Annotated in this window: 53 protein-coding genes (2 of these 53 cut by a window edge); 29 read left to right on the forward strand and 24 right to left on the reverse strand. The window is 73.8% G+C overall.

From position 1 onward, the window contains the following. Nucleotides 1-810: the 5' portion of a universal stress protein gene (locus tag ACFFKU_RS01905; RefSeq protein ID WP_380135020.1), read on the reverse strand. The gene continues 69 nt to the left of window position 1, outside the view; the window shows 810 of its 879 coding nt (coding positions 1-810); it begins with the start codon at nt 808-810; the stop codon falls past the left edge of the window. 10 nt (nt 811-820) lie between these two features. Further along, nucleotides 821-1,267, reverse strand: a complete 447-nt coding sequence (gene mscL, locus ACFFKU_RS01910; protein ID WP_380135023.1) for a large conductance mechanosensitive channel protein MscL — start codon at nt 1,265-1,267, stop codon at nt 821-823. 84 nt (nt 1,268-1,351) lie between these two features. Between mscL and ACFFKU_RS01915 the strand changes: the two genes are divergently transcribed. Then, nucleotides 1,352-2,542: a lycopene cyclase family protein gene (locus ACFFKU_RS01915; protein ID WP_380135025.1), complete on the forward strand. Its 1,191-nt coding sequence runs from the start codon at nt 1,352-1,354 to the stop codon at nt 2,540-2,542. Here ACFFKU_RS01915 and ACFFKU_RS01920 read toward each other — a convergent pair. From ACFFKU_RS01920 to ACFFKU_RS01930, 3 genes are all read right to left on the reverse strand, one after another. Continuing rightward, on the reverse strand, nt 2,532-3,146 hold the full coding sequence (locus ACFFKU_RS01920; RefSeq protein WP_380135028.1) for a YceI family protein: 615 nt from the start codon (nt 3,144-3,146) through the stop codon (nt 2,532-2,534). The genes ACFFKU_RS01915 and ACFFKU_RS01920 overlap by 11 nt on opposite strands. 117 nt (nt 3,147-3,263) lie before the next feature. Continuing rightward, on the reverse strand, nt 3,264-3,881 hold the full coding sequence (locus ACFFKU_RS01925; protein ID WP_380135030.1) for a DAK2 domain-containing protein: 618 nt from the start codon (nt 3,879-3,881) through the stop codon (nt 3,264-3,266). 86 nt (nt 3,882-3,967) lie between these two features. Continuing rightward, a complete protein-coding gene (locus ACFFKU_RS01930) occupies nt 3,968-5,074 on the reverse strand; it encodes a dihydroxyacetone kinase subunit DhaK (protein WP_380135032.1) in 1,107 nt (368 codons plus the stop codon). Nucleotides 5,075-5,322: 248 nt separating this feature from the next. On the opposite strand from ACFFKU_RS01930, the gene ACFFKU_RS01935 reads away from it, so the two are divergent. Together ACFFKU_RS01935 and ACFFKU_RS01940 are read left to right on the forward strand one after the other, a co-directional pair. After that, nucleotides 5,323-5,583: a hypothetical protein gene (locus ACFFKU_RS01935; protein ID WP_380135035.1), complete on the forward strand. Its 261-nt coding sequence runs from the start codon at nt 5,323-5,325 to the stop codon at nt 5,581-5,583. 140 nt (nt 5,584-5,723) lie between these two features. Beyond that, nucleotides 5,724-7,514, forward strand: coding sequence for a glycoside hydrolase family 15 protein (locus ACFFKU_RS01940; RefSeq protein ID WP_380135038.1), 1,791 nt, complete (start codon nt 5,724-5,726; stop codon nt 7,512-7,514). 21 nt (nt 7,515-7,535) lie between these two features. Here the strand turns inward: ACFFKU_RS01940 and arfB are convergent, their stop codons facing one another. Further along, entirely contained in the window at nt 7,536-7,961 is a 426-nt protein-coding gene (gene arfB / locus ACFFKU_RS01945) for an alternative ribosome rescue aminoacyl-tRNA hydrolase ArfB (RefSeq protein ID WP_380135041.1), read from the reverse strand. Nucleotides 7,962-8,044: 83 nt separating this feature from the next. Here arfB and ACFFKU_RS01950 point away from each other — a divergent pair, with 83 nt between their 5' ends. Further along, the gene (locus ACFFKU_RS01950; RefSeq protein WP_380135044.1) at nt 8,045-8,563 is read left to right on the forward strand and encodes an NADPH-dependent FMN reductase; all 519 of its coding nucleotides are present in this window, start codon (nt 8,045-8,047) and stop codon (nt 8,561-8,563) included. On the opposite strand, the gene ACFFKU_RS01955 is transcribed toward ACFFKU_RS01950, so the two are convergent. After that, nucleotides 8,539-10,239 carry a carboxylesterase family protein gene (locus tag ACFFKU_RS01955; RefSeq protein WP_380135046.1) on the reverse strand — a complete coding sequence of 567 codons (1,701 nt, stop codon included), beginning with the start codon at nt 10,237-10,239 and terminating at the stop codon, nt 8,539-8,541. The two genes, ACFFKU_RS01950 and ACFFKU_RS01955, sit on opposite strands and share 25 nt — an antisense overlap. Nucleotides 10,240-10,248: 9 nt before the next feature. Then, nucleotides 10,249-11,667, reverse strand: coding sequence for a nucleobase:cation symporter-2 family protein (locus ACFFKU_RS01960; RefSeq protein ID WP_380135049.1), 1,419 nt, complete (start codon nt 11,665-11,667; stop codon nt 10,249-10,251). Between the two features lie 357 nt (nt 11,668-12,024). On the opposite strand from ACFFKU_RS01960, the gene ACFFKU_RS01965 reads away from it, so the two are divergent. Both ACFFKU_RS01965 and ACFFKU_RS01970 read left to right on the forward strand, forming a co-directional pair. Continuing rightward, nucleotides 12,025-12,495 carry a CAP domain-containing protein gene (locus tag ACFFKU_RS01965; RefSeq protein ID WP_380135050.1) on the forward strand — a complete coding sequence of 157 codons (471 nt, stop codon included), beginning with the start codon at nt 12,025-12,027 and terminating at the stop codon, nt 12,493-12,495. Nucleotides 12,496-12,566: 71 nt separating this feature from the next. After that, nucleotides 12,567-13,532: an ABC transporter substrate-binding protein gene (locus ACFFKU_RS01970; RefSeq protein ID WP_380135052.1), complete on the forward strand. Its 966-nt coding sequence runs from the start codon at nt 12,567-12,569 to the stop codon at nt 13,530-13,532. Between the two features lie 19 nt (nt 13,533-13,551). Here the strand turns inward: ACFFKU_RS01970 and ACFFKU_RS01975 are convergent, their stop codons facing one another. Continuing rightward, on the reverse strand, nt 13,552-15,270 hold the full coding sequence (locus tag ACFFKU_RS01975) for an MDR family MFS transporter (RefSeq protein WP_380135054.1): 1,719 nt from the start codon (nt 15,268-15,270) through the stop codon (nt 13,552-13,554). Then, nucleotides 15,267-15,893, reverse strand: coding sequence for a TetR family transcriptional regulator (locus tag ACFFKU_RS01980; protein ID WP_380135055.1), 627 nt, complete (start codon nt 15,891-15,893; stop codon nt 15,267-15,269). Before ACFFKU_RS01980 ends, ACFFKU_RS01975 begins: the two co-directional genes overlap by 4 nt. A 97-nt stretch (nt 15,894-15,990) precedes the next feature. Between ACFFKU_RS01980 and ACFFKU_RS01985 the strand changes: the two genes are divergently transcribed. The 3 genes from ACFFKU_RS01985 to ACFFKU_RS01995 are packed head-to-tail and all read left to right on the forward strand — an operon-like array spanning nt 15,991 to nt 20,101. After that, a complete protein-coding gene (locus tag ACFFKU_RS01985) occupies nt 15,991-16,758 on the forward strand; it encodes a LamB/YcsF family protein (RefSeq protein ID WP_380135058.1) in 768 nt (255 codons plus the stop codon). Further along, nucleotides 16,755-18,371: a 5-oxoprolinase subunit B/C family protein gene (locus ACFFKU_RS01990; protein ID WP_380135060.1), complete on the forward strand. Its 1,617-nt coding sequence runs from the start codon at nt 16,755-16,757 to the stop codon at nt 18,369-18,371. Before ACFFKU_RS01985 ends, ACFFKU_RS01990 begins: the two co-directional genes overlap by 4 nt. Further along, nucleotides 18,368-20,101, forward strand: a complete 1,734-nt coding sequence (locus tag ACFFKU_RS01995; RefSeq protein WP_380135063.1) for an acetyl/propionyl/methylcrotonyl-CoA carboxylase subunit alpha — start codon at nt 18,368-18,370, stop codon at nt 20,099-20,101. The genes ACFFKU_RS01990 and ACFFKU_RS01995 overlap by 4 nt, the downstream gene beginning before the upstream one ends. 24 nt (nt 20,102-20,125) lie before the next feature. Here the strand turns inward: ACFFKU_RS01995 and ACFFKU_RS02000 are convergent, their stop codons facing one another. From ACFFKU_RS02000 to ACFFKU_RS02010, 3 genes are all read right to left on the reverse strand, one after another. Then, a complete protein-coding gene (locus ACFFKU_RS02000; RefSeq protein WP_380135066.1) occupies nt 20,126-20,488 on the reverse strand; it encodes an Hsp15 family ribosome-associated heat shock protein in 363 nt (120 codons plus the stop codon). Next, a complete protein-coding gene (gene pgm / locus ACFFKU_RS02005) occupies nt 20,485-22,140 on the reverse strand; it encodes a phosphoglucomutase (alpha-D-glucose-1,6-bisphosphate-dependent) (protein ID WP_380135068.1) in 1,656 nt (551 codons plus the stop codon). Before pgm ends, ACFFKU_RS02000 begins: the two co-directional genes overlap by 4 nt. An 83-nt stretch (nt 22,141-22,223) precedes the next feature. Next, nucleotides 22,224-22,973 (reverse strand): YoaK family protein, encoded by a 750-nt coding sequence (locus tag ACFFKU_RS02010; RefSeq protein WP_380135071.1) that lies wholly within the window; start codon nt 22,971-22,973, stop codon nt 22,224-22,226. Nucleotides 22,974-23,029: 56 nt separating this feature from the next. Between ACFFKU_RS02010 and ACFFKU_RS02015 the strand changes: the two genes are divergently transcribed. Then, on the forward strand, nt 23,030-23,824 hold the full coding sequence (locus ACFFKU_RS02015; RefSeq protein ID WP_380135074.1) for a sulfite exporter TauE/SafE family protein: 795 nt from the start codon (nt 23,030-23,032) through the stop codon (nt 23,822-23,824). 5 nt (nt 23,825-23,829) lie between these two features. On the opposite strand, the gene ACFFKU_RS02020 is transcribed toward ACFFKU_RS02015, so the two are convergent. After that, nucleotides 23,830-26,178: a putative bifunctional diguanylate cyclase/phosphodiesterase gene (locus tag ACFFKU_RS02020; protein ID WP_380135076.1), complete on the reverse strand. Its 2,349-nt coding sequence runs from the start codon at nt 26,176-26,178 to the stop codon at nt 23,830-23,832. A gap of 234 nt (nt 26,179-26,412) precedes the next feature. Between ACFFKU_RS02020 and ACFFKU_RS02025 the strand changes: the two genes are divergently transcribed. Then, nucleotides 26,413-27,846: an HNH endonuclease signature motif containing protein gene (locus ACFFKU_RS02025; RefSeq protein ID WP_380135078.1), complete on the forward strand. Its 1,434-nt coding sequence runs from the start codon at nt 26,413-26,415 to the stop codon at nt 27,844-27,846. A 31-nt stretch (nt 27,847-27,877) separates the two neighbouring features. Here ACFFKU_RS02025 and ACFFKU_RS02030 read toward each other — a convergent pair whose 3' ends face one another. Together ACFFKU_RS02030 and ACFFKU_RS02035 are read right to left on the reverse strand one after the other, a co-directional pair. Next, nucleotides 27,878-28,963 (reverse strand): LacI family DNA-binding transcriptional regulator, encoded by a 1,086-nt coding sequence (locus tag ACFFKU_RS02030; protein WP_380135081.1) that lies wholly within the window; start codon nt 28,961-28,963, stop codon nt 27,878-27,880. Continuing rightward, nucleotides 28,939-29,973, reverse strand: a complete 1,035-nt coding sequence (locus tag ACFFKU_RS02035) for an aldo/keto reductase (RefSeq protein ID WP_380135083.1) — start codon at nt 29,971-29,973, stop codon at nt 28,939-28,941. Before ACFFKU_RS02035 ends, ACFFKU_RS02030 begins: the two co-directional genes overlap by 25 nt. A gap of 302 nt (nt 29,974-30,275) precedes the next feature. On the opposite strand from ACFFKU_RS02035, the gene ACFFKU_RS02040 reads away from it, so the two are divergent. From ACFFKU_RS02040 to ACFFKU_RS02050, 3 genes are all read left to right on the forward strand, one after another. Next, nucleotides 30,276-31,283, forward strand: coding sequence for a zinc-dependent alcohol dehydrogenase family protein (locus ACFFKU_RS02040; protein ID WP_380135086.1), 1,008 nt, complete (start codon nt 30,276-30,278; stop codon nt 31,281-31,283). Between the two features lie 120 nt (nt 31,284-31,403). Then, nucleotides 31,404-32,381 (forward strand): ABC transporter permease, encoded by a 978-nt coding sequence (locus ACFFKU_RS02045; protein WP_380135088.1) that lies wholly within the window; start codon nt 31,404-31,406, stop codon nt 32,379-32,381. A 25-nt stretch (nt 32,382-32,406) separates the two neighbouring features. Further along, nucleotides 32,407-32,820, forward strand: coding sequence for an RbsD/FucU domain-containing protein (locus ACFFKU_RS02050; protein ID WP_380135091.1), 414 nt, complete (start codon nt 32,407-32,409; stop codon nt 32,818-32,820). A 130-nt stretch (nt 32,821-32,950) separates the two neighbouring features. On the opposite strand, the gene ACFFKU_RS02055 is transcribed toward ACFFKU_RS02050, so the two are convergent. Then, nucleotides 32,951-33,319: a hypothetical protein gene (locus tag ACFFKU_RS02055; protein ID WP_380135094.1), complete on the reverse strand. Its 369-nt coding sequence runs from the start codon at nt 33,317-33,319 to the stop codon at nt 32,951-32,953. 135 nt (nt 33,320-33,454) lie between these two features. On the opposite strand from ACFFKU_RS02055, the gene ACFFKU_RS02060 reads away from it, so the two are divergent. From ACFFKU_RS02060 to ACFFKU_RS02070, 3 genes are read left to right on the forward strand one after another with little or no spacing between them, the layout of a single operon-like run. Continuing rightward, on the forward strand, nt 33,455-33,817 hold the full coding sequence (locus tag ACFFKU_RS02060; protein ID WP_380135096.1) for a hypothetical protein: 363 nt from the start codon (nt 33,455-33,457) through the stop codon (nt 33,815-33,817). Further along, a complete protein-coding gene (locus ACFFKU_RS02065; protein ID WP_380135099.1) occupies nt 33,814-34,224 on the forward strand; it encodes a hypothetical protein in 411 nt (136 codons plus the stop codon). The genes ACFFKU_RS02060 and ACFFKU_RS02065 overlap by 4 nt, the downstream gene beginning before the upstream one ends. Next, nucleotides 34,221-35,366 (forward strand): MFS transporter, encoded by a 1,146-nt coding sequence (locus ACFFKU_RS02070; RefSeq protein WP_380135101.1) that lies wholly within the window; start codon nt 34,221-34,223, stop codon nt 35,364-35,366. Before ACFFKU_RS02065 ends, ACFFKU_RS02070 begins: the two co-directional genes overlap by 4 nt. Nucleotides 35,367-35,387: 21 nt before the next feature. Here ACFFKU_RS02070 and ACFFKU_RS02075 read toward each other — a convergent pair whose 3' ends face one another. Together ACFFKU_RS02075 and ACFFKU_RS02080 are read right to left on the reverse strand one after the other, a co-directional pair. Next, entirely contained in the window at nt 35,388-35,870 is a 483-nt protein-coding gene (locus tag ACFFKU_RS02075; protein ID WP_380135103.1) for an ATP-binding protein, read from the reverse strand. A gap of 80 nt (nt 35,871-35,950) precedes the next feature. After that, the gene (locus ACFFKU_RS02080; protein WP_380135105.1) at nt 35,951-36,715 is read right to left on the reverse strand and encodes an Fpg/Nei family DNA glycosylase; all 765 of its coding nucleotides are present in this window, start codon (nt 36,713-36,715) and stop codon (nt 35,951-35,953) included. Nucleotides 36,716-36,789: 74 nt separating this feature from the next. Between ACFFKU_RS02080 and ACFFKU_RS02085 the strand changes: the two genes are divergently transcribed. Then, complete coding sequence (locus ACFFKU_RS02085) at nt 36,790-37,677, forward strand: Fpg/Nei family DNA glycosylase (RefSeq protein ID WP_380135107.1); 888 nt, start codon at nt 36,790-36,792, stop codon at nt 37,675-37,677. Nucleotides 37,678-37,753: 76 nt separating this feature from the next. After that, nucleotides 37,754-38,923: a glycerophosphodiester phosphodiesterase gene (locus ACFFKU_RS02090; protein ID WP_380135108.1), complete on the forward strand. Its 1,170-nt coding sequence runs from the start codon at nt 37,754-37,756 to the stop codon at nt 38,921-38,923. 9 nt (nt 38,924-38,932) lie between these two features. Here the strand turns inward: ACFFKU_RS02090 and ACFFKU_RS02095 are convergent, their stop codons facing one another. Then, nucleotides 38,933-39,316 (reverse strand): SSI family serine proteinase inhibitor, encoded by a 384-nt coding sequence (locus ACFFKU_RS02095; RefSeq protein ID WP_380135110.1) that lies wholly within the window; start codon nt 39,314-39,316, stop codon nt 38,933-38,935. A gap of 201 nt (nt 39,317-39,517) precedes the next feature. On the opposite strand from ACFFKU_RS02095, the gene ACFFKU_RS02100 reads away from it, so the two are divergent. Then, nucleotides 39,518-39,841 (forward strand): rhodanese-like domain-containing protein, encoded by a 324-nt coding sequence (locus tag ACFFKU_RS02100; RefSeq protein WP_380135112.1) that lies wholly within the window; start codon nt 39,518-39,520, stop codon nt 39,839-39,841. On the opposite strand, the gene ACFFKU_RS02105 is transcribed toward ACFFKU_RS02100, so the two are convergent. Next, the gene (locus ACFFKU_RS02105) at nt 39,842-40,786 is read right to left on the reverse strand and encodes a glucosyl-3-phosphoglycerate synthase (RefSeq protein WP_380135114.1); all 945 of its coding nucleotides are present in this window, start codon (nt 40,784-40,786) and stop codon (nt 39,842-39,844) included. Between the two features lie 310 nt (nt 40,787-41,096). On the opposite strand from ACFFKU_RS02105, the gene ACFFKU_RS02110 reads away from it, so the two are divergent. The 4 genes from ACFFKU_RS02110 to ACFFKU_RS02125 all read left to right on the forward strand — a co-directional run bounded on the left by ACFFKU_RS02110 (nt 41,097) and on the right by ACFFKU_RS02125 (nt 46,022). Further along, nucleotides 41,097-41,522, forward strand: a complete 426-nt coding sequence (locus ACFFKU_RS02110; RefSeq protein ID WP_380135117.1) for an ATP-binding protein — start codon at nt 41,097-41,099, stop codon at nt 41,520-41,522. 162 nt (nt 41,523-41,684) lie between these two features. Next, complete coding sequence (locus tag ACFFKU_RS02115) at nt 41,685-43,790, forward strand: SpoIIE family protein phosphatase (RefSeq protein WP_380135119.1); 2,106 nt, start codon at nt 41,685-41,687, stop codon at nt 43,788-43,790. Between the two features lie 23 nt (nt 43,791-43,813). After that, entirely contained in the window at nt 43,814-44,563 is a 750-nt protein-coding gene (locus ACFFKU_RS02120) for a glycosyltransferase family 2 protein (protein ID WP_380135120.1), read from the forward strand. A gap of 19 nt (nt 44,564-44,582) precedes the next feature. Further along, nucleotides 44,583-46,022 carry an MptA/MptB family glycosyltransferase gene (locus ACFFKU_RS02125; protein ID WP_380135122.1) on the forward strand — a complete coding sequence of 480 codons (1,440 nt, stop codon included), beginning with the start codon at nt 44,583-44,585 and terminating at the stop codon, nt 46,020-46,022. Here ACFFKU_RS02125 and ACFFKU_RS02130 read toward each other — a convergent pair. Then, on the reverse strand, nt 45,992-47,065 hold the full coding sequence (locus ACFFKU_RS02130; RefSeq protein ID WP_380135124.1) for a diguanylate cyclase domain-containing protein: 1,074 nt from the start codon (nt 47,063-47,065) through the stop codon (nt 45,992-45,994). The two genes, ACFFKU_RS02125 and ACFFKU_RS02130, sit on opposite strands and share 31 nt — an antisense overlap. Before the next feature lie 111 nt (nt 47,066-47,176). On the opposite strand from ACFFKU_RS02130, the gene ACFFKU_RS02135 reads away from it, so the two are divergent. From ACFFKU_RS02135 to ACFFKU_RS02150, 4 genes are all read left to right on the forward strand, one after another. Further along, complete coding sequence (locus ACFFKU_RS02135; RefSeq protein ID WP_380135127.1) at nt 47,177-49,732, forward strand: DEAD/DEAH box helicase; 2,556 nt, start codon at nt 47,177-47,179, stop codon at nt 49,730-49,732. Between the two features lie 191 nt (nt 49,733-49,923). After that, entirely contained in the window at nt 49,924-51,480 is a 1,557-nt protein-coding gene (locus tag ACFFKU_RS02140) for a diguanylate cyclase (RefSeq protein ID WP_380135130.1), read from the forward strand. A gap of 26 nt (nt 51,481-51,506) precedes the next feature. Next, the gene (locus ACFFKU_RS02145; RefSeq protein ID WP_380135132.1) at nt 51,507-52,634 is read left to right on the forward strand and encodes an N-acetylglucosamine-6-phosphate deacetylase; all 1,128 of its coding nucleotides are present in this window, start codon (nt 51,507-51,509) and stop codon (nt 52,632-52,634) included. A 70-nt stretch (nt 52,635-52,704) separates the two neighbouring features. After that, nucleotides 52,705-53,808, forward strand: a complete 1,104-nt coding sequence (locus ACFFKU_RS02150) for a GGDEF domain-containing protein (protein ID WP_380135134.1) — start codon at nt 52,705-52,707, stop codon at nt 53,806-53,808. 20 nt (nt 53,809-53,828) lie between these two features. On the opposite strand, the gene ACFFKU_RS02155 is transcribed toward ACFFKU_RS02150, so the two are convergent. Further along, nucleotides 53,829-54,707, reverse strand: a complete 879-nt coding sequence (locus ACFFKU_RS02155; RefSeq protein ID WP_380135135.1) for an SDR family oxidoreductase — start codon at nt 54,705-54,707, stop codon at nt 53,829-53,831. Nucleotides 54,708-54,765: 58 nt separating this feature from the next. Beyond that, on the reverse strand, nt 54,766-55,227 hold the full coding sequence (locus ACFFKU_RS02160) for an Lrp/AsnC family transcriptional regulator (protein WP_380135137.1): 462 nt from the start codon (nt 55,225-55,227) through the stop codon (nt 54,766-54,768). A 102-nt stretch (nt 55,228-55,329) separates the two neighbouring features. Here ACFFKU_RS02160 and ACFFKU_RS02165 point away from each other — a divergent pair, with 102 nt between their 5' ends. Beyond that, nucleotides 55,330-56,609 carry the 5' portion of an alpha-keto acid decarboxylase family protein gene (locus ACFFKU_RS02165; protein WP_380135140.1) on the forward strand. It continues 421 nt past the right edge of the window, so the window shows 1,280 of its 1,701 coding nt (coding positions 1-1,280); the start codon lies at nt 55,330-55,332; its stop codon lies beyond the right edge, outside the window.

The raw sequence follows: 56,609 nt of genomic DNA on the forward strand, positions 1-56,609 counted from the left end.
CGAGACGAAGGGCCCCCGACCACGGGTCCCGACGACCACGAGGGCGGCCTGGTGCGAGGCCTCGACCATGCTGGCCGCGGCGGGGCCCTCGACCTCCAGGGTGTCCACGTCGAGGCCCAGCCCGGCCGAGCGCAGCATGGTCGCGACGGGGGTCAGCACGCCCTCGGCCGGGACCGCCCGCGCCCCGGGCCGGGCCTGGTCGCCGCGGGCGTGCAGCAGGGTGAGCCCGCGCCCGATCCGGCGGGCGTGCGCCGCGGCGAACATCACGGCCCGGGTCGCCGCCTCGGACCCGTCGACCCCGACGACCACCCGGTCGTGGGTGGCCACCGTGAACGCCGTCACCGCGTCCTCGGACGATCCCGACCGGGCGGGACGGACCACGACCACGGGGCAGCGCGCGTGCGCGGCCACCGAGGTGCTCACCGATCCGAGCACGAGCCCGGTGAGGGCGCCGTGCCCGCGGCTGCCGCAGACCAGCAGGTCGTTCTCCTCGGACAGCTGGTGCAGCACGTTGCTCGGGGTCCCGACGGCGAGCAGCCCCTCGACGCGGACCCCGGGGGCCACCTCGCGGGCGGTCGTCATGGCCGCGGTCACGATCGCCCGGGAACGCGACTTGAGTTCCTCGAAGGGGCCGTCGGTACCGAGTCCGGTCCCCGCGGCGGGCACCGGGACCCGGGCGACCGAGACGACCAGCAGTCCGACGTCCCGGGCCACCGCCTCCCGCGCCGCCCACCGCAGCGCCTCCGTCGACTGCGCCGAGGAGTCGACGGCCGCGACCACGGTCGGGGAGCGACGGGTGGTCGTGCTCATGGGGTGGGGGTCAGGGCCGCGGCGGGGTGGTGCCCGCGGGGCCCTGGGTGGGCGTGCTGGTCCGGGCCTGGGCGGCCAGCAGGTCGCGGATCTCGGTGAGCAGCAGGACGTCCTCGGCCGGCGCCTTCGGCTCGTCGACCTTGCCCTGCTTGCGCATCGCGAGGACCCGGTTCATCGGGGTCACGATCACGAAGTAGACGACCGCGGCGATGATGAGGAAGTTGAGGATCGCGTCGACGATCCCCCCGACCCCGATCGCCGCGTCCCCGCGCAGCGGGATCTGCCACGCCTCGCCCAGCTGGGGGGCACCGCCGATGGCGGCCAGGATGGGTGTGACCAGGTTGTCCACGATGGCCTTGACCAACGCGGTGAAGGCGGTGCCGATGACGACCGCGACCGCGAGGTCGATGACGTTGCCACGCAGGATGAAGTCCTTGAAACCGTTGATCAGGGACATCGCTTCGGCCTTCCGACTCGTCCGGGAACCCTTGCCCAGGCGACCCTAGTGGTGGCCCCGGGCCCCTGCCGAGACACTGCGTGCGTGAGTTCCTCCCCGGCCCCGACCGATCTGTCCCTGCTCGTGGTGGGTCTGGGTGCGGCCGGGGCCTCCGTCGCCTGGCGGCTCGCGGGCGGGGAGGTCCCGTTCGCGGTCCTGCAGCCGCCGGCCGGATCGGCGGCCTCGGTGCCGGAACGCACCTGGTGCACGTGGGGTCCGCGCCCGCCGGGGCCGTTCGGACCGCTCGTCGCCCGGTCCTGGGCCCGGGTCCGGGTCGTCGCCCCGGACGGGGAGGAGCTGGACTTCGACCTGGGCGACTGGCGCTACCGGATGCTGCACTCGGTCGACGTCGACCGGGCCGTCCGGGAACGGCTCGCCGCGGCCGGGGTGCGGGTGCTCGAGGCGACGGCCCGGGAGATGGGCGCCGAGGGTGGGCGGGTCCGGGTGACGACCGAGGAGGGACCCCTCCTGGCCGATGCCGTCCTGGACACGTCGCCGGCCCCCCTGGTCGGCGGGCGCACGCTGCTGCGCCAGCACTTCCTCGGCCGGCGGGTGCGCAGCCGACGTCCCGTCTTCGACGTGGCGACGGCGACGTTGATGGACTTCCGGGTTCCGCAGCCCGCGGGTGGGGTGGCCTTCGCCTACGTGCTGCCGACGTCGTCGACGGAGGCCCTGGTCGAGTACACCGAGTTCTCCCGCGACCTGCTCGACGACGCCGGGTACGCGGAGAAACTCGGTTTCTGCCTCGAGCTCTTCGGCGTGGCCGACGCCGAGGTCCTCGCCGAGGAACGTGGCGTGATCCCGATGACCGACGCGCACCCGGTGGCGCACCCCGTCCCCGGGGTCGTCCGGATGGGCCAGGCGGGCGGGGCGGTCCGGCCCTCGACGGGGTACGCGTTCTCGGTGCTGCAACGTCAGGCCGACGCGGTGGTCGCGAACCTGCGCTCCGGTGGACGGCTGGACGTCCCGCGGCCGCACCGCCGCCGCCACCTGGCGATGGACTCCCTCGTCCTGCAGGCTCTGGTCACCGGCCGGGTGGACGGGGCGGAGTTCTTCGTGAACCTGTTCCGGCGCAACCCGATCCGGCGGACGTTGAGTTTCCTCGACGGGGCCAGCACCCCCTGGGAAGACCTGCAGATCATGGCGACGGCCCCGCGGTCGGCGATGATGGCGACCATCGCCGACCGCGGGGCCGACCGTCTCCGGGGCGCGCGCCCCGTACCGCTCAGGAGTTGAGGACGGCCTCGACGTCGAGCTGCAGCTCGACCTTGTCGGAGACGACCAGACCGCCGTTGTCGAGGCGGGCGTCGAACTCGACGCCGAAGTCGCGACGGTTGATGGTGCCGCGGGCGGCGAAACCGGCGCGGTACCCGCCGTAGGCGTCGGGCCCGAACCCGGACACCTCGACGGCCAGGCGCACGGACTTCGTGACGCCCTTGAGGGTCAGGTCCCCGACCAGGACGAAGTCGTCACCCTCGACCCCGAAGAACGTGCTGCGGAAGGTCGCGCTCGGGTGCTTGTCGGTCTCGAAGAAATCACCGCTGCGGACGTGGGCGTCGCGCTGCTCGTTGAACGTCGTGATGCTGGTGACGTCGATGGTCGCGGAGACCGCGCTCTCAGCGGGGTTCTCGGCGGTGACGATCTCACCCTCCACGCCGCCGAAGCGGCCGCGCACCTTGCTGACCGCCATGTGCCGCACGACGAAGGAGACCTCGGAGTGCGTCGCGTCGATCGTCCAGGTGCCCGCCTTGTAACCGGGCAGCTCGGGGAAGCCGGCGCTGGTCGCCGCGTCCTCGGTGATGGTGTCCGTGTCCTTGTTCTTGCTGCCGAACCAGCCCATGGTGCGCCTCCGTCGTCTGGGGAAGCCGCGGTTGTTTGCAGCTTCAACTGATGACGACGGTACGCCGTTTTCTTTGAGGCTGCAAGTACCTTCTGGCGCCCGGCCGGCGACCGGGCCCTAGACGGTCGTCCCCCGCTCGAAGAACCAGGCGATCACCAGCGCCCCGGGGTCGACCACGCCGCGCGCGACGTCGCCCACGTAGGAGGCCCGGCCCCGCCGGGCCCGCATGGCCTCGGTCGAGCGCGCCCCGTCGGCCGCGGCGCGGTAGGCCGCGGCCAGCCCGGCGACCGCGGGCACCCCCGCGCCGGCGGCCCCCGCCAACGCCTCGGCGGCCGGGAGCATGGCGTCGACCATCGTCTTGTCGCCGAGCTCGGCCCCGCCCAGTCGCTGCACCGTCTCGACCCCGGCCCGGGCCGCGCGGGCCAGGTCGTCCACCGAGAAGGTGTCGGTGCCCACCCGCGCGAACTCGCGCAGGTACATGCCCAGCAGCGGCCCGCTCGTGCCCCCGGTGTCGAGGAAACCGAGCGTGACCGCGGCGAAGACCTCGCTCGCGCCCCGGGTGGGGGCCTGCTGGATCCGGGCCTGCGCCCCGCGGACCGCCGCCCGCAGGTTGTGCCCGAAGTCGCCGTCGCCCGCGAGGCGGTCCAGTTCGGAGAGCTCGTCGCCCCGTTCGAGCACCTGCTCGGCGAAGCCCTCCCACCAGCGCAGCGTCCGCGCTCCGTCCAGGTCGGCCACGCGTCCTCCCGTGGGGGCGCTCAGCCGCCGCCCGTCGGTGCTGACCTCGAGGCGGTCACGGGCCGTCGTGGAGCGCCCCGGCCCGGTCACCACGTCAGGGCCGCCGTCCGGACGGGCGCGTCCCAGTGACGCACGAGCTCCTCGTCCACCGGGACCAGCGTCACCGACAGACCCGCCATGTCCAGCGAGGTCACGGGTGACCCCACGAGCCGACGGACGACCTCCACCCCGCGAGCAGCGAGCACGCGGACCACCTCCCGGTACGCGACGGACAGTTCCAACGGATGGGTGGAGCCCAGGCCGTTCACGACGACCAGGACCTCGTCGCCCCGGGCGACCTCCACCGCGTCGACCAGATGATCCATGATCATGCCGACGAGCTCGCGGGCAGGCCCGAACGGACGCCGGTCCACCCCCCGCTCGCCGTGGATGCCCACCCCGAACTCGACGGTGTCCTCGGGCAGGTCGAACGAGGGCAGCCGCTCGCCGGGATGGGTCGGCCCGGTCAGGGCGACCGCAAGGGTCCGGGAGCGGGCCGAGACGCGCCGGCCCAGCCGGACCAGCTCGTCCAGCGGCGCCCCCTGCTCGGCCGCCGCCCCGCAGACCTTCTCCACGACCACGACGGCCGCGGTGCCGCGCCGTCCGGGGCCGTCGTCCAGACCGGTCACGGCCGGGTCCGTCGCGAGGTCGTCGTCGACGAGGACGGACCCGACCCGGGCTCCGTCGTCGGCCGCGATCTCGGCGGCGATCCGGAAGTTCAGGACGTCGCCGGTGTAGTTCTTGACGACGTGCAGGGCCCCCGCACCCGCGTCCACGAACCGGGTCGCGGCGGCCACCTGCAGGGCGGTCGGGCTGGTGAAGACCGCCCCCGGGACGGCGGCGTCGAGCATCCCGGGACCGACCATGCCGGTGTGCAGGGGTTCGTGGCCCGAACCGCCCCCCGAGACCAGCGCCACCTTGTCCGCCCGACGGTGGGCGGGCGCCCGCACGACGAACAGCGGGTCGGTGCGCAGCTCCACGAGGTCGGGACGGGCCAGGCAGAACCCCTCGACCGCCTCCCGCACCAGCTCGTCGCGGTCGTTGAGGAACTGGCGTCGACCCGTGGTGGTCCGGGCGGCACCCGACGCCCGGTCCGGCGCAGCCGCTCCACCCGGGGGAGCGGCCCCGGCGTCCGTCGTGGTCCCGACAGTCATGCCGACCTCCTCGACGAGGTGTGCGGCGCTCGTGGAGGAGCGTCGCGGCCAGCCTGGCACGGCTGCCCGGGGGCTGCCACAGATTCCGTCCCCCGCCGGCGGTCCGGGAATCACCCGTCCGCCGGAAGGTCACTGTGCGTGAACGCTCAAGGCCCGGCGCCGCACCGCCGAAGGCTGAGGTGTCACCCGGTCACCGGTGACGGGTCCTGTCTGCTGCCGGTCTTTCCGTTCTTGCACAAGGAGTCACCGTGTCCAAGCCCCGCCCCCTCGCCGCCCTCGTCGTCTCCGGTGCGCTGCTCACCCTCGGTGCGGCCCTGGCCCCGGCGGCCTCGGCCGCGGTCGTCGGCCCGGTGACCACCCCGGTCAGCGTGAAGGTCACCATCACCAAGACCCCGGCCAAGACCGCCACCACCTCGACCACCGCCGTCACGACGGTCTCCGTCGGCGGGCACCTGCGGACCTCGGTCGACGGGCACCTGCGCTCCAGCACCACCGGTCACCTCCGCTGACCTTGCGCTGACGGCCCGCTGACCTCCCGCTGACCTCCCGCTGACCCGGCCGGACGGGAGATCACCGGGCCGGATGGATCTTCGGCGGCACGCCGGGCGCCACCCACCCCAGCCGGCCTGCCACCAGGCAGGATGGGCCCATGGCCCGGATCGAGGACTACGCCCTGCTGGGCGACCTGCACACCGCCGCCCTGGTCGAACGCACCGGGTCGATCGACTGGCTGTGCTTCCCCCGCTTCGACTCCCCGGCCTGCTTCGCGGCGCTGCTCGACACCCCCGACGCCGGTCGCTGGCGCGTCGGGCCGAAGGGCGGCGCCCCCTGCACCCGCCGCCGCTACCGGGGCGGCTCCCTGGTCCTGGAGACCGAGTGGGACACCCCGGACGGCACCGTCCGGGTCACCGACTTCATGCCCCCGCGCGGCAACCATCCCGACGTCATCCGGATCGTCGAGGGCCTCGAGGGCGAGGTCGCCATGAGCTCGGAGCTGACCCTGCGCTTCGACTACGGCTCGATCGTCCCCTGGGTCCGCCGGCGCGACGACGAGCTCGAGGCCGTCGCCGGCCCGGACTCGGTCTGGTTCTGGACGACCGTGGAGGTCGAGGGTCGCGGGTTGTCCTCCGTCTCGGACTTCACGATCAAGGAGGGCGAGCGGGTCCCGTTCGTCCTGACGTGGGGTCGTAGCCACGAGAACATGCCCCACCGGCCCGACCCGGACCACGCGCTCGAGGACACCCTGGAGTTCTGGTCGCGGTGGAACGAGCGGGAGACCGTCGAGGGGCACTGGGAGGACGCGGTCACCCGCTCCCTGGTGGTGCTCAAGGCGCTGACCTACAAGCCGACCGGAGGGATCCTGGCCGCGCCGACCACGTCGCTGCCCGAGGAGATCGGCGGCTCGCGGAACTGGGACTACCGCTACTGCTGGCTGCGCGACGCGACGTACACGCTGCAGGCCCTCGTCCTCTCCGGGCACATGGAGGAGGCCGAGGACTGGCGGCAGTGGCTGCTGCGCACCGTCGCGGGCGACCCGGGTGACCTGCAGATCATGTACGCGCTCGACGGCACCCGTCGCCTGCCCGAGCTGGAACTGCCCTGGCTCAAGGGGTACGAGGGGTCCTCGCCCGTCCGGATCGGCAACGCCGCGGCCGACCAGCTGCAGCTCGACGTGTGGGGTGAGGTCCTCGACAGCCTGTTCCTGGCCCGGCAGGCCGGGCTCGGCGCCGAGGACGACGCCTGGAACCTGCAGAAGGCCCTCATGCACCACCTCGAGGCCCGCTGGCAGGAGCCGGACAACGGGTTGTGGGAGATGCGCGGACCGCGGCGGCACTTCACCCACTCCAAGGTCATGGCCTGGGTGGCCGCCGACCGGATGGTCCGCAGCCACGAGGAGTTCGGGCTGCCCGGCCCCGTGAGCCGCTGGCGGCGGGTGCGGGACGAGATCCGGGCCGACATCCTCGCCAACGGGGTGTCGCCCCGGACCGGGACGTTCACCCAGTCCTACGGGACCGACGCCCTGGACGCCTCGCTGCTGCTGATCCCGCGCGTGGGCTTCCTGCCCTTCGACGACCCCCGGGTGGTCGCCACCGTCGAGGCGATCCAGCGCGAGCTCACCCACGACGGTCTCGTCCTGCGCTACAAGGTCGAGGAGGCCGAGGACGGCCTGCCCGGTTCCGAGGGGGTGTTCCTGGCCTGCTCGTTCTGGTTGGTGGACGCGCTGCACGGGATCGGCCGACGTGACGAGGCGGTCGAGCTGTTCGAGCGCCTGCTCAGCCTGCGCAACGACCTGGGGCTGCTGGCCGAGGAGTACGACCCGGTCGGCAAGCGCCAGCTCGGCAACTTCCCGCAGGCCTTCAGCCACTTCCCCCTCGTGGTCACCGCCCACCACCTCAAGGGCGCGGGCGGCGTGCACAGCGACAACCCGGACGGCCACTGAGCCCCGCGGGGGGCCCCGGGTTCAGTCGTCGGTGCTGCGGCGCAGACGTTTCACGTCGCCACGACGCTTCTTGCCCTCCAGCCGGCGGCGCTGCGACCCGCGGGTGGGGCGGGTGGCGCGCCGGGCCGGGCCGGGCGGGGCGACCGCGTCGGCGAGCAGGTCGCGCAACCGGTCGCGCGCGGCCTGCCGGTTGCGGAGCTGGGCCCGGCGCTCCTGCGCGGAGACGGTCAGCACCCCGTCGACCAGGCGGCCGCCCAGCCGTTCCACCGCCCGGGCCCGCTGCGTCTCGCTCAAGGCGGGGGAGCGAACGACGTCGAAGAAGAGCTCGACCCGGGAGTCGGTCGTGTTGACGCCCTGACCCCCCGGTCCGGAGGCGCGGGAGAACCGCCACCCCAGTTCGGCGGCGGGGACCACGAGGGACGGCCCCACCCTCAGGTCCTCGTCCATGTCTCCCCGTCCACCCGTCCGCTTCCCGTCCGGCACGGTGCCCGCCGATTCTCCCCCAGGTCCGGAGGGTAGGTTCGGCCGCCATGAGCGTCTCCCGTGCCGCGGTCGTCGTCGGAAACCCGAAACCCGCCTCCCGCACCCTGGCGGCGGCCGTCCGGGCCGCGGAGCTCCTCGCCGGACGGGCCCCGGACGTCGTCGTCGACGTGGTCGACCTGGGGCCCGGGTTGCTGGGGTGGGGTGACGAGCGGGTGTCCGCGGCCGTCGCCGAGGTCGCCGCGGCCGATCTCGTGGTCGTCGCGAGCCCGACCTACAAGGCCACCTACACGGGGCTGCTGAAACTCTTCCTGGACCAGTTCGGCACGGGGGACGGGTTGCGCGACGTGGTCGCCGTCCCGCTCATGCTGGGGGGTGGTCCGGCCCACGCCCTCGCCCCCGAACTCCTGCTGAAACCCGTCCTCGTCGAGATCGGGGCGACCTGCCCCGCCCCGGGGTTGTTCCTGCGGGACGCCGAGGGGGCCGACTCGGCGGTCCTGACCGCCTACGTCGAGCGGTGGGGCGCGATCCTGCGGGCGGCGGTTCAGCCGTCGCGGCTCGCGGACTGACCCTCGTCGTCGGAGACGTCCACGGCGTCCCAGAACTCGCACCGGTGCTCGGCGCGGTAGCCGGCGACGAGCGCGATCTCGGGTGAGGGCGGGTCGAAGCGCAGCATGGCCGCGGTGGCTCCGGGTTCCTCGTCCCCGACCGGTCCGAGTTCCGGCCAACCGGCCGGGCGTCCACCCGTCACGAAACTCCCCACCGACTGACGCACCTGACGCGCGAGGGTGGCGTCCGCGGCGTCGGATCCGTCGACCCCGAACAGCGTCGCGGTGAGGTCCGGGTCCCCCGGTTCGTCGACGACGAACTCGGCGAAGCGGACCTCCGCCCCGGCGGCCAGCGTCTCCTCGGCGAGACGGAGGGCGGGGCAGGCGAAGACCCGGTCGGCGACCACCGGCGCCCACTCCTGCTGCGCGGCGGCGGATCCCGGACCATCGGCGGTCAGGTCGTAGAGCCGGGCCAGTTCCCGGGACCGTTCCGGCAGCAGGACCTCGGCCGGCTCCTGCTCGGGTTCCACCGTCGCCGTCCCCGTCGCCGTCCCCGTCGCCGTCCCCGTCCCCGTCGCCGCCCCCGTCGGCGTGCCGGTGGGTTCCGTCGGCGCACCGGTCGGGTCCGTCTGCGTGGTGCGGTCGCGCAGCGCCACCGCCCCCGCATCGCTCGAGGTCTGCACGAGCAGGGGGACGCGGGTCGTGCGCCCGGCCAGGGCGGGGTCGAGCACCGGCCCGGACCCGGCGTCGGCGGTGAGCAGGTCCTCCGCCGGCAGCGACCGCACGCAGGTCAGCGCGGCGGCCGGTTGTCCGGCGGGGTCGGGGCAACCCGCGTCCGTCACCCAGGCGGCGTCCTGCTCGCGCGCCCAGGTCCGGTCCCGCCAGGTCCCGCTCGCCGTCGCACCCGTGCCCGCGGTCAGGGTGTCGGCCAGGCTCACACCCCCGCAGTCGGCGTCGGTGAGGAACGCCTGCTGGAAGAGTCCGGTCGCGTCGGGATCGCCGAGCAGGGCGCACACCGCGTCCGCCCCGGCCGCCTGTCCGCCCACGGTGACCGAACCCGGGTCACCCCCGAAGTTCTCGATCTCGGCGCGGACCCAGCGCAGGGCCGCCTGCTGGTCCAGCAGACCGAGGGTGCCGGCACCGTCGACCCCGGGGAGGTCGAGGAACCCCGCGGCTCCCACCCGGGAGCGCGGGACGACCACGACCACGTCGTTCTCCGCCACCAGCGCGGCCGGATCCAGGCCCGGGGTGGGGGCCGCCGCGAACGTCGTGCCCGGGAACCAGACCAGGACCGGACGCTGTTCGCCCGCGCCGGAACCGTCCGGGACGGCACCGTCCGGCACGGTGACGTCCAGCGTCAGGCAGTCCTCGGCTTCGGCGCAGTCGCGGCCGGGGTCGACCGCGTCGCGCACCCCCGTCCAGGCGGTCGCGGCCGCCGGCGGGGCGAGCCGTCGGTCGCCGGTCGGCGCGGCGGCGTAGGGGACGGCCCGGAAACGCGTCACCCCGGCCCCGCCGTCGGCGCCCCGGAGCTCCCCGGTCGAGACCGTCACGACCGGCTCGGACGACGGAGGGGCGGGGCTGCCGGACGCGTCGGGGCCGGGACCGGGTTCCGGGTCGTCGGTGCACCCGCCCGTCAGGACGAGCGCCACGACGCCGAGGGCGGCGAGACGGCGGGGTCCCCGGCCGCGACCAGTCACGGGGCGACGCTATCCCACGCGGTTGCGCGCCTCCCCGCCCGCGGCGGCGTCGACGTCGAGCACGCTCGCGTCCCCGCTGGCGACGCCGGCCGTGACGATCGCCTCCCGGGTCTGCTCCTCCGGGCCGTGCTCGCTGGTGCAGAGCAACCGGTGCAGCACGATGGCCACGATCGCCCCCGACGAGATGCCGGAGTCGAAGATCGTCTGGAACCAGGTCGGGGTCTGCGCGTAGATCTCCGGGCTCACCGTGGGCAGCATCCCGATGCCGATCGAGGTCGCGATCATCGTCAACGCCCGCCCGTCCAGGCGGCACCCGGCCAACGTCTTCAGCCCGCTGGCGGCGACCATGCCGAACAGTGCGACCCCCGCCCCGCCGAGCACCGCGGTCGGGACGGCCCCGACGACAGCCCCGAGCTTCGGGATCAGGCCCAGGACGACGAGCACGCCGCCGGCGAAGGTCGCGACGTAGCGGGAGCGCACGCCCGACATCGAGACGAGCCCGACGTTCTGCGCGAACGCGGTGTAGGGGAACGTGTTGAACACCCCGCCGAGCACCGTCGACAGGCCGTCGGCCCGCATCCCGTCGGCGACCTGGCGCGGGGTGATGTGCTTGCCGGTGATCTCCCCGATCGCCAGGATGTCGCCGGTGGTCTCGGTCATGATGACGAGACCGACGATGCACATGGCGATGACGGAACCCACCTGGAACGTCGGCAACCCGAACGCGAACGGGGTCGAGACCCCGAACCAGGCCTGCTCCCGCACCCCCGAGACGTCGACCCGCCCGAGCGCGGCGGCGACGAGGGTGCCCAGGGCGATCCCGAGCAGGATCGCGACCCGGGCCACGGCCGGGGGTGCGAACCGGCCGATCAGCAGGATCGAGACGAGGGTGAACGCCGCGAGGAGCAGGTTCTCCGGCGCACCGAAGTTCTCCGAGGCCGCCCCGCCGCCCGCCCAGCCGGCCGCGACGTCGAGCAGGGAGAGCCCGATGAGCAGGATCACGGTGCCGGTGACCAGGGGCGGGAAGAAGCGCAGCAGCGTCGAGAACACCGGGGCCAGCAGCATGATGAAGAGCCCGCAGGCGATCACCGAGCCGTAGATGGCGGTGATGCCGTGCTGGGTCCCGATGGTGATCATCGGTCCGACGGCTGCGAACGTGCAGCCCTGCATGAGGGGCAGCCGGACCCCGAACCGCCAGAAACCCACGGACTGCAGGATGGTGGCCAGCCCGGCCACGAACAGGTCGGCGACGATGAGGTGGGCCAGGTCGTCGGGGGACATCTCCCCGGCGCTGATCATGGCGCCGCCCACGATGAGGGGGACGGCGACCGCACCGGCGTACATGGCCAGGACGTGCTGCAGGCCGAGCGGGGCCAGTCGGGCCAGGGGTGGGATCTCGTCGACGGGGTGGACGGGGGGGTTGCTCACGGGGGCCTCCGGGGGTCGGGGCGGTGGGAGCGCGCGGCCGGTCGAGGGTCGTCGCCGTCCCGACGGTGGCACCCGTGTGTTTCCGCTCCCGACGGTCGGCGACCTCGCCACGTGAAGAGTGCGTTACGCGACCCCCGGCGATGGTGACGCATTGTCACAGGATTTGACCATTTTGTGGCGAAACCGTAGCCAGACGGCGTCGGCGTCCGACATGATCGGTCGGCCAGCAGTGCAGCGGGTCCCCGTCCGAGGGGATCCCGCCCGATCTCGGAGGCTCTCTTGTCGCACCGGTCCCCCCGGTCCCCCCGGCACGCCCGTCCGTCCCGTCCTGTCCGCCGCGGTCTCGCGGCGCTCGCCGTGGCGGCCGCCACGCTCGGTGGGTCCGCGGTCGTCGCGACCCCGGCTCAGGCCGAGGTGCCGTTCGGGACCGGACCGACCGCCGTGCCGCTGGGCGTCCAGGACGGCGACTGGCCCGCCCACTTCCGCACCCGGGTCCTGCTCGACCAGGTGCGGGCCGACGCCGGTCTGGCCCCGCTCGGCTGGGCGCCGGACACCGACCGGGTCGCCGGGGACTGGGCCTGGGAGATCGCCCGACGCGGTGTGCTGCAGCACAACCAAGCTCTGCGCTGGAGGGTGGAGGGCTACCGTCTCTACGCCGAGAACGTCGGCTACGGCGGCGACGCCGACCAGATCATGCGGGCCTTCCTGGACTCCCGTGGGCACCGGCAGAACATCCTCAACCCCGCCGTCGACACGGTCGGCGTCGGCGCGGTCCGTTCGGCCGACGGGCGGCTCTGGATCGTCGAGGTGTTCAAGGACACCGTCTGAGAGATCGAACCCGGTCCCGGCGGGGTCGAGCGTATGAGTAAGGTGAGGCTCCCCTACCTGGAGGAGCTTCCGTGCTGCGCACGACCCTGCGTCCCGTCCCGTTCGTTTTGGCCGGTGCCCTGCTGCTGACCGGCTGTGAGTCCGTCGCCCGGTCCGTCGGCGCGGCCCCGGTGGAGACCGCGGCCGGCGTCACCGAGGAGCGCGTCGTCGAGCACGCGGCCGGGACCACCCGGATCAGCGGGACCCCGCAGCGGGTCGTCGTCCTCGACAGCGGCGAGCTGGACGCGGTGACCTCGCTCGGCGTCGTCCCGGTCGGGGCGATCGAGACCGAGGGCCTGCTCGAGGAGCTCGCCGAGGTCCACGGTTTCGACGCGTCGACCGTCGCGAACGTGGGCGCCATCTCCGAACCGAACCTCGAGGCCATCGCCGCGCTGCGGCCCGACCTCATCCTGTCCAACACCGTCCGCGACGGGGACAGGTACGAGCAGCTCAGCGCCATCGCCCCGACCGTCATGGCCGGGGACCTGGGCGCGGTCTGGAAGGACAACTTCACCCTCGACGCCGAGGCGCTGAACCGGTCGGCCGAGGCGGAGGAGATCCTGGCCGACTACCGCGCCCGGGTGGACGAGGTCGCCGAGCAGTGGAGCGACCCCGCCTCGACCGAGATCAGCGTGCTCCGGTTCATGGGGGGTGGCGAGGTCCGCGCCTACGGTCGGGGTTCCTTCATCGGCAGCGTCCTGAAGGACGTCGGGTTCGTCTGGCCCGCGGCGATCGACACCGCCGAGAACCGGGTGGAGCTGACCACCGAGACGTTGGCCCAGGCCGAGGCCGACGTCATCTTCTGGTCCCCCGGGTTCGGTGACGCCGGGAGGACCGAGGTCGCGAACGTGACCGCCGGACCGTTGTGGGGTTCGCTCGGGGCCGTGCGCGCGGGTTCGGCGTACGAGGTGAGCGACGACACCTGGTTCCTGGGCCTCGGGCCGTCCGGTGCCGACGGCGTCCTCGACGACCTCGAGGACATCGCCGCCCGGCGCTGAGGCGCCGGGCGGTCGGGGTTCACCGGCGGTGGCGCGGCCCCGGCGCGGAGCTCGAACCCAGTTCTTCCTCTTGGGGTCCACCCGCCTGGGGTCCACCCGCCTGGGCGGGGACGACGGCCGCCGTCGCACCCGCCCCGAGCGGGGTGGCCCCCTCGCCGCCGATCCCGCCCTCGTAGACGGCCTCGCCCCGGGCCACCATGCCGGCGACGTCGGACAACGGGACGGTGCGGAACAGCAGCGCCAGCACCAGGCCGATCACGAAGAACGGCAGCAGGTACCCGAACACGGGGGCCAGGGCGTCGGCGTAGGCCCCGACGATCGAGCCGCGCAGGGGTTCCCCGGCCGCGTGCACCGCCTGGGGGACGAGGGTGTCCGGGCCGGTGATCCCGGCCGCCGCGGCCTGATCGGCGTTGCCGCCCAACGCCTCCGTGAGGCCGGTGGTCAACCGCGACGTGAACACGGTGCCGAACACCGCGACCCCGAGGGTCGCACCCACCTCGCGGAAGTAGTTGTTGGTCGCGGTCGCCGCCCCCAGCTGGGTGGCGGGGACCGCGTTCTGCGCGACCAGTACGACGACCTGCATCACCAGCCCGAGCCCGGCTCCGAGCAGGAACAGCATGATCTCGATGGTGACCAGCGGGGTGTCCCCGGACAGCGTCGTCATCCAGGCCATGACCGCGCCGACCAGCGCCACCCCCGCGACGGGGAAGGCCCGGTAGCGACCGGTGCGGGTGATGGCCAGCCCCGAGCCGATGGCGGTCAGCATGAGTCCGGCCATGATCGGCAGCATCAGCAGACCGGAGTCGGCGGCCGAGGTGCCCGAGGCCATCTGCAGGAACGTGGGCATGAAACCGATCGCCGAGAACATCCCGAGCCCGAGCACCAGGCCCAGGGCGGTGGGCAGCACGAACATCCGGGTGCGGAACAGCGACAACGGCATGATCGGCTCGGCCGCCCGCCGTTCCACGAGCACGAAACCCACGGCCGAGACGAGGAGGGCGGCGAGCCAGGCGAGGGCCACGCCCGAGGTCCAGCCGGCCGACCCGCCCTCGTCGGCGAAGAAGATGAGCGAGGTGGTCGTCGCCGACAGCAGCACGACCCCGGCCACGTCGAGGCGGGCGTGGTTGCGCTTGGCCGGGAGTTTCAGGGCGAACGTCCCGAGCAGCAGGGCGAGGATCCCGACCGGGACGTTGATCCAGAAGCACCACTGCCACCCGAGGGCCTCGTGATCGGTGAAGTACCCCCCGACCAGCGGACCGGCGACCGCCGAGAGCCCGAACACCGCCCCCATCGGACCCATGTACTTGCCGCGTTCCCGGGCCGGGACGACGTCGGCGATGATCGCCTGGGCCAGGATCATCAACCCGCCCCCGCCGAGACCCTGCACGAACCGGGAGGCGACGAACACCTCGAACGTCGGCGACAGGGCCGCCACCACGCTGGACAGGGTGAACAGGGCGATCGCCAGGAGGAACAGGTTCTTGCGCCCGAACAGGTCGCCGAACTTGCCGTAGACGGGCATGACCAGGGTGCTGGCCAGCAGGTAGGCCGTGGTCACCCAGGCCATGTGCGAGACCCCGCCGAGGTCACCGACGATGGTCGGCATCGCGGTCGAGACGATGGTCTGGTCGAGACTGCTGACCAGCATCCCCGCGACCAGCGCGGTGAAGATGAGGTTGATGCGCCGGCGGGTCAGCACGAACGGCTGCGCCCCGGCGCTCGGAGCGGTGGTGCTCATCGGGGAACTCCTGCGGATCGGGAGGGGGCGGGGCCGAGCAGCGAACGCAGCTCGGCCTGGACGGCGTGCAGGTGGGTGGCGAGGTCGGTCCCCGGGTCCTCGAACCAGCGTTTCCATCCCAGGCGCACGGCCGTGAGGGTCAGCGCCGCGGCCGTGCCGCAGCGGGGGTCGGCGGAATCGGTGCCGAGGCGTTCCGCAAGCAGGGCGCGGAGCTCGTCCTCGCGGTTCTGGGCCCGGCCCAGCCACAGGGCGAGCAGCCGCGGTTCCCGTTCGGCCAGCGCGATCGTCGTGGCGACGTCCGACTGGGTCTCCTCGTCGACCTCGGGATCCACGAGGGTGAGCGCGTCGACCAGGAGGTCCCCGGTGGGCCCCCCGGCCCGGAACGTCTCCAGGCTCCCGGGCGTGCCGAGGGGCGGGTCCTCACCGAGGGCCGCGTCCTCCTTGCTCGGGAAGTAGTTGTGGAACGTCCGCACCGACACGCCGACCTCGGCGCACACCTGCTCGACGGTGACGGCCTCCCACCCCTCGGCCAGCGCGAGGCGTCGGGTGGCCCGGGAGAGGTCCCGGCGGGTGGCGCGCTTCTTGGCCTCGCGGAGACCGCCGCCGGTTGCGTCATCATGCACGTCATGCATCTTTGCACAGTCTGCAACTTTTGTGCGACCCGCTCACCCGTCCGGCGGCCGGGGTGCGAGAGTGGGGCCGACCGGAAGGAGTCCCGCCGTGCCGACGCTGGACCTCAACGCCGACCTGGGTGAGAACAGCCCCGAGCTCCAGGTCGCGGACGACGCGGCCCTGCTCCGGGTCGTCAGCAGCGCCAACGTGTCCTGCGGGTTCCACGCCGGGACGCCCGAGGGCATCCGTTCGACGGTGCGGGCCGCGGTCGCGGGCGGGGTCGCTGTCGGAGCGCACCCCGGTTACCGCGACCCGGAGAACTTCGGCCGCGAGGTCGTCGACCTGCCCCCCGCGACCCTCCAGGCGCACGTGGAGTACCAGCTGGGCGCGGTCGAGGCCCTGACCCGCGCGGCCGGCGGCCGGGTCCGCTACGTGAAACCCCACGGTGCCCTCTACACGTTGATGTCCGTCGACACCGCGACCGCCGGCGTCGTCGTCGCGGCGGTGCGGGCGGTCGACCCGACCCTCGTGCTGCTCGGTCTCGCCGCCGGGGTGGCGCTCGACGTCGCCGAGCGGGCCGGGATCGCCACCGCCGCCGAGGCGTTCGTCGACCGTGCGTACACCCCGCAGGGTCGGCTCGTCCCGCGCTCGGAACCCGGTGCGGTGCTGCACGACGTGGACGCGGTGCTCGCCCGGGTGCTGCGTCACGTCGAGACGGGGCGGGTCCGGGCGGTCGACGGCAGCGATCTGGGCGTCCGGGCGGAGTCGTGGTGCGTGCACGGGGACAGCCCGGGGGCGGTCGCGATGGCGACGGCCGTCCGGGCCGGTCTGGAGGCCGCCGGCGTCCGGGTGGCGTCCTTCGTCGAGGGACCGTGACGTCCGTCCGGGTGCTGCCGGTCGGGGACGCGGCCCTCCTGGTCGAACTGCCCGACCTGGGGACCACGCTGGGGTTCGCCGCGGCGCTGCGCGCAGCCGACCTGCCCGGCGTCCTCGAGATCGTGCCGGCGGCCCGGACCGTCCTCGTGCGGCACGACCCGCGGCGGGTCGACCCGGGGGAGCTGCGGCGACGACTGGGCGCGCTCGAACCGGTCCCCGTCGAGCCGGTCCCCGTCGAGCCGGTCCCCGTCGAGCCGGGCCGGGACGGCTCCGTCACGATCGAGGTCCGCTACGACGGCGCGGATCTCGACGAGGTCGCCGAGCACCTCGGGTGCTCCCCGGCGGAGGTGGTCGGGCGGCACCGCGCGGCGACCTGGCGGGTCGCCTTCACCGGCTTCGCCCCGGGTTTCGCCTACCTGGTGGGGGACGACCCCCGGTTCGACGTCCCCCGCCGCCGCGCCCCCCGGGCCCGGGTCCCCGCCGGCTCGGTCGCCCTCGCCGGGCCGTTCTCCAGCGTCTACCCGCGCGAGGGACCGGGCGGGTGGCAGGTGATCGGGCGGACCGACGCCCCCCTGTGGGACGTCGACCGCGACCCGCCGGCCCTGCTCGGCCCGGGTTCGACGGTGCGTTTCGTCCCGGCCGAGCGGGAACTCCTCTCCCTGGTCGGGTCCGCGACGCCCTGCCCGCAACCCCCGCCGACGGGTTTCGCGGTCGAGGTGGTGGATCCCGGGTTGCAGGTGCTGGTGCAGGACCTCGGCCGCCCCGGCCACCTGGCCCTGGGGGTCCCCGCGGCCGGGGTCGCCGACCGGGCGGCCGCGATCCGGGCGAACCGGGCCGTGGGGAACCGGGGGACCGCGGCGGTGCTCGAACTTGTCGGCGGGGGTGCGGTGCTGCGCTTCGTCGGCGCCGGCGTGCTCGGGCTGGCCGGGGCCGACGCCCCGGCACGACTCACGGCCCGCGACGGGACCCGGCGCCCGGTCCCGCGGGAACGTCCCACGGCGGTCGAGGACGGCGACGAACTCACCCTCGGGGACCCGGTCACCGGGTGGCGCACGGTTCTCGCCCTCCGGGGCGGGTTCGCCGTGGCGCCGGTGCTCGGCTCACGGTCGCGCGACACGTTGTCCGGGCTTGGCCCGGCCCCGCTGACCGCAGGGGATCGCGTGACCGTGCTGGATCCGGCCTCGGCCCCCTTCCCGGTCGAACCCGAGCCGACCGGGAACGCTCCCGCGCCGGGGGCGGTGACCGACCTCGACGTCGTTCTCGGCCCCCGGACCGACCGGTTCACGCCCGCGGCCCGGGAGATCCTCCTCGCGCAGACCTGGCAGGTCACCCCCCGTTCCGACCGGGTCGGCCTGCGCCTGGCCGGGGACGTCGCGCTGGAACGGTCGCGCGACGACGAACTCCCGAGCGAGGGGATGGTGCCGGGAGCGGTGCAGGTGCCCCCGGACGGGTGGCCGGTCCTGTTCGGCCGGGACCATCCGGTGACCGGGGGGTACCCCGTCGTCGCGGTCGTCGTCGACGAGCATCTCGACCGTCTGGCCCAGCTGCCCCCCGGGGCGCGCGTGCGGTTCCGCCGTCGCGACCCCGACCCACCGAGCGGAGGAACCTCGTGAGAACCGTCCTGGTCGCCAACCGCGGTGAGATCGCCGTCCGGGTCGTCCGCGCCGCGGCCGAACGCGGATGGCGCTCGGTCGCGGTCTACGCCGACCAGGACGCCGACTCCCTGGCGGTCCGGCTGGCCGACTCGGCCGTCGCGCTGCCCGGGGTGACGGCCGCCGAGACCTACCTGGACGTCACGGCCCTGCTGGGTGCGGCCCGGGCCGCGGGAGCGGATCTCGTCCACCCCGGGTACGGGTTCCTGTCCGAGAACGCGGAGTTCGCCCGGGCGGTGGAGGCGGCGGGTCTGGTCTGGATCGGTCCGCGACCGGAGACCATCGAGACGTTGGGGGACAAGGTCGCCGCGCGGTCCCTCGCCCGGTCGGTCGGTGCTCCGCTGGCACCGGGGAGTTCCCGCCCGCTGCGCGACGCCGCCGAGGCCGAGGCGTTCGCCGACGCGCACGGTCTGCCGGTCGTGGTGAAGGCCGCGCACGGGGGCGGGGGTCGGGGGATGCGGGTGGCCCGCACCCGGGAGGAGGTGGCCGAGGCGTTCGCCGCCGCCACCTCGGAGGCGCGGGCCGCGTTCGGGCGCGGGGAGTGCTTCGTCGAACGGTTCCTGGAGAACCCCCGGCACCTCGAGGTCCAGGTCCTCGGCGACGGCGAGGGGAGGGTCGTCGTGGTGGGCGACCGCGACTGCTCGCTGCAACGTCGCAACCAGAAACTGGTCGAGGAGGCGCCCGCCCCCGCCGTGGACCCGGAACTCCGGCGCACCCTGCACGCGGCCGCCCGGGCCGTCACCGAGGCGGTCCGCTACCGCAGCGCCGGGACGGTCGAGTTCCTGCTGGGGTCCGACGGGACCCTGTCGTTCTGCGAGGTGAACACCCGCCTGCAGGTCGAGCATCCCGTCACCGAGCTCACCACGGGGGTCGACCTCGTGCAGGAGCAGTTCCGCATCGCGGAGGGACGGGGGCTGTCGTTCACGACGACCCCGGAACCCCGCGGCCACGCCGTCGAGTTCCGGGTCAACGCCGAGGACCCGGGCCGGGGTTTCCTGCCCGGCCCCGGCCGGGTCACGGTGCTCGACGTCCCCGGTGGGCCGGGCGTCCGGTGGGACGCCGGCGTCTCCGCCGGCGACGTCGTCCCCGCCGCCTTCGACTCCCTGCTCGGCAAGCTCGTCGTCCACGCCGACGACCGCGACGCGGCGCTGCGCCGGGCGCGCCGCGCCCTCGCGGAGTTCCGCGTCGACGGCGTCCCGACGGTGCTCCCGTTCGCCCGTGCGGTCGTCGACGACCCGGCGTTCTCGACGGAGGGTTTCGCGGTCCACACCCGCTGGATCGAGAACGAGCTCATGCCCCGGATGGAACCGCAGCGACGACCCGACCTGGTCGTAGACCCTGCGCTGCAGCGGTTCCCGATCGAGATCGACGGCCGCCGCGCGGTCCTCGGCCTGCCCGCCGCGCTGCTGTCCGCGCTCGGGACCGCATCCGGGTCCGAGGCCGGGTCCGAGGAGACCGGCTCGGTGCCCGCCGACGCGGGCGAGCTCCGGGCCCGCACCCCGGGCACCCTGACGAGGTGGCTCGTCCCCGACGGCGCCGAGGTCGGCGCGAGGCAGGCCGTCGCGGTGGTGGAGGCGATGAAGATGGAGACCCGGGTCCCGGCGCACCGGGCCGGGGTGCTGCGGCACGTGTCGGCCGAGGGCGCGACGCTCCGGGCGGGCCAGCTCGTGGCCAGGGTCGACGAGCCCTGACGAGCGGATTCGGGGCGGACGGCCTCAGCGCTCCCCGCGCAACCGGTCCATCTCCCGTCGGTCCCGCTTGGTCGGCCGTCCGGCCCCGCGCTCCCGGGTGCCGAAGGCCCCGAAGAACTCGTCGCGCGGGGGTGGCGGCGGGGAGTTGTCGACGTAGGCGGCCTGGGCGATCGGTGCGCCCACGCGCTTCTCCAGCAGGGTGACGACCTCGAAGACGCGCTCGTACCCCCCGGCCCGGACGCGCACCTCGTCTCCCACCTTGACCGCCTGCGACGGTTTCGCCCGCTCCCCGTTGAGGCGCACGTGGCCGGCCTTGCACGCCGTGGTCGCGAGCGAGCGGCTCTTGTAGAGCCGCACCGCCCACGTCCACTGGTCGATCCGGGTCACGAGTTCGCGAGCACCCCGTCAACGAGTTCCGCCGCCGAGGCCTGGACCTCGCGCAGGTGGTCGGCGCCCTTGAACGACTCCGCGTAGATCTTGTAGACGTCCTCGGTGCCCGAGGGACGCGCGGCGAACCAGGCGTTCTCGGTGACGACCTTGAGCCCGCCGATGCCCGCGCCGTTGCCCGGGGCCTCGGTCAGGGTCGCGGTGATCTTCTCCCCGGCCAGGGTGTCGGCGGTGACCTGGCTGGCGGAGAGCTTCGACAGGACCGCCTTCTGCTCGCGGGTCGCCGCGGCGTCGGTGCGCGCGTAGTACGGTTCGCCGAACTTCGCGGTGAGGTCGGCGTAGTGCTGCGAGGGGGAGCGGCCGGTCGAACCCTGGATCTCCGAGGCCAGCAGGGCCAGCAGGATCCCGTCCTTGTCGGTCGACCACACCGACCCGTCGCGGCGGAGGAACGAAGCCCCGGCGGACTCCTCGCCGCCGAACCCGACCGAGGCGTCGAGCAGACCCGGGACGAACCACTTGAACCCGACGGGGACCTCGAGCAGTCGGCGGCCGAGGGACTCCGCGACCCGGTCGATCATGGAGGAGGAGACCAGGGTCTTGCCGATGGCCGCACTCGTGGGCCAGCCGTCACGGTTGCCGAACAGGTACTGGATGGCGACGGCCAGGTAGTGGTTGGGGTTCATCAGCCCGGCGTCGGGGGTGACGATGCCGTGCCGGTCGGCGTCGGCGTCGTTGCCGGTGGCGATCTGGAACCGGTCCTTGGCCGAGATGAGGGACGCCATGGCCGAGGGGGAGGAGCAGTCCATCCGGATCTTGCCGTCCCAGTCCAGCGTCATGAACCGCCAGGTCGGGTCGACCAGCGGGTTGACCACGGTGAGGTCCAGGCCGTGCCGGGTGGCGATCTCGCCCCAGTAGTCGACGCTCGCGCCGCCGAGCGGGTCGGCCCCGATCCGGACGCCCGCCGAACGGATCGCGTCGAGGTCCAGCACCGAGGGCAGGTCGTCGATGTAGGTGCCGAGGAAGTCGTAGGACTGCGCCGCGGCCCGCGCCCGCGCGAACGGGACGCGCTGCACCCCGTCGAGCCCCTTCTCGAGGTACTCGTTGGCGCGCTTGGCGATCCAGCCGGTCGCGTCGGTGTCGGCGGGGCCGCCGTTCGGCGGGTTGTACTTGAAGCCTCCGTCGCGCGGCGGGTTGTGCGAGGGCGTGACCACGATCCCGTCGGCGAGCCCGGACCCCGTGGTCCGGATGCCGGAGCCGGACCGGTTCGCGGCGAGGATCGCGTGGGAGACGGCCGGGGTCGGGGTGTACCCGTCGCGGGAGTCGACGAGGACGGTCACGTCGTTGGCCCCCAGCACCTCCAGCGCGGAGGTCCAGGCCGGTTCGGAGAGGGCGTGGGTGTCACGGCCCAGGAACAACGGCCCGTCGTACCCCTGCTCGCGCCGGTAGTCGACGATCGCCTGGGTGGTGGCCAGGATGTGCTGCTCGTTGAACGCCGCGTCGAGCGCGGACCCGCGGTGCCCGGAGGTGCCGAACGCGACGCGCTGCCCGATCTCGGCCGGGTCCGGGGTGATCGCGTAGTAGGCCGTCACCAGGTGGGCGACGTCGATCAGGTCCTCCGGGGCGGCTACCTGACCTGCGCGGCTGTTCGACATGGTGGTCCCATCCTCGTCGGCGCTCCGTCGGGCGCGGTGGTGTCGTGCTCAGGGCCGATCCAACACCCCTACCCCGGTGACCGCTACACCCCCTGCTCGACGGACTCCCGGGCCTCGGGGCGGACCCGCACGGTGACGTGGCCGAGGACGGCGACCACGACGGTGATGATCGCCGCCAGCCCGAGCCCGGACCCGATGTGCCACCGCAGGAGGAGGGCTCCGACGGCCGCCCCGGCCCCGATCAGCAGGACCGCCCCGGCCCGGCGCGGCCAGTGCTTGCCGTCACCGCCCGCGAGCCGGGAGTCGGCGGCCAGCCCCGTCAGCGTCGAGGTGACGACGACCGTGGTGACGTCCTTGACCGAGAGGCGCCGGGCGGCGGCGGCCTGGACGCCCATGATCAGCCCCAGGACCCCCGTCACGGCCAGCGCCGCGGGCGGCGGGTGGCTGCCGGGGGTGACCGGCACCGAGTCGCCGAGCGTCCCCGTGAACAGGGCGAGACCGGCCATGACGACGCCCACCAGCAGGAGCAGGACGGTCTTGCCGGTCGTCCAGCCGACCGCGGCCCGGCGCAGGGTGCGGCCGGCGGTGAACGCGCCGAGCAGGAACCCGACGAGGGCCACGACCGGTCCGAGGATCGGCAGGTCGTCGGCGCCGACGAGCGCCATCCCGAGGATGACGACGTTGCCCGTCATGTTGGCGGTGAAGACCCGGTCCAGTCCGAGGTAGCCGACCGCGTCCACGATCCCCGTCGAGAAGGTCAGCACGAGCATCAGGGCGAGGTGCCAGCGGTCGACGCTCGACGCCGGACGGGGCTCGCGGGGGCGTCGGGGCATGGGGGTCTCCAACGGGGTGGACGGCCGGGGTCTCGGAGAACCGTAGCCTCGCCCGGGTGCAGTGGTACGAGATGCTCGCCGTGTTCGTCGCCGCCGTCTGGGCGGGCGGCATCAACGCCGTCGTCGGCTCCGGGACGTTGGTGACGTTCCCCGTGCTGCTCGCCGTGGGGGTGCCCCCGGTGAGCGCGACGATGTCGAACGCCATCGGCCTGATCCCCGGCAACGTGTCCGCCGCCTGGGGCTACCGCCGCGAGCTGGCCGGGCAGCGCCGACGGTTGCTCCGGTTCCTGCCCGCCTCGCTGCTCGGGGCGGTGACGGGGTCCTGGTTGTTGCTGCACCTGTCCGAACGGGCCTTCGAGAGCATCGTCCCGGTTCTCCTGGTGCTCGCGCTGCTGCTGGTGGTGTTCCAGAAGCGGCTGCAGGCGCGGTCGTTGGCCCGTCGCGAGGCCCGGGGCGTCACCGGCGACCCGCGGGGCCTGGCCGGGGCGGGCATGTTCCTCGCCGTCTACGGCACCGGGGTCTACGGCGGGTACTTCACCGCCGCCCAGGGGATCGTCCTCATCGGCATCTTCGGGGCGTTGCTGGCCGAGAACCTGCAGCGGCTCAACGCGTTGAAGAACCTCCTGGTGCTGGGGGTCAACCTGGTGGCCGGTGCGACCTACGTCTGGGTGGAGCACGTCGGGTCGGGACCGTCCCGGCTGGACTGGACCGCGGTGGCGCTCATCGCGTCGGGTTCCCTGGTCGGCGGGACGCTCGGGGCACGGTTCGGACGACGGCTGCCGCCCTCGGTCCTGCGCGGGATCATCGTGGTGCTGAGCTGCGTGGCCATCGTGGTGATCCTCACCCGCTGACCCGATCAGGCCCCCAGGGCGATCGCCGGCGGCGCCTCGGGGTCGATCTCCGGGACCACGCCGGCCACGACCCCCTCCGCGACCGGGGGAGCCGCCACCGGGACGGCCGGGGTGCCGGGGGCACCAGGGGCACCGGGGGCGAGGTCGACGCCGATCTCGGAGATCCCCAGGAACTGCTGCTGGTAGTTCCGCACGGACAACGGCCGGGAGAACAGGTATCCCTGCCCCAGGTCCACGCCGAGTTCGACGAGGCGACGGTGCTGGTCCTCGGTCTCGATCCCCTCGGCGAGCACCTTGAGGTCCAGCGCGCCCGCCATCGCGAGCACGGCCGAGACCAGGGCCTCGTCGTCCGATCCCACCGTCTGGACGACGGAGCGGTCCAGTTTCAGGACGTGGACGGGGAAGCGACGCAGGTAGTCCAGCGAGCTGTAGCCGATGCCGTAGTCGTCGAGGTCGACCGTGATCCCGGCGGCGGCCAGTTCCGCGAGGGACGCGGCGGCGGGCCCGTTCGTCTCCAGCTGCTCGTGCTCGGTGATCTCCACGTGCACCAGGTGCGGGGGGATCCCGGCGTCGGCCAACGTCGTGAGGATCTCGGTGGCCAGGTCGGGGTTCTCCAGCGACGAGCGCGAGAGGTTCACGCTGACGCTGCGCTCCGGGGCACCCTGGCTGCGCCAGGCCGCCATGTCGGCGACGACGACCTGCAGGACGGACCGGTCGAGGGCCGCGTCCAGGGCGTTGTCGGTGACCGCGTCGAGGAACGCGTCGGGGTAGAGCAGACCGCGGGTCGGGTGCTGCCAGCGCACGAGCGCCTCGGCCCCGGTGAACTCCCCCGAGGCCATGTCGAGGAGCGGCTGGTAGTGCACCTCGAGGTGACCCGCCGAGGGTTCGTGCCGCAGCAGCAGGTCGCGGACCTCGGCCTGCAACGTGTAGCGGCGCAGGATCTCCGTCTGCAACGAGGACTCGAACCGGGTGGCCCGCTGGCCGCCGGCGTCCTTCGCCGCGTACAGCGCGATGTCGGCCTGGGTGAACAGTTCGGTGAAGGGCGCGCGCAGGAGCGTGCCCGGTTGCGTCCCGGCGATCCCCACGCTGGTCGCGACCCGGACAGGAGAACCCTGGACCACGAACGGGTCGGTGAACGCGCCGAGCAGCAGGTCCTCCAACGCCGGACCCCGCCCGGCCGGCAGGGGTCGGGGACGCAGGACCGCGAACTCGTCCCCGCCCAGCCGGGCCAGCTGGTCACCCGGGGAGAGCACGGACCGCAGCCGCTGCGCGACCTGCTGCAGCAGTTCGTCACCCGCGTCGTGCCCGTGGGTGTCGTTGACCTCCTGGAAGCAGTCGAGGTCGAGCAGGTACAGCTCCGGGGAACCGGCCATCGGCAGCATCCGGTACCGGTGGTCCAACCCCAGCTGGTTGAGTTCGTCGGTCAAGGGGTCGTGCTCGGCGAGGTGCTCGCCGTAGCGCAGCACGACGGTGGCGCGCAGCAGGCAGAGACCGGCGACGAGGCAGCTGATGACCAGGTAGGTCCACGAGGGCAACGGATCGGCGCCCATGGCGGCCGCCGTGGTCCACAACCCGAGGGGGATGACCACGAGGGGCAGCAGGCCGAGCAGCGCGGCCGAGGAACGCCGCCGCGGGGCGACGGCGTCGGGCCCGACGACCCGGTTCATGCTCGGGTGCAGCGCGGCGACCCCCTGCAGCAGGACCCCGGCGGCCCAGAGGACCTGCAGCTCGTCCCCGGGCGGAGGCATGCGCACGCCCTGGACCGTGCCGAGGATGTCGAAGACGAGACCCAGGAACGCCCCGCTCAGCAGCAGCCAGGCCGCGACCGGGATGCTGCGGCGGCTGGCGAGGTAGCGGACCAGGAACGCCATCACGAGGACGTCGATCCCCGCGGCGGCCCGGAGTTCTCCGCCCCCGGTGTGGCCGAGGAGCTGCAGGACGCCGAGGCCGAACACGAGCAGCATCACACCGAGGTCGTAGACCTGGCCCGGGCGCTTAGGTTCCTTGCCGTCGGTGCGACGGGTGAAGACGAGCGCGATGAAGGCACCGCCGGCGACCTGCCCGGTCCAGACGCACGCGTCAACGATCGACGTCGAGGCGTAGCCGAGCTGGGTCGCGACCGCCGCGCCACCCCAGGAGGTCGTCATGATCGCGACGAGCCACCACCCGATCCCGCGGTGGCGGTGGAGACGGATCCCGACGAGCGTGGCCGCCAGGCCCAGCGGCGGGACGGCGAGTGCCAACCCGGCGCGCACGGGCGCCGGGACGAGGGCCATCGTGGTCAGCACGACGAGGATGCCGCCCAGCAGCACCCAGGTCAGGGCCTGGGCGTGTCGTCGGCGGTCACTGGGCACGAGATTGTGTCGGCCGGGTGACCGGAACGCTTGACCGGGCTCCGGTGCGGCAGTCGGGTGAATCAGCGCGTCGACCGGTCCTCCGTGGGGCGCGAACCGGCACAGGGGGACCTTGCTCTCGATGATCGGGCACAGGCTCCCCCTGTGACCGAACGGCTCGTAACCGATTGTGCAGCAACGTGTTCAGAGCAATCTGACCTTGATCGTCGTCAACTGTTCGAGTAGAATTCGAACATGGTCACAGAGGTCGCCGAACCGGTCGCGTCGGCGCCGCGTGACGCGCTGACCGAGCTGCTGCAGGCCTCCGAACGGCTCCGCTCCACCGGTCACGCGATGGCGATCGACGCCGTGATCGCGCTGCTGGACTGGGTCCGCCGCGAGCACCCCGACGTGGTCCGCGCCCGCAACCTCGGCTGCACTCGCGACGGGGAGGAACTCACCCCCGAACTCCTCGACCACCTCATCGCCGAGGTGGCCGCGATGGTCCTGGCCGAGGCGCGGCACCTCTCCCACCTGCAAGCCGTCGGTCAGGTCGGGGATGCCCTGGACGCGCTGGCCGACCCGGTGCTGCAGGACGCGTACCGGGCCGGGGCCATCACGTCCACCCACCGTTCGGTCATCCGCCGCGCCCACGACCGTCTCGCCGCTCGCGAGGCCACCCTCGTCCCGGTCGAGGGTTCGGAGGGGGTGGGGGTCGGGGTGTTCGGAGAACCCGTCCTCGACGGTGACGCCCTGGTCGCGGCCCGGGCCGAGCTCACCAGGAGCGCGCTCGGATTCATCGCCCAGGCCCGCCCCACCCCGCAGCAGTTGACCCGGCACTGCACGAAGGTCATCCGCCGGTTGACCCCCGACCACGTCCCGGTCGCGGTCCGGGTCGCGGACGCGAACCGTCACGTCACCGTGGATCTCTGCGACACCGGTGAGGACTCCGGCCTGTCCGCCCACCTCACCGCGCTGGTCGGCAAGGACGTCGCCCTGCGGTTCGATCGCTGGCTCACCGACGCGGCCGACGCGGCCGCCGACCACGCCCGGGCTGCGGGAACCCAGGATCACCGCACGCATCAGCAACGTCGCGCCGACGTGTTCACCGACGTCCTCACCACCGCCATGCGCGACGGCGTCCCCGCCTTCTCCGACCCGACCGAGCTTGCTGAGGCGGGTGAGGTGAACCCGGTGAAGCACGTCCGGACCCACCGGCCCGCGTCCAGCACCACCGTCCACGTCACCATTGCCGCGCGGACGTTGCTGGGTCTGGACGACGAACCCGGTGAGGTCGCCGGGATCGGACCGGTCCCCGCCGCCCTGGCCCGCGCGTTGGCCGCCGACGGGGACTGGCGAAGGGTCCTTACAGACCCGGTGTCGGGCGAGGTTCTGGACGTGTCTCCGCGGGTCTACCGCCCCGGCGCCGCGTTGCGACGGTTCGTGCAGGCGAGGGACAAGACGTGCACCACGCCGGGCTGCCTGGTGCCCGCGATCGACTGCGACCTTGACCACCGAGTCCCGTTCGAGGAAGGCGGGCGGACGGTCCGGTCGAACCTGCACGCCTCCTGCCGCAGGCACCACCGGCAGAAGACGCTGTACCTGTTCGAGCACCGCGCGGCCCAGCGTCGTCGTCTGCGGGCTGCCCCCTCGGTCAGCTGGGGTGGGGCTGAAACACCCCCGTTCTGACCTGCGGCGCAACGACCATGCCTGCACCGCGTCAGATCGGGTGCTGAACCCGAGGAATCTTCTCCCTGTCCGGTTTCGGGACGCCGGTGGAGCCTCCAGGGACAAGGGTGCTGGGCATCACGAAGATCTGGGGCCGCGTGGTCGCGGTCGGGTCGACGAACCGGGCGTGCAACAACCGGGCGGCGCGTTCGGCGATGGTGGCCGTGGGTTGGACGACGACCGTCAGCGGCGGATTCATCGCCAGTGCCACCTCCGGGCCGTCGAACCCGACGACCGAGAGGTCCTGCGGCACCGAGAACCCCAGCTCACGGGCGGCCACCAGGGCGCCGAGGACCAACCTCTCGTTGACGCAGACGATCGCCGAGGGGCGGTCCGGGCGGTCGAGGATCCGCCGCGCGGCCGAACGCCCGTCCTCGACGGTGAGCGGGACCGCTTCGATGTCGCGGTCGTCGGTCGGCAGGTGGGCCGCCCCGAGCGCCGCGCGGTACCCCATGAGCCGCTCCCGCATGGTCCACACCTCCCGCGGACCGCACACCAGGCCCACGCGGGTGTGGCCGAGGTCGAGGAGGTGCTGCACGGCCTGGACCGCGGCGCGCTGGTTGTCCAGGACCACGGCGTCGACGTCCACGCCGTCGACGAGACGGTCGACCAGGACCAGGGGGGTCCCCGTCGCGACGACGCGGGCGAGCGCGGCCCCGTCCTGCGGGCCGGGGACGGCGATGACCGCGTCGACCTGCCGGCTCAGCAGGGCGTCGAGCGGGTGCTCGCCGTCGGGGCCGGTCCCGCCGGAGCTGACGATCACCCCGGCCCCGTCCTCCCGCAGCGCCGACTCCACCCCGGCGATCACCGCGAAGTGGAAGTCTCCACCGAGTTCGGGCAGGTACACCCCGACCGCCCGGGACCGGCGGGTCCGCAGGCTGCGGGCGGCCTCGTTGACCCGGTACCCGAGTCGGTCCACGGCGTCCTCGATGGCGACCCGGTTCGGTTCGCGGACGGACCCGCCGTTGAAGTGCTTGGAGATCGTCGCCAACGACAGGCCGGTGATCCGGGCGATGTCCTTGTAGGTCGGGGCGGACGTGCGCAGGACCGCGGTCACGTCGTCGCTCTCTCGGGCCATGCGGGAATGGTCCCATCGACGTCCCACAGGTCGAGCCAGGAGGAGGCCCCTTCCCAGAGGAACACCTGCCCCTTGATCAGCCGGCTGTTCCGCTCCGCCGAGCGGATCGCCTCGAGCTCGGCGGGGAGCAGCGGACCTTCGGTGACCGCGTGCAGGTTGGCCGTGTACTGCTCGGGTTTCACCGCGAAGGGAATGGGGATCTGCCCCCGGGCGACCGCCCACTTGAGGCACACGAGGGCGGGGTGGACCCCCAGGCGCCGGGCCGCGTCCTGGATCGCCGGGTGCTCGGTGTCGACCACGTCGTCCGGGGTGCGGTCGCGCTCGGGACGCGAGGGCGAACCGAGGGGGGAGTACCCCACCGGTTGCACGTGGTTCTCCAGGCAGACCTGGAACAGTTCGCCCTGCTGGAAGGTCGGGTGCAGTTCCATCTCGTTCAGCGACGGCAGGACGTGGGCGTCGCGCAGCAGCAGCCGCAGTTTCGGGATCGTCGTGTTGGACGAGCCGAGGTGGCGGACGAGACCCCGCTCCACCAGCCCCTCCAGCGCACCCCACGTCTGCATGTAGGCGTCGTGGGAGTAGGGGCGGGCGTGGGGGTCGCGTGCGTCCGTGCCGGCGTGGGGGGCGTGGTGGTTGGGGAAGGGCCAGTGCACGAAGACGGCGTCGAGGTGGTCCAGCCGGAGGTCGCGCAGGCTGCGTTCCACCGAGGCGACGGTTTCTACCGGGGCGTGGGAGTCGTTCCACACCTTGGACATGACGTAGACCTCGTCACGAGGCAGGCCACCGGCGAACGCGTCGGCGAGCACCTCCCCGATCGAGTCCTCGTTCCCGTAGACGGCGGCGCAGTCGATCAGGCGGTAGCCGACGCGCAGGGCCCCGGCCACGGCCGCCGAGACCTCGGCCGGCCCGTACCGGTCCGACCCGAACGTCCCCATACCGATCCCGGGGATGGTGCTGCCGTCGCGCAGGCGGCGCTGCGGGACCTGGGCGCTGAGGGGGGACGGGTGGGCCACGAGAACCTCCGGGACAGCCGCGACGAGACGGGGTGCAAATCGTTTCGGGAATCTAGGTCTGACGCTGGTCGAGCGTCAAGCTCGAAGCTCCCGCGACCCGGAGCCGATGGCGCCGGGGACGAGCCCCCGAACCACTGCAGCGGAGGGGATGGTCACGGTCCGGGTGGTGTCGACGCGGACCTCTTGACGATCCGGGAGTGGCGGGCCTAGCGTCCCGGCCACTAGGCAAAACGTTTCGCTTTTGCCACAGAGTGGACGAGGAGGATCCCGTGCTAGCAGCGTTCCTACCCGGAGGCAGCCGGGTGGATCTGCGGGAGGTTCCCGACCCCGAGGTGGGGCCGGGTCAGGTTCTCGTCGGCGTCCGCGCCTCGACGATCTGCGGTTCGGACCTCAGGGCCATCTACCGCGAGCACCTGGGTGAGGGCCCCGAGGCCTACCAGGGGGTCGTGGGCGGCCACGAACCCGCCGGTCGGGTGCTCGCCGTCGGCGCCGGCGTCGATCGCATCCGGGTCGGTCACCGGGTCGTCGTCTACCACATCAGCGGGTGCGGGCAGTGCGACGAGTGCCGTCACGGGTACCAGATCTCCTGCACCGGAGCGGGTCGCGCCGCCTACGGCTGGCAGCGCGACGGCGGTCACGCCGACCTCCTGCTCGCCGAGGAGCGCGACCTCCTGGTCCTCCCCGACGAACTGACCTTCCTCGACGGCGCGGTGGTCGCCTGCGGGTTCGGCACGGCCTACGAGGCGCTGTGCCGCACCGGGGTCTCCGGTCGCGACCGCGTGCTGGTCACCGGCCTCGGGCCGGTCGGGTGCGCGGTCGGGCTCCTCGCCAAGGCCCTGGGGTCGCCCCGCGTCATCGGTACCGACCCCAGCCCCGAGCGTCGGGCCCTGGCGCTGGAACTCGGCGCGGTCGACGACGCGGTCGCCGGCACCGACTCCGAGCTCGACGCCCTGCTCGACGGGCCGGGCGGGGGGGCCGAGGTCGCCGTCGACTGCTCCGGCAACGGCCGGGGCCAGCTCACCGCGCTGCGGCACACGCGTCGCTGGGGCCGGGCGGCCCTGGTCGGCGAGGGCGGGCAGCTCTCCGTCGACGTCTCCGAGGTCCTCATCCACCGCCAGCTGACCGTGCACGGTTCCTGGGTGACCTCCACCGGGCGGATGAGCGAACTGCTCGTCAACCTCGCCCGCTGGGACCTGCACCCGGAGGAACTCGTGAGCAACACCTTCACCCTGGCCGACGCGGAACAGGCCTACCGCACCGCCGACGCCGCCCAGGGCGGCAAGGTCGGCATCACGTTCACGGACGACTGACACCCCACAGACAGGCCGCCGCGGGCGTTCGACTCCCCCGCGGCGGCCGTCGCAGGAGCTTCCCCGGGGATGGAGCGACCAGGAACTCGTCGCCGCGATCGAAGGAGTGTCGAACCCCGCATGAACCATCCGACCACCACCGGACCCGTCGCGGGCGCGCTGCCGTCGTCGGCGACCGCGGCTGCGGGTACGTCCACCCGAGGCGGTCACCTGCGCATCGCCCGGTTGCGAGACCTGGCGCTCATCCCGGCGCTGCTGCTCGTGGGCATCATCGGCTTCATCATCAGCCCGGTGTTCCTCACCGAGGCGAACCTCGTCAACATCCTCCAGCAGCAGTCGGAGATCTCGCTGGTGGTCGCGGTCTGGCTCATCCTGCCCGTCTCGCCCGGGCACGGACTCGGACTGGAACTACCCGGTGCCCTGGCGGTACCGCTCACGCTCCTGGTGGGACTCGTCGTCGGGGCCGTGAACGCCCTGCTCATCATCAAGTTCCAGCTCAACGGGTTCATCGTCACGCTGGGCATGCTCATCGCCCTGCGCGGACTGCTGAACGGGATCTCGGGAGGCCAGACCTTCTTCGGGCTCCCCACCTCGATGACCTACCTGGGGACGGCCATCTGGCTCGGGCTGCCCGCCGCGCTGTGGATCTCGCTGCTGCTGTTCGTCCTGGGGATCGTCGTGCTCGGGTACACCCGCTTCGGCCGCTCCCTCTCCGCCATCGGCGGTAACCCCGCCGCCGCCAAGGCCGCCGGGATCCGGGTCGAGCGGGTGCTGGCCATCACCCTCGTCGTCGCCGGTCTGCTGGCCGCGCTGGCCGGGATCCTGCTCGCCGGACGTCTCGGCTCGGTGACCGCGAACTCGGGCAACGGCTGGATCTTCACGGTCTTCGCCGGCGCCGTCATCGGCGGGATCAGCATGAACGGGGGCAAGGGCACGATCTTCGGTGCCTTCACCGGCATCCTGCTCCTCTTCATGGTGCAGAACGTCCTCACCCTCGCCGGTGTGGCCGCGGAGTGGATCAACTTCCTGAACGGCTCCAACATCCTCGGTGCCCTGGTGGTGAGCCGGGTCGCCTCCGGCCGGGCCCAGGCCGACTGACGCCCGCCCCGTCCGGAGACCCTCGATGCTCAAGCAGAATCTCGTCCACCCCCCGCTCCTCGCCGCCCTCGCCCGGGCGGGGCACGGTTCACGGTTCCTCCTCGCCGACGGGAACTTCCCGGTCTCGACCGTCCGTCCCCCGGCGGCCGAGACCGTCCACCTGAACCTCGCGCCCGGGTTGCTCGACATCCCGACGCTGCTGCCGATCCTGTTGACGACGGTCCCGGTGGAGGAGGCGACCCTGATGCGCCACCCCGACGGGATCGACGTCCCCGCCCACGGCGCCTACCGGGAACTGCTGGGGGCGAGCGTCCCCACGACGTCGCTGGACCGGTTCGCGTTCTACGCCGCCGTGCGTTCGCCCGACGTCGGTCTCGTCGTCGCGACCGGTGACCTCCGGCTGTGCTCGAACCTCCTCCTCACCGTCGGGTTGCCGTGACACCGACGCCACGCGAGGCGTCGTCCGCTTGTTCGCGGGTCCAGGCGCGCGTCGGTGGGCCATCTGCTGGACCTGGGCAGCGCGACGGAACCCCGCCCGCGCCGCTGCGACCGACGGGCGTGACACCCGGTCAGGAGAGCGCGCCCACCTCGGACACCCAGGCCTCCGTGTCGGTGCACGCCCGCCGGGCCCGCTGGTCGTGCGCCTCGCGACCGGCGGCGTCGTCGGGCGCCGAGCTCCAGGCCCGGCCGTGCTGCAGGGCGGAGTAGGCGATGCCGAGCCAGTAGGCCGGCTCCTGCACGGTCAGCCCGCCGTCGTCGGCCCGGTCCACGAGGACCTGGGTGACGTAGGGACGGCCGGCGTGGTCGGTGCCCTCGAGGACCACGACGCGCGACCCCGCCTGGGCGGGGGTCGCGGGGACGGCGACCACGCACAGCTCGCGGGGCGGTTCGTCGGCCGCGGGTGCGGCCCCGACCGCGAGACGGACGCTGCTGGACATGCCGCCGCAGCCGTCGTTCTCGTCGCAGAGCCGTTGCAGGGCCTGCGGGGTCCGCTGGGCGGCGGTCGCGACGAGACGCTACTCACGGCCGCGGCCGCGCGCCCCGGAATCCGACGACTCGTAGGATTCGTCGTCGTGTCCGCAACCCTCGTCGCGATCGTCTGCGCCCTCGCGCTCGTCATGACGGTGTGGGCCGTGGCGATCGCCGCGCTCGACCGTCGGGTCGGGCGGGCCACCCTCGTCGGGCTCGCGCTGGTGGAGCTCGGGGTCCTCGCCGCCGTCGTCGACGGGGTCGCGGCCCTCGTCGGCGGTACGCGGCCGGTGGAGTTCGCGACCGCGATCGCCTACCTGGTCGTCGCCCCGTTCTTCGTCCCTGCCGGAGCCCTCTGGAGCCTCTCGGACCGGTCGAGGCCCAGCGTCCTGGTCCTGGCCGTCGCGTGCTTCGCGGTCATCGTGCTGCTGTACCGCGCCTTCCTGCTGTTCGGGGTGACCCGGTGAGCCGCTCCACCCCGCGCGCGACCACGACCGGGCTGGGTCGCGTCCTCGTCGCGCTCTACGCGACGTTCGCGGTCGCCGCCGTCTCCCGCGCCGGCGTCCAGATCGCCACCCGGTTCCACGAGGCCCCGCTGGCCTACCTGCTCTCCGCGTTCGCCGGTCTCGTCTACGTCCTCGCCACCCTCGGTCTGGCCATGACGGGGGAGCGGTGGCGACGGATGGCCTGGGGCGCCTGCTCGGTCGAGCTGGTGGGCGTCCTGACCGTCGGGGTTCTCAGCATCTTCGACGCCCAGGCCTTCCCCGACTCGACCGTCTGGTCCGGGTTCGGGCGGGGTTACCTCTACATCCCGCTCGTCCTGCCCGTCCTCGGTCTGGTCTACCTGCGGCGAGAATCGCGCCGTCCCCGGTGAGGAGGGGCATCCTCCTCGTCGTCGCGCTGACGGCCTGCTCGATGCGCGCGCCGCTGACCGGGGTCGGGCCGCTGGTCGGGCGCATCGGGACCGACACGGGGCTGACGGCGGCCGCCCTCGGGGCCCTGACGACCCTCCCGCTGCTCGCCTTCGCCGGGGCCTCGCTGTTCGTCGCCCGGCTCGCCGCGCGGTGGGGTCTGCTGCGGACGCTGCTGCTCGCCCTCGCCCTCCTCGTCACCGCGTCCGGACTGCGGTGGGTCCCCGGGGTGGCCCCGCTGTTCGCCGGGACGCTCCTGCTCGGCATCGCCATCGCGGTCGTCAACGTCCTGCTGCCCGCCCTCCTGCGGTCCCGCTTCCCCGACCGGGTCGCGACCCTCACCAGCGGCTACGTCGTCGCGATGGGGTTGGTCGGGAGTGCCGCGTCGGGTCTCGCGGTCCCCCTCGCCCAGGGAGTCCCCGGGCAGTGGCGCACGGCGCTCGCGGTCTGGGCGGTCCCGGCCCTGCTGGCGGCCCTGGTCCTGACCGGCCCGGCCCGCCGCGACCGGCCGACGGTCCGGGTGGGGCCGCGTCGGGCGGCTCCGTGGGGTTCGGTGCAGGCCTGGTGGGTGACCGCGTTCATGGGGCTGCAGTCGGCCACGTTCTACGTGCTGCTGGCCTGGCTCCCCTCGATCGTCACCGACCGGGCCGGGGTGGGGGAGGTGGCGGCCGGGTGGCAGCTGTCGATCGTGCAGGGGGCCGGCGTCGTCGCCGGGCTGCTGGTCCCGGTCCTGGCCCGGGGGGTGCGCGCGACCCGGCGGCTCGCGGTCGGGGCGTCGGCGGCCACCACGGTCGGGTTCGGTCTGCTGCTCCTCGTCCCGCAGGTGCCCTCGCTGGCCGCCCTGGTCGTCGGGGCCGGGGGCGGGGCGACGGTCGTGCTGGCGCTGTCGGCGATCTCGGCCCGGGCCGCCGACGTGGAAGGGGCGGCGGCGCTCTCGGGGATGGCCCAGTCGGTCGGTTACGCCCTGGCGGCGGCCGGCCCGGTCGTCATGGGGGCCCTGCACGCGGCGACCGGTTCGTGGACCCTGCCGCTGCTGCTCGCGGTCCTGCTCTCGGCCGTGATGGTGCTCAGCGCGGCGAAGGCCTGCCGGGACCGCACGGTCTGAACCGCGGTCGCCCCGGCGTCGTCACGCCGCGTGGATCGGGAGTTCGAACCAGACGGTCTTGCCCAACGGCCCGACCCCCAGGTCGGTGCCCCACCGCGAGGACAGCAGCTCCACCATCGCCATGCCCCGCCCGCTCTCGGCGTCGGGGCGCTGACCGTTCACCAGCGGCATCCCGCCCCCGGCGTCGGACACCTCCACCCGCAGGGCGGAACCGTTGAGGCGCGACACGGCGACGTGGACCATGCCGTCCCCGTGGATCACCGCGTTCGTGACCACCTCGCTGGCCAGCAGCAGCGCCGACTCCACGGTGTCCTCGGCCAGTTCGTGCGCGTTCACCCAGGGGGCGCACCATTCGCCGATCAGCCACCGGGCCACCCCGACCGAACGAGGTGAGGGTGGGAGCACGACCTGGTACACGGTCCCCTCGCCCCCCGGTTTCCCCCCGCGACGCCCTGGCCGCAGACCAGGCGCCGGTACGCGTGCAGTCGTCGGCTGCTGCGTCATCAGCCCGTGACAGACAGTCAATCATCTTGGCCCGGTCCTGTCCGCCCGTATCGGGTCCGGACATCTACTCTCCCGCGGCGTCAGAGTTGTTCGACCGGGCAGGCGTGGACCACCCGCGAGGCGAGGGTCCAGCGCCGCACCGGGGCGTCGCAGCGGCGGCACGTCTCCCGTTTGTAGACCCAGCGCTCGTCCGGGGCGGACGGGTCGCTGACGACCTGACCGGCCTCGACGGCGGGTTCGAGCAGCTCGACCGCGAGGTCCCACAACCGCCCCGCCTCGTCCTCGGTGACCGCGCGGGCGGGATCGATGCCGGCCAGGAACAGCAGCTCGGCCCGCCACGCGTTGCCGATGCCCGCCCAGACCGACTGGTCGGTCAGGGCGGTCGCGACCGGGGCGCCGGCCGCGACGAGACGGCGCACGGCCTCCGCCCGGACGGCCGGGGCCCCGTCGGGTTCGGCGGGCCGCAACGGGTCGGGGCCGAGGGCGGCCACCAGCGCGTCGTGGGTCGCGGTGTCGACGGCCTCGCAGGTCATCGGAGCCACGAGGGAGAACGCGTCGTGCGGGCCGGTCAGCCGCAACCGGGTCCCGCCGCGCGCGGGCAGGTCCGGGTCGTCGGTGTGCAGGTAGAACCCGCGCAGCCCGAGATGGACGTGGATGAACCCCGGACCGGGCCCCTCGAAGCCGTAGAACAGGCGTTTGCCGTGCGCCTGCACGTCGCGCAGGACCCGACCGGCGAACGGGGTCGGGTCGAACCGTCCCTGCGGTGAGTCCAGGCGGACGACCCGCCCGCCCAGCGCCGCCTCCTGCTGCCGGGCGTAACGGGTGATCAGATGACCCTCGGGCACGACCCCTCCCTCCGACGACCGTCCCGATCCTGGCCCGACCGCCGTGATCCGGCGACCTGCCCCACACTGGGGCGATGCCGGAGCTGCCCGAGGTGGAGGCGCTGGCCGCGTTCCTGCGGCAGCGGTTGGTCGGACGTGTGGTCGCGAAGGTCGAGGTCGGCGCCATCAACGTGCTGAAGACCTTCCGCCCCGACCCCTCGGCCCTGCAGGGGTCACCCGTCACCGCGGTGCACCGGCACGGCAAGTGGCTCGACGTCGACGTGGACGGGTTGCACCTCATGGTCCACCTGTCCCGGGCGGGCTGGCTGCGGTGGAGCGACGCGCTCTCGGCCACCCCGCTGCGGCCGACCGGCAAGAACCCGGTCGCCCTCCGGGTGCGGCTCGCCCCCGAGGACGACGAGGACGAGGCGCGCCCGCCGGGTTTCGAGCTGACCGAGGCCGGGACCCAGAAGCGGCTCGCGGTGCACGTCGTCAAGGACCCGGCCGAGGTGCAGGCCGTCGCCACTCTCGGTCCCGACCCGCTGGCCGAGGGTTTCGACCTGCCGGCCTTCGCCGCCCTGCTCGCCGGTTCCCGGCAGCAGATCAAAGGTCTGCTGCGGGAGCAGTCGGTGCTGGCCGGGGTCGGCAACGCCTACTCCGACGAGGTGCTGCACGCGGCCCGGCTCTCGCCCTACGCGGTGGCCGGCAAACTCGGCCCGGCCGACGTCGAAACGCTCTGGACGTCGTTGCAGTCGATCCTGCGCGACGCCGTGGCCGCGGCCGGGGGAAAACCGGCCAAGGAGCTCAAGGACGCGAAACGGGCGGGGATGCGCGTCCACGGACGGACGGGCGAACCCTGCCCCGTGTGCGGGGACACCGTCGCGGAGGTGTCCTTCGCCGACCGTTCGCTGCAGTACTGCCCGACCTGCCAGACCGGGGGTCGGAAACTCGCCGACCGCCGGTTGTCGCGGCTGCTGAAATGATCCCGTCGCCGGGCTGACCGCGGAACTTCACCCGGAGGTCTTCCGCTGAGCACCGGACAGGAGTTTCCTGTGCACCGTGAAGCGACCCGGAACCCGCGCCCTCGTCCTGTCCCTCGCCGCCGCCCTCGTGCTGCCGCTCGGCCCCGCGGCGAACGCGTCGTCCGGGTCCGCCACGGAGCAGCGGCACCCGCACCCGGAGGATCCGTGCGCGGCCCCGCCCGTCGTCGTCGGGCACCGGGGTGCGTCGGGGTACCGGCCGGAGCACACCGCCGCCTCCTACGACCTGGCCGCCCGGCTCGGTGCCGACGTCGTCGAACCCGATCTGGTCTCCACGTCCGACGGGGTGCTGGTGGTCCGGCACGAGAACGAGATCTCCGGGACCACCGACGTCGCCGCGCACCCCGAGTTCGCCGACCGCCGGACCACGAAGACCGTCGACGGCGTGGAACTCACCGGCTGGTTCACGGAGGACTTCACGCTCGCCGAGCTGAAGACGCTGCGGGCCGTGGAGCGGTTGCCCGAGCTGCGGCAGCACAACACCGTGTTCGACGGGTCGCAGGAGATCCCCACGTTCGCCGAGGTCCTCGACCAGCGGGCCGAGCTCAGCGAGGCCCTGGGTCGTGAGATCGGCATCATCCCCGAGATCAAGCACCCCACCTACTTCGCCTCGATCGGGCTGCCCATGGAGGCGAAGGTGGTGGCCGCGCTGGAGGAGGCCGGGCTGAACTCCGCCGACGCGCCGGCCACGGTCCAGAGTTTCGAGCTGACCAACCTGATCCAGCTCCGCACGGAACTCGGCCTGCGGGCGCCCACCGTGTTCCTCACGTCCGCGACGGGCGCCCCCTACGACCTCGTCGCGGCCGGTGACCCCCGGCAGTACGCCGACCTGCTGCTGCCCTCGACCCTGCGCGACCTCGCCCGCTACGTCGACGTGATCGGCCCGTCCCTCGACCAGGTCGTCGCCCTGGAGGAGGACGGCACGCTGGGCGAGGAGACCCGACTGGTCGACGACGCGCACGCGGCCGGGCTCGAGGTCGTGCCCTACACGTTGCGGGCCGAGAACGACTTCCTGCCGCTGGACTACCGCACCGGCGACGACCCGGCCGACTACGGCCGGGTGATCGACCTGGCCGAGCGGTACTACGAGGCGGGGATCGACGGGCTGTTCAGCGACAACCCGGACCTGGCCCTGGTCGCCCGCGACCGGTTCCTCGCCGACTGCGCGAACCCGCGGTCGGCCTCCTGACCGGCGGGGTCAGACCGCGCCGGAACCCGACGACGTCGGCACCCCGGGCTGCAGCAGCGCGGCCATCCGGTTCCACCGGGCGATCTCGCACCCGTTCGTGCGCTTGAACGAGGAGTCGATCGTGGCGCCGGCCCACGTGCCGGTGACCCGGGCCGTCTGCGGGCCGCCGTAGATCATCGTGCAGACGCGGTCTTTGGGCACCGGGGCGAAGGCGGCGGCCCGTTCGGTCACCGCCGTGCACGCCCCGGCCACGTCGGGGTGGTCGCCGCCGACCGCGGTGGTCCCGTCCGGGCCCGCCTCGCAGAGCAGCGTCCAGGTCGTGACCGTGCCCGACCCGTCGTCGACCTCGACGGTGAGCTGGTCGCCGGCCACGGCGGTCGGGCTTCTGGTCACGGTGGATCCCCCAGGCTGGTCGGCGGCGGGCGGGGCCGCGCAGGCGCCCGCTCCGAGGAGGACCGCGACGAGCAGGGCGGCTCCGCGTCGGCGCGGCGCTCGCCGCCGAGGTGCCCGGTGCATGTCCGCTCCCTCCGCGCTCGCCCGTCGACGGTGGGACGCGGGGACCCGCGCCACGGTTCCACCGTAGGCTGACCGGCCATGAGCGACCTGCCCGTGGTGCCCGCCGCCGACGTTCCCGCCGACGCCGTCCTCCTCGACGTCCGGGAGGACGAGGAGTGGGAGGCCGGCCACGCCGAGGGGGCCCTGCACATCCCGATGGGGGAGATCCCGCAGCGGCTCTCCGAACTGCCCGAGGGCGAGCTGCACGTCGTCTGCCGCGCCGGAGGCCGCTCGATGCGCGTCGCGCAGTGGTTGCAGCAGAACGGTTACGACGTGGTCAACGTCGACGGGGGGATGGGCGCGTGGGCCGACGCCGGGCGCCCGCTGGTCACGGACTCCGGCGCCGAGCCCTACGTCAAGTGATCAGGACACCAACGCCTGCGCGCTGGTGTACCCCTCGACCGTGATCATCGGCGGGCGCTCCGAGGTGTCGAAGCGGTGGGTCACCGGCGCGTAGCGCCCGTAGCCGTCACGCACGAACTGGGTGATCTCCGCGCCCTCGGAGCCGCCCGTCGCCCGGTCCTGCACGGTGGCCACGATCTGGGCGGCCATCCGGCCCAAGGCCGCGGTGTCCTGGTGTCCGTGGGCCCGCCGACCCAGGTCCACCTGGGCGATCGCGGACAGCCCGCGCAGCTGCAGCGCGTCGATGAGCATGGCGATCTCGACGCCGTAGCCGGCCCGGAAGGGGATGGCCTCCAGCAGGCGCCGCCGACCGGCGTACTCCCCGGCCAGCGGCTGCACGACACCGCAGAGCTCCGGGAAGTGCTGGGCGAGCAGAGGACGGGCCACGAGCTCGGTGACCCGGCCGCCCGAGGCGGCCCCCGCGCCGGCCAGCGGCCGGTCGTAGCAGCCCTTGACCAGCTCGACCTGCGGGTCGGCGAGCAGGGGTCCGAGCAGGCCGGTGACGAGCTGCGGCTGCGGGTCGACCAGGTCGGCGTCGACGAAGACGACGACGTCGCCGCTGGTCACCGCGAGCGACTTCCAGAGGACCTCGCCCTTGCCGGGTCGGGAACCGACCTCGGGCAGCACGTGGTCGCGGTGGTGCACGACGGCCCCGGCCTCCTCGGCGACCTCGGCGGTCGCGTCGGTGGACCCGGAGTCCATCACCACGATCTCGTCGACCAACCCCGTCGCGTCGGCCAGGCGGCGGACCATGCGGACCACGCCGCCGACCGTCGCCTCCTCGTTCAGCGCGGGCAGCACCACGCTGACCCGGGTGACCCCCTTGTCCGCGCGCAGGCGGGCGAGCGGCCAGTCCCGTGCCCGGGACGTCGAGCGCTCGAACCAGGTCTGTGCGGGCAGCTTCATGTGCACCTCCGCCGCCGACCGTGGCACGGCCGCGGCACCGGCGAGAAGACCCGCGCCCGGGAGTTCACGGGCCCGCAACACGGGGTCGGCGCGGCGGGCGATCACGTTTCCGGCATGTGTCCGGAGGGGGTGCCGGAACGGTCGCCCGGGTCCGTCGAGATCGAGGGGTTTGGGAGCGTGACGACGCGGGTACCCCTTGCTCGTCATGTCGGACGAAGCAGCGGTCAAGCACCGGGGTCCTCGCCTCAGCGCGGGTGCCCTTCCCGCCCCTACCCCTCTCCCGGGAGCGCACGTCCCCGAGAGCCACTGGGTGAGCTTCGAGCACGACCCGGCGTCGGTGCCGCAGGCTCGGCACGTGGTGCGCCGGGTCCTCGACGGCGTCGGGCTGGACGAGATGGCCACCGCGGAGATCGAGATCGTGGTGTCCGAGATCGTCGGCAACGCGATCCGGCACGCCCGCCCCCTGCGCGACGGAGCCATCCACGTGCAGTGCCACGTCCGGGTCGAGGCGGGCGTCGGCGCCGGCACCCACGTCGAGATCGCGGTCACCGACGGCGGGGCCCCCGGCCGGACCGTCCGTCAGCGTACGGTCGACGAGGGAGCGACGGGCGGTCGTGGTCTGGCGATCGTCGACGGTCTGGCCGACCGCTGGGGGGTCGTGGAGAACCTCGACGACCTGAGCCGCACCGTGTGGGCCTCCTTCGTGGAGCCCCCCACTCGTGACAGGCCGCTCTGACGCGGGACCTTCGTCCTGATCTGGTCCATTTGAGTGACCGAGGGAGCACGAAGCGCAGTCAGCGCCCCCGGATCGGCGCTACCGTTCGCTCGTCGATCGTCGGTGTCCCGCGGTCGTCGAGCACGGTGGAATCCGCCGCCGTCAGGACCGAGAGGGTGGCCGGTGCCCGGCTTCGAGCTGTACGGCGGCGATCCGTCCGTGCTGTCGGGCGTGTCGGCGGCCACCTTCCTGCGGGCCTCGTTCATCGCCCTCTTCGGCCCGACGAGCTGCCACGTCCTGCACCTCGACACCGACGGCCTGTCGCTGCGTGACGTGCTCGACCCCGCCGGGATCGCCCACCCGGCCCACGTCGGCACCCTGTTCGGGCGGGTGACCCGCGTCGACGCACCGGCCGGCTCCACGGACGAGACCCCCGACCCCCTCCTCGGTCCCGGCGAGCAGTCCTGGGCCTACCTGCCCGTCCTGGGCGTGGCCGGGCCCCTGGGGTTGCTCCGGCTCGGCTTCACCCGGCTCGGCGGCCTCGGCCCGGACGAGCAGGACCGGGCCACCGCCCTGCTCGAGCAGTACGCCCGCACGGTCGAGGAGAACGTGGCCCTGCGCGACGCGGCCCGGGCCGAGCGACGCTTCCGCGCCCTGGCCGGGGCCGACGTGCTGGACGTCTTCACCACCCTGGGCGACGCGCTCACCGCCCGACCGGGCATCCCCCCGCTGACCAGCGACCTCCCGGGGTGGCGGGCGCTCGCCGGTCACGACGACGACAGCACCCCCGTCGACTGGCTCACCACCGTGCACCCGGCCGACCTGGCCGTCGTGCAGGACAGCTGGAACTTCGGCCGGGCCACGGGCAGCCGGGTCACCTGCCGTTTCCGGATCCGCACGCGGGAGGGGTGGCGCTGGCTCTCGGCGGTCGCGGTCCCGGTGCGCGAACCCGGGGCCGACCCGACCGACCCGACCGTGGTCACGGAGTGGGTCGGCTCCCTGACCGACGTCACCGAGACCGTCCGGTCCCGTCGCCGCAACCGGGCCCTGCAGCAGCTCGCGGTCTCCATGGCCGAGGCCGAGGACGTCCCTTCCGCCGCCGAGGCGATCATCGCCGCGGTCGTCGCCGGGACCGGGGCCCGGCGTGGTCTGCTCGTCCTGCACAACCCCGTCGCCGGCCGCCTGGTCGTCCACAGCGACGACCTCCGACTCCCGCACCTGTTGCGGCAGAGTCGGATCAGCGTCGCCGAGCACGCCGAGCTGGTGGACGTCCTGGCCCGCCGCGGGGGGCTCACGCTGACCGCGGACTCCGCCCCCGAGGAGCTCGACCCGGTGCCCGACGTCCTGCGCCGGCAGTTCGCCCTCGCCGCCGGGCAGGGCGAGGTCGCCTGGCGGCTGACCCCGCTGGAGCTGCGGGGGCGTCCGCTCGGCACCCTCACGCTCGGTTTCTCCGACGGGGACCTCGAGGGCGACGACGACGCCGCCCGCGCGTTCGAGGAGACCGTCCGGCGTCAGATCGCCTCCGGGCTCGACCGGTTGCTCCTGCTGGAGTCCGAGCGGTCCACGGCGCACGTCCTGCAGGAGGCCCTGCAACCGGGCCCGTTGCCGGACGTGCCGTGGCTGCACGCCGTCCGGGCGACCTCGACCGCGACCGGCCACGACGTCGGCGGGGACTGGGCCGAGATCATCGCGCTCGACGACGACCTCGTCGCCGTCGTCCTCGGCGACGTCATGGGCCGCGGCGCGCACGCGGCCACCGTCATGGGCGAGGTCCGCACCATGGTCCGCACGCTGGCCGTCGTCGACCCGCACCCGACCGCGGTGCTGCAGGGGCTGGACGCCTGCCTCGCCGCCATCGGCGGCGACGACCTGGTGACCCTGTTCTACGGCCTGCTGTCCTCGGAGGGTCGTCTGCTCGCCGCGAGCGCCGGTCACATCCCCCCGCTGACCTGCAGCGGGGGCATCCACTACCTCGACCTCGTGCCCGGCCTGCCGCTCGGGGTGCCGGGCGACCTGCGCGAGGACGTCCTCGAGGAGAAGCTCGTGGCCGGGGCGGGCCTGCTGGTCTTCTCCGACGGGTTGGTCGAGACCCGCACCCGGGGACTCACCGAGGGCATGGACGCCGTCCTGAGCATCTTCTCCTCCGAGATCCCGCCCTCCACCGAGGCGCTGGTCGAGGGGCTGATGACCCGGATGGCCGAGGCGGACGAGGTCGACGACGACGTCACGCTGCTCGCGCTGCGCTACCTGCCGCCGGGCTTCGACCGGACCGCCCAGCCCGCGCCCTGACCGGCCGCCGCTAGCCTGCCCCCGTGCCTCCGACCGCCTCGCCGACCGTCGCGGTCGTGGTCCCGGCCCTGGACGAGGCCGAACGAATCACCGCGACCGTCACCGCCCTGCTCGCGCTGCCCGAGGCCGACCTCGTGGTGGTCGTCGACGACGGCTCCTCCGACGACACCGCGCGCCGGGCCCGCGACGCGGGGGCCTTCGTCGTCGCCCACCGCCGCAACCGGGGCAAGGCCGCCGCCATGGAGACCGGGGCCGGGGCGGTCGCTGGCTGGGAGGCCGCCCACCCGCGGGACGGCATCGGGCCGCGCCCGCTGCTGTTCGTCGACGCCGACCTCGCCGGGACCGCGGGCGAGACCGCGCCGCTGGCCGGGCCCGTCCTGGTCGGGCAGGCGGACATGACCATCGCCGTCCTGCCCCGGCAGTCCAGTCCGGGGGGTGGGCGCGGCCTCGTGGTCGGGCTGGCCCGTCGCGGGGCGCTGGCCGCCGCCGGGTGGTCCCCCCAGCAACCGTTGTCGGGCATGCGCTGCCTCACCCGGGACGCGTTCGAGACGGCCCGCCCCCTCGCCCGCGGCTGGGGGGTGGAGACCGCCCTGACCATCGACCTGCTCCGCGCCGGGGCGCGCGTCGTCGAGGTCCCCTGCGCGCTGCAGCACCGGGTCTCCGGCGGCGGGTGGCGGGCCCAGCTGCACCGCGGCGCGCAGTACCGCGACGTCGCGCTCGCCCTGGCCCGGCGGCGGTTGCTCGCCGCCGCCTGGCGCGGCCCCGCCGCCTGAGCCCGGTCGGGGGAGTCCCGTGAGTTCCGTCCCGGCCCGGGCGCTCTGGGTCGTGTCCCTGCTGAGCTGGGCGTTCGTGGCACTCGCGGGCCCGTCCGCGGCCGTGCCCGGTCTCGGCCCGGGCCCGCTGCCCTTCGACCTCGGTGGCTCGCCGTCCTCGGCGCTGGTGAGCGCCGTGCTGGCGGTCTCGGTCCTCACCGGTGGGGCGGCCCTGTGGTGCGCGCTCGACGCGGTGCGGGCGGGATGGGTGCCGTCCCGGCGTCTCGTCACGGGCGCGGTGCTCGGCGCCGCCCTGCTCGTCGTGCTGCTGCCCCCGGTGGGCTCCGCCGACCACCTCAGCTACGCCGCCTACGGGCGCGTCGCCGTGCTCGGGGGCGACCCCTGGACCGCGTCGCCCGCCACCTTCGCGGGCGGCGTCGACCCGGTGGTCTCCGCCGTGCGCGACCCGTGGCGGGACACCCCCTCGGTCTACGGACCGGTCGGCGGTCTGGTCATGGCCCTGGCCTCGCTGGTGGGCGGGGACTCGGTGCGCACAACGGTTTGGGCCGGACAGCTCCTGCTCGCGGCCGGATGGGTCGCGCTCGCCCTCGGTCTCGACGCCGCCCTGCGCGCCTCCCCCACCCTGCGCGCCCGGGTCGCCGTCGCGTGGTCGCTCAACCCGCTGCTGCTCACCGTCGGCCTCGGCGGGGCGCACGCCGACGTGCTGGCCGGGACGGCGGCGCTCGCGACCCTGCTGCTGGCCCGGCGCCACCCCCTGCTCGCGGGGCTCGCCCTCGGCATGGCCGTCGGCACCAAGCTGCCGTACGGAGCGGTGGGGGGCGGGCTGCTCGTGGCCTGGCTGCTCACCCGGCGCGAGCTCGGGACGGGGTGGCTGGTGCGGGGGGTCCTCGGCGCGCTCGTCGTCCTCGTGCCCGCCCACGTCTGGGCCGGGGTCCACGCCTACGACCAGGCCCGGACGGCCAGCCGCTACGTCTCCCTGGCCACCGTCTGGCGTCCCCTCGTCGAGGCGGGGTTGCCGCGGGGTCTGCTGCTGCCCGGTCTGGCGCTGATCATGATCGGCCTGCTGGCCCTCTGGTGGCGCCCGCTGACCGGCGACCGGACGCTCGACGGGCACCGCTGGGAGGCGCTGGCCGCCGGGACCGCGGCCGCCCTGGCCCTGGGCTACCTGCTCGGCGCCTCCTACGTGCTGCCCTGGTACGACCTGCTGCTCTGGGGGCCGCTCACCCTCGCCGTCGCAATCCCCGCGCTGGACCGGCTCCTCACCCTGCGCCTGACCGTCCTGGCCCTCGCCTACGTGCCCGGCCTCGTCGACGGCATGTCGCCGACCGTGCAGGCGGTGACGCTCGGGTTCCGACGCGAAGTCGCGCCGTGGGCGGCGTGGCTGTGGCTGGTCCTGGCGCTCGGTCTGGGCCTGCCCCGTCGCCGGGGTCAGCCGCTGCCGACGCGCGCGCGACCTTGACGCCCGCGCTTGGCGGCGTACATCGCCGCGTCGGCCTCGGCGAGCAGCGCCTCGGCGGTGCGTGGGGTCGGGGTCACCACGACACCGGTGCTCGCGCCGAGGTGGGCCGGCCCTGCGGCCAGGGCGAACGGTCGCGCGATCGCGACCCGGATCCGTTCCGCGGTGGCCTCCGCCTCGTGGGCGTCGGACAACGCCGACATGACGACGACGAACTCGTCGCCCCCCGTGCGGGCGACGACGTCGTCCTCCCGGACGCTGCGGCGCAGCCGTCGGGCGGCCGCGACCAGCAGCTCGTCGCCCGCGGCGTGCCCGAACGCGTCGTTGACGGCCTTGAAGCCGTCGAGGTCGATGAACAGGACCGCGGTCTGCGCCGCGGGGGCGGCCCCGGTGGCGGCCCGATCGAGGGGCTCGGCCAGGCCGCGGCGGCTGAGCAGCCCGGTCAGCTGGTCGTGGCGGGCGGCGTGCTCCAGCTCCCGCACGTGCTCGTGCCGTTCCGCGTCCAGCGCCCGGGCGGTGCGTTCGGCGCGCCGGGCGCCGTCGGCGGTGTTGACCAGGGTCGGCAGGGTGAACAGCAGGAGCGTGGCGCCGAGCAGGCTCGCGAGGGTCGGGCCGATCACGCCGTCCACCAGGCCGCCCGCGTGGGCACCGAGGGACAGGGCCGAGACCCCGAGGATCACCGCAAGGTTCTGCCCGACCCGGGCGCGGGTGGGAGCCATCTGCACGGAGTAGCTCGCGGTCGACGTGACGACGGCGGGGACCAGGACGCTCAGGCCCAGCAGGGTCAGCATCGCCGCCAGCAGCAGGGCGGCGGTCAACCCCGTGAGCACCCCGGCGGGACCGGTCGACCACCGCTCGATGCGCAGGCGGACGGGTCGCACGGCCATGACGCCGAGAAGTGCCCCGAGCAGGGCCACCAGCCCCAGGGGGACGTCCAGCCCGACCCGGTCGGCGACGAGCCCCGCCCCCGACGCGCCCGCAGCCCCGGCGAGCGGGGCCGCGGTCAGGGCGAGCCGGCGCCGGAGGAGGACCACCTGCTCGTGCACCTGTCCTCCGCTCGTCGTGAGAGCCGGCTTGCTCCGATCATGATGTCGGCAGACGGGCCCCTCGGCTCGATCGGCCGTCCGGGGCACGGCGGGTGCGAGGATGGAACCGCCATGACGAGACCCTTCCTGCCCGACGTCCTGCCCGCCCCGGGATCCGCCTCGGCGGCCGACCCCGACCAGGTCTACGAGGCGTTCGCGGGATGGGCCGGGGCCGGTGGGCTCGAGCTCTACCCGGCCCAGCAGGAAGCGCTCATCGAGGTCGTCTCGGGCAGCAACGTCATCCTCGCCACCCCGACCGGCTCCGGGAAGTCGTTGGTGGCCGCGGGCGCCCACGCGGCCGCGCTGACCGCGGGCATCCGGTCCTTCTACACCGCCCCGCTCAAGGCGTTGGTGAGCGAGAAGTTCTTCGCGCTGGTCGACACGTTCGGCGCCGAGCGGGTGGGGATGATGACCGGCGACGCGTCGGTGAACGCCGGCGCCCCGATCGTCTGCTGCACGGCCGAGGTGCTGGCCAACCTCGCCCTGCGCTCCGGGGCGTTCGCCGACGTCGGCCAGGTCGTCATGGACGAGTTCCACTTCTACGCCGACCCGGACCGCGGCTGGGCCTGGCAGGTCCCGATCCTCGAACTGCCCCAGGCCCAGTTCCTGCTCATGTCGGCGACCCTCGGCGACGTGACCGCGCTGCGGGCGGACCTCTCCCGGCGGACCGGGCGGGACACCGAGCTGGTGACCTCGGTCGAGCGGCCCGTCCCCCTGCACTTCTCCTGGGCGCTGACCCCCTTGCAGGAGACCGTCGAGGAGTTGCTGCAGACCGACCGGGCGCCGGTCTACATCGTGCACTCGACCCAGGCGGCGGCGGTCGAGCAGGCGCAGGCCCTCACCAGCGCCAAGGTCGCCACCCGCGAGCAGCGCGACGCGATCGCCGCGGCCCTGGGAAACTTCCGGTTCGCCCCCGGTTTCGGCAAGGTGCTCTCCCGCCTGCTGCGCATGGGCGTCGGCGTCCACCACGCGGGGATGCTGCCGAAGTACCGGCGGCTGGTCGAGACCCTGGCCCAGGCGGGGCTGCTCAAGGTCATCTGCGGCACCGACACCCTGGGCGTGGGTATCAACGTGCCCATCCGCACGGTGCTGTTCGCGGGCCTGACCAAGTTCGACGGCCGCCGCACCCGGCACTACCGGGCCCGGGAGTTCCACCAGATCGCGGGCCGGGCCGGGAGGGCCGGTTTCGACACCGCCGGGACGGTGGTGGTCCAGGCCCCCGAGCACGAGGTGGAGAACGCCCGTCGCGTCGCTCGCGCCGGCGACGACGAGAAGAAGCTCAAGCGGGTCCAGCGCGTCAAGGCGCCGGAGGGTTACGTCTCCTGGTCGCGGGCCACGATGGACAAACTCGTCGACGCCGAACCCGAGCAGCTGACGTCGCACTTCCGGGTGACGACGGCGATGCTCCTGAACGTCCTGCAGCGGCCGGGGAACCCGGTCGAGGCCATGCGAGACCTGTTGCTGGACAACCACGAACCGCGGAAGCAGCAGGTGCGCCACGTGCGCCGGGCGGTGGACCTGACCCGGGCCCTGCTCGACGCGGGGATCGTCGAACGTCTCCCCGAACCCCTGCCCGACGGACGGCAGCTGCGGATGGTCGCCGACCTGCAGCTCGACTTCGCACTGAACCAGCCGCTGTCCCCGTTCGCGTTGGCCGTCATCGACGACCTGCTGGACCGGGAGTCGCCGACCTACGCCCTCGACGTCGTCAGCGTCATCGAGAGCACGTTGGACGACCCGATGAAGATCCTCCTGGCCCAGAAGTCCAAGGCCAAGGGGGAGGCCGTGGCCCGGATGAAGGCCGACGGCATCGAGTACGAGGAACGCATGGAACTCCTCGAGGAGGTCGACTGGCCGCAGCCGCTGGCCGAGGAGCTGCGGGCCGCCTACGAGACCTACCGGGGCGGCAACCCCTGGGTCGGCGACTACGAGGTGCGTCCGAAGTCGGTGGCCCGCGATCTCTTCGAACGGGCCATGACGTTCGGCGAGTTCGTCGCGTTCTACCAGCTCGCCCGCTCCGAGGGTCTCGTCCTGCGCTACCTGGCCGACGCCTACAAGGCCCTGCGGCACACCGTCCCCGAGGACGCGCGCACCGACGAGCTCACCGACCTCGTGGAGTGGCTCGGCGAACTCGTGCGGCAGACCGACTCGAGCCTGCTCGCCGAGTGGGAGGCGCTGCGCGAGGGGGCCGACCCGGCCGACCTCGAGGAGGTCGTGCACCGCGAGGAGGAGGTCCCGCCGGTCACCGCGAACGCCCGGGCCTTCCGGGTGCTGCTGCGCAACGCGATGTTCCGGTTCGTGGAGCTCGCCGCCCGCGACGACCCCGACGCCCTGGCCGCGCTCGACGGCTCCCCGGACGCCGACACCTGGGCCGACCAGCTCGACGCCTACTTCGACGAGCACGACGCCATCGGCACCGGACCGGACGCCCGCGGCCCGCACCTGCTGCAGGTCGACGACGGCAGCGGTCCCGGGGCCCGGGGCAGCGCCCGGCGGTGGTACGTGCGCCAGGTGCTCGAGGACCCGGCGGGCGACCGCGACTGGGCCGTGGTGGCCGAGGTGGACCTCGACGCCTCGGACGCCGCCGGCGCCGCCGTGATCACGGTCGCCGGGTTGCTGCGGCTCTGAGCCTCGCTGCCGACCTCCGACCGGTCCCCGGCGTGGCGCCCGGCCCCGATGCGGCGGGTGGGTGAACATCGTTCAACCGTGCAGTGACTCTGCCGATACCTCTGATCACAGCCAGGCAGGAGGAGAGGGGGTCGAGACCGATGTCGGTGGACGTCACGCGCCCATCCACGGAACTCACCCCGGCTCGACCCGTGTCCGCCCTGTACGACGAGGTGCGGGTCCTGCAGCGCAACCGAGGTCGGGCGCTGCGCTCCCAGGAGGACGCCGCCCGGCGGTTGATGGTCCGCGCCGCCGAGGCCGGTGACTGCGCCGCCCGGGCCGGCGCCCAGCTCGTCCTGGCCGACGTCCTCGCGGTGCTGAACGACACCGAGCGGGCGACCGAGCTGACCCGTGAGGCCGAGGTGGTCGCGGAGGACCTGGGCGACCCCGAGCTGCGCTCCCGGGTGCAGTTCGCCTGGTCGCTCCTGCACGCCCAGGCCGGCGACGAGGCCCAGGCCCGCTGCCACGCCCTCGCCTGCCTCGAACTGCTCCCACCGGACGCGCCGCGCTGGCTGCGGGCCGAGGGCCTGCTGCGCCTGAGCACGTTGGTCGATCGTGAGCGCGAGGACGTCCACACCCTGCTCGACCAGGCCTGGGCCATCGCCGTCGAGCTGAACGACCCGCTGCTGCGGTTGTTCACCCTCAACAACCGGGCCTGGATCCTCTGCGAGGCAGGGGACGTCGCGGCGGCGGTCCCCCTGACCGAGCAGATGCGGGACCTCGCCCGGACGGGGACCGTCCAGCTGCGCTGCGCCGACCTGGACACCCTGGCCGTGGTCGAACTGCACAGCGGTCGCCCGGAGCAGGCCCTCGAGACCATCCGCCTGGCCATCGCGGGCAGTACGGCCGTGCTCCAGGAGATCGACGACGACGTGTGGGTCCGGCTCACGGCCGTCGAGATCCTGGCGAGGCTGGGACGCCTCGACGAGGCTCAGGTGCAGCTCGACGACGCCCGACGGATGGTGGACGCGGCCGGTCTCGTCGCCCTGCGACCCCTGGTCGAGGAGACCACCGCCACGCTGTCCGCCCGCACCGGTGACTGGGAGCGCGCCTACCGCCACCACGTCCGTTTCTCGGAGGCCGACCGTGCCCTGCGGGCCCGCCAGAACAGCACCCGCGCGTTCCTGGCCCAGGCCCGCTACGACGCGGTGACCGCCCGTCGCGAGGCGGAGGACTACCGCGCCCTCGCCATGACCGACGCCCTGACCGGCATGCCCAACCGCCGCGCGGCCGAGGAGCACCTCGACCGGGTGCTCACCGCACCGGGGCCGGTCGCGGCCGCCATCGTGGACGCCGACCACTTCAAGCGCATCAACGACGAGCTGTCCCACGACACCGGCGACGAGGTGCTGCGCCGGCTCGGCGCGCACCTGCTGCGCTGGTCGGGCGGGCTGCCGAACACCTTCTGCGCCCGCCTGGGCGGCGAGGAGTTCATCCTGGTCTGGCAGGGCTGGGGCGACCTGGCCGTCGTCGGTTCGGCCGAAGGCCTGCGGGCCGGGGTCGCGGGCGACGACTGGGACGCGCTGACCGAGGGCCGGCCGGTCACCGTGAGCGTGGGGGTCGCCTTCGCCCCCGACGACGGGGTCGCCCCGCGTGATCGCGTCGAGCTGCTCAAACGCGCCGACCGGAAGCTCTACGCGGCCAAGCACGGCGGTCGCAACCGGGTCGTGTCCTCGGCCCGGCAGGCCGACGTCCTGCTCGCCGACTGACGCGGGCCGCGTGCCAGGCTTCGGACATGGCTCCCGTCGTGCTCACCGGCCGCATCGTCACGGGGCGGCGTGTCCTGCCCGAGGGGTGGGTGGAACTCACCGACGGGGTCGTCACCGCGCTCGGTGAGGGGCGGCTCCCGACGGGTTCCGACGTCCGTCGCGCCGACCTCGTCGTGCCCGGTTTCGTCGACCTGCACTGCCACGGCGGCGCGGGGGAGCAGTTCGGGGCCGCGGGGTCGGTCGGGACGGATGCCGCCCGCACGGTGGCCGCGCTGCACCGGCGGCACGGCACGACCACGCTGGTCGCCAGCCTCGTCTCGCGGCCGGTGGCCGAGTTGCAGGCCGCGGTGGAGGCGCTGCGCCCGCTCGTCGCCGACGGCACCTTGGCCGGGGTCCACCTGGAGGGGCCGTGGCTCAGTGAGCGGTTCCGGGGGGCCCACGACCCGCAGCAGCTGCAGCCCCCGGCGCCGGCCGACGTCACCCGCCTGACCGCGACGGGGCTGGTGCGCATGGTCACCCTGGCCCCGGAGCTGGAGGGCGGGCTCGACGCCGTCCGGGCCCTCACCGAATCCGGGGTGGTCGTCGCGATCGGCCACACCGCCGCCGACGCGGGACTCGTCCGGGCGGCGGTCGACGCCGGGGCGCGGGTGGCGACGCACCTGTTCAACGGCATGCCGTCGCTGCACCACCGCGAACCCGGGCCCGTCCTCGCCCTGCTCGACGACGACCGGGTCACCGTCGAGCTCATCGCCGACGGCGTGCACCTCGACGCCCGGGTGGTCGCCTTCGCCGCCCGGCACGCCGGGGTGGGACGGACTGCGCTCGTCACCGATGCGATGGCCGCCGCGGGGGCCGCCGACGGCCGCTACCCGCTCGGCGGGTTGGAGGTCGACGTGGTCGACGGGGTCGCCCGGCTGGTCGAGGGGGGTGCCGTCGCCGGGAGCACCCTCACCCTGGACCGGGCCCTCCGCTTCGCCGTGCAGGAGGCGGGGCTGGGCCTGGACGACGCCCTCGCGGCGGTGACGACCACCCCGGCGGCCGTCCTGGGTCGTCCCGACGTCGGCCACCTCGAGGTGGGGGCCCGGGGTGGTGCCGTGCTGCTCGACGCGGACCTGCGCGTCCTCGCGGTCGAGGGTGGGCCCGGTCCGGGGTGACCGGGTTGCTCCGCCCGGATGATCACATCGGGCTATCCAGGGACGGGCCGGATCGACCGATCACGGTCGGGTGACACCAGCAGCGATCGACCGGGCGGGGGCGTGGCTACGGCTGCGCCTGGACGCTCCGGCGGCCTGCGTCTACCTGATCACCTGCTCCGGGATCATCGCGGTGGGTGCCATTCTCGGACTTCAACTCCTCGGGCTGCCGGTCGTGCGACCGGGAACGGAGGCGGCCCCTCTGCTCGGGGCGGCCCTGCTCGTCCTCGGCGCCGTGATCCACCACCGGCGACTGCGAGCGGGACAGCAGGCCGGGGTGGGATGGTCCTACCTGCTCCTCGTCGCCGGTCTGTGCTTCGCGCTCCCCGTCGCCCAGCCCGGGCTGCGCTCGCTCATCGCCCTCGCGTTCGTCATCGCCCCCGTCTACGCGGCCCTGTTCGACACCTGGAAGCAGGTGGTGGGGGTGGCGTGCTCCGCGGTGACCGGTTCCGCCGTCGTCGTCCTCACCGGGCCGGGGTTGCTCCTGGAACGCCTCCTGGTCGCCCTGTGCGCCGCCCTGGTGATGCTGCCGATCACCGCGTCGTTGCTGCTGCTGCGCTCCCGCTTGGACGAGGCGTGCGGCCGGGCCGACGCCCTGTCCAGGCGCGACCCGCTGACCGGGCTGCTGAACCGGCGCGGGCTCGACCACGAGCTTCCGCTCCTGCTCGACCGGGCCTCCGCACCGGGCCGGCACCTGGCCGTGGTCGTCGCCGACGTGGACCACTTCAAACGGATCAACGACGACCTCGGCCACGAGGCGGGGGACGACGTCCTGCGTCGGCTCGGCGGCCTGCTGGCCGGCTTCGTGGGGGAGGACGAGGTGGCGGCCCGCTGGGGCGGGGAGGAACTGGTCCTCGTGGCGGTCCTCCGCCCGGAGCGGTTGCGCGGTCTGGCCGAGGCCGTGCGCACCACGGTGCGCACCTCGATACCGGGGCGGCAGGTCACCGTGAGCGTCGGAGCCGCCAGCTCACCCGTGCCGTCGGGGGTGACCCGGGCCATCCCGAGCGCCGACCGGGCGGCCGACCTGTTCACGGACACGTTCCGCCGCGCCGACCGACTTCTGCTGGACGCGAAGGAGGCCGGGCGGGACGTGAGTTTCTCCGAACTCCACGTGCCGCCCGGCCTCCGGCGCTGACGCGCCGCACCTACCGGGTATCACTTCCCGCCGGTCACCTTGATCGTCTCGCCGACGATGTAGCTCGACTCCTGCGAGGCGAGGAACACGTAGGCCGGGGCCAGTTCGGCCGGCTGCCCCGCGCGACCGAGCGGCGTCTGCGCGCCGAAGTCCTCGACCTGCTCGGACGGCATGGTCGCCGGGATCAGCGGGGTCCAGATCGGACCCGGGGCCACCGCGTTGACCCGGATCCCCTTCGGGGCGAGCTGCTCGCCGAGGTTCGTGGTGAAGTTCACCAGGGCGGCCTTGGTGGCCGCGTAGTCCAGCAGCGGGCCCGAGGGGCTCTCCGCCTGGATCGACACCGTGTTGATGATCGAGGAACCCGGCTGCAGGTGCGGGACCGCGGCCTTGCTCAGCCAGAAGGTCGCGAAGACGTTGGTCGTGAACGTCCGGACGAGCTGGTCGGTGCTGAGGTCCTCGATGCCGTCCACGGCCATCTGGTAGGCCGCGTTGTTGACCAGGACGTCCAGCCCCCCGAGTTCGCGGACCGCCGTGTCGATCACCTCGACGCAGAAACTCTCCTCGCGCAGGTCGCCGGGGAGGCTGATCCCCTTGCGGCCGGCCTCGGTCACCAGACGGACGGTCTCGTCCCCGTCGGCCTGCTCCTCGGGCAGGTGGACGACCAGGACGTCGGCCCCCTCGCGGGCGAACGCCAGGGCCACGGCCCGTCCGATGCCCGAGTCCCCACCCGTGATCACGGCCCGACGGCCCTCGAGTTTCCCGGTCCCGCGGTAGGTCTGCTCCCCGTGGTCGGGAGTGAGATCCATGTCGGCGGTCGCGCCGGGATGGTCGATGGACTGCCCCGGCGTGCTCGAGGGGTGCTGCGTCGTGGGGTCGGTGGGCGTCGTCTGGTCGGCCATGCTCCTTCCTAACCCGCCACGCGGGTCACGACATCTCCAGAACCGTGGCCGACCATGGTCATCCCCGGAGCAGGTGCGCCGTCCGTCGCGGCAGGAGTTCGCGCAGGACCAAAGACGTGGCTGTTCGACGGATCCCGCGGCAGCGCATGATCTTCTGGGTGATCTCGTAGATGTGGTCGGCGTCGCGCGCCGCGATCTCGATGAGGAGATCGTTCTCCCCGGCCGTGCCCAGGCACTCCACGACCTCCTCGATCCCCGTCAGGTCGCGCAGCAGGTCGTCGAACTCGTCCTGGTCCACCCCGGCCGTGACCATCGCCCGCAACGGCAGACCCACCGCGGCCGTCCGCAGCCGAACCGAGTGCGGGGCCAACGGTCCCTCCGGTGCCGCGAGCCGTTCCAACCGGGTGTGCACCGTTCCCCGGGCCAGCCCCAGGTCGAGGGCGAGCTTCGCGACGGTGGCGCGCGGGTCGACGTCGAGGGCCAGCAGGATGCGCCGATCGGTCGCGTCGAGAGTGGTCACGTCGATCAGTTTACGGGCGACGGGACGGGTGTGATTGGTCAGATCGCCCACCGCACACCCCGACGGTTGTGCATCTCGCCGTCCGCGCCGCACGATCCCGGCATGACGGAGCAGACGATCTCGGTGGGCGGCTACCTCGCGACCCGGTTGCAGCAGCTGGGGATCGGGCACCTGTTCGGGTTGCCCGGGGACTTCAACCTGGGCTTGCTGGACGAACTGCTCGGGGCCGGTCGAGGCCCGGTCCCGCTGCGCTGGATCGGTTCCAGCAACGAGCTGAACGCCGGGTACGCGGCCGACGGGTACGCCCGGATCCGTCGCGGGCCTGCGGCGGTCGTGACCACCTACGGCGTGGGTGAACTCTCGCTGGTCAACGCGTTGGCGGGCAGCTTCGCCGAGGACGTTCCCGTGGTCTCGATCGTGGGGATGCCGTCCACCGCGGCGCAGTCGGCCGGACTGCTCCTGCACCACTCCCTGGCCGACGGCGACCACGGCCATTTCGTGCGCATCGCCGCCGAGGTGTGCGCCGAGGCCGTCGTGGTCCGGGCCGAGCACGCGGCGCGGACGATCGACCGGGTGCTGCGCCGGGCGGTCGACTCCTCCAAGCCCGTCTACCTGGGCGTCCCCGCCGACGTCGCCCGCGTGCCCGTCAACGCCGCCGCGCTCGCTCGCCCCCTGCGGTTGCTGCGCAGCGACGTGGAGGCGGCGGCCGAGTTCCGGGCCGCCCTCACCGAGCACCTGTCCGGCAGCACCGGGCTCACCGTCCTGGCCGGTCCCCGGTTGCACCGTCGGCACCTGGAGGACCGGGTCCGGGCGGTGGCCGCGCACGGCGGGGTCCGGGTCGCGACGCAGTCGGCGTCGAAGGCCATGCTCGACGAGTCGCACCCGGCGACCCTCGGGGTCTACGCGGGGGAGTTCACCGTCGCTCCCGCGACCCGGGCGGCGGTGGACGGGGCCGCGGCCGGCGGGACGGAACGGCTGGTCCTGGCCGGCGTCGTGCTCACCGACTTCCTCACCGGGCGGTTCACCCACGGTTTCGACCCCGACGCCGTGGTCGACCTGCAGCTCGACCACGCGCGGGTCGCCGGGGCGGAGTTCCACGGGGTCCACCTGGAGGAGTCGCTGGGGATCCTGGAGGAGATCGTCGCCGCCCGGACCGGTGCCGTCACGGCGCGCGCCGAGGTCCGGGCCTCCTCCGCCCGGCCCATCACGGGGGACGCCCCGCTGGCCCACGCCGAGTTCTGGCCGATCCTGCAGGACTGGCTGGCCCCGGGGACCCTGCTCGTGGCCGAGGCCGGCACCTCCTTCTACGGTGCCCTGGAACTCACCCTCCCCGACGGGTGCGACCTCCTGGGTCAGCCGGTGTGGTCCTCGATCGGGTACAC

The sequence above is a fragment of the Kineococcus gynurae genome (assembly GCF_042433995.1).
Lineage (GTDB): Bacteria > Actinomycetota > Actinomycetes > Actinomycetales > Kineococcaceae > Kineococcus > Kineococcus gynurae.

What these genes read in the sequence shown, in the direction of transcription:
- ACFFKU_RS02030 (WP_380135081.1), bottom strand. Translation starts at nt 28,963, where the DNA reads ATGGCCCGAGAGAGCGACGACGTGACCGCGGTCCTGCGCACGTCCGCC.
- ACFFKU_RS02025 (WP_380135078.1), top strand. Translation starts at nt 26,413, where the DNA reads ATGGTCACAGAGGTCGCCGAACCGGTCGCGTCGGCGCCGCGTGACGCG.
- ACFFKU_RS02050 (WP_380135091.1), top strand. Translation starts at nt 32,407, where the DNA reads ATGCTCAAGCAGAATCTCGTCCACCCCCCGCTCCTCGCCGCCCTCGCC.
- ACFFKU_RS02155 (WP_380135135.1), bottom strand. Translation starts at nt 54,707, where the DNA reads ATGGCCGACCAGACGACGCCCACCGACCCCACGACGCAGCACCCCTCG.
- arfB (WP_380135041.1), bottom strand. Translation starts at nt 7,961, where the DNA reads ATGGACGAGGACCTGAGGGTGGGGCCGTCCCTCGTGGTCCCCGCCGCC.
- ACFFKU_RS01920 (WP_380135028.1), bottom strand. Translation starts at nt 3,146, where the DNA reads ATGGGCTGGTTCGGCAGCAAGAACAAGGACACGGACACCATCACCGAG.
- ACFFKU_RS01950 (WP_380135044.1), top strand. Translation starts at nt 8,045, where the DNA reads ATGAGCGTCTCCCGTGCCGCGGTCGTCGTCGGAAACCCGAAACCCGCC.
- ACFFKU_RS02145 (WP_380135132.1), top strand. Translation starts at nt 51,507, where the DNA reads ATGGCTCCCGTCGTGCTCACCGGCCGCATCGTCACGGGGCGGCGTGTC.
- pgm (WP_380135068.1), bottom strand. Translation starts at nt 22,140, where the DNA reads ATGTCGAACAGCCGCGCAGGTCAGGTAGCCGCCCCGGAGGACCTGATC.
- ACFFKU_RS02010 (WP_380135071.1), bottom strand. Translation starts at nt 22,973, where the DNA reads ATGCCCCGACGCCCCCGCGAGCCCCGTCCGGCGTCGAGCGTCGACCGC.
- ACFFKU_RS01930 (WP_380135032.1), bottom strand. Translation starts at nt 5,074, where the DNA reads ATGACTGTCGGGACCACGACGGACGCCGGGGCCGCTCCCCCGGGTGGA.
- ACFFKU_RS02055 (WP_380135094.1), bottom strand. Translation starts at nt 33,319, where the DNA reads ATGTCCAGCAGCGTCCGTCTCGCGGTCGGGGCCGCACCCGCGGCCGAC.
- ACFFKU_RS02045 (WP_380135088.1), top strand. Translation starts at nt 31,404, where the DNA reads ATGAACCATCCGACCACCACCGGACCCGTCGCGGGCGCGCTGCCGTCG.
- ACFFKU_RS02085 (WP_380135107.1), top strand. Translation starts at nt 36,790, where the DNA reads ATGCCGGAGCTGCCCGAGGTGGAGGCGCTGGCCGCGTTCCTGCGGCAG.
- ACFFKU_RS02135 (WP_380135127.1), top strand. Translation starts at nt 47,177, where the DNA reads ATGACGAGACCCTTCCTGCCCGACGTCCTGCCCGCCCCGGGATCCGCC.
- mscL (WP_380135023.1), bottom strand. Translation starts at nt 1,267, where the DNA reads ATGTCCCTGATCAACGGTTTCAAGGACTTCATCCTGCGTGGCAACGTC.
- ACFFKU_RS01940 (WP_380135038.1), top strand. Translation starts at nt 5,724, where the DNA reads ATGGCCCGGATCGAGGACTACGCCCTGCTGGGCGACCTGCACACCGCC.
- ACFFKU_RS01975 (WP_380135054.1), bottom strand. Translation starts at nt 15,270, where the DNA reads ATGAGCACCACCGCTCCGAGCGCCGGGGCGCAGCCGTTCGTGCTGACC.
- ACFFKU_RS02100 (WP_380135112.1), top strand. Translation starts at nt 39,518, where the DNA reads ATGAGCGACCTGCCCGTGGTGCCCGCCGCCGACGTTCCCGCCGACGCC.
- ACFFKU_RS02075 (WP_380135103.1), bottom strand. Translation starts at nt 35,870, where the DNA reads ATGACGCAGCAGCCGACGACTGCACGCGTACCGGCGCCTGGTCTGCGG.
- ACFFKU_RS02105 (WP_380135114.1), bottom strand. Translation starts at nt 40,786, where the DNA reads ATGAAGCTGCCCGCACAGACCTGGTTCGAGCGCTCGACGTCCCGGGCA.